The organism is Gordonia sp. NPDC003950 (assembly GCF_053605205.1).
Genome location: NZ_JBSGIT010000005.1, coordinates 1 through 57,671, shown reverse-complemented (window position 1 = coordinate 57,671; position 57,671 = coordinate 1). Strand labels below are relative to the sequence as shown.

32 protein-coding genes (1 of these 32 running past the window's edge) are annotated in these 57,671 nt (G+C 68.0%); 15 read left to right on the top strand and 17 right to left on the bottom strand.

Annotated elements, in window-relative coordinates; genetic code table 11:
• The 3 genes in view from ACWETB_RS05725 to ACWETB_RS05715 are tightly spaced (each overlapping or abutting the next) and all read left to right on the top strand, a layout consistent with a single transcriptional unit that may run on beyond the window.
• Positions 1-6,344, top strand: partial view of an amino acid adenylation domain-containing protein gene (locus ACWETB_RS05725; RefSeq protein ID WP_452209889.1) — the 3' portion only. Its footprint begins 1,264 nt before the window's first position; the window shows 6,344 of its 7,608 coding nt (coding positions 1,265-7,608); its start codon lies beyond the left edge, outside the window; its stop codon occupies positions 6,342-6,344.
• Positions 6,341-19,684: an amino acid adenylation domain-containing protein gene (locus tag ACWETB_RS05720; RefSeq protein WP_452209887.1), complete on the top strand. Its 13,344-nt coding sequence runs from the start codon at positions 6,341-6,343 to the stop codon at positions 19,682-19,684. Before ACWETB_RS05725 ends, ACWETB_RS05720 begins: the two co-directional genes overlap by 4 nt.
• A complete protein-coding gene (locus tag ACWETB_RS05715; protein ID WP_348803804.1) occupies positions 19,684-21,093 on the top strand; it encodes an MFS transporter in 1,410 nt (469 codons plus the stop codon). The genes ACWETB_RS05720 and ACWETB_RS05715 overlap by 1 nt, the downstream gene beginning before the upstream one ends.
• A gap of 44 nt (positions 21,094-21,137) precedes the next feature.
• On the opposite strand, the gene ACWETB_RS05710 is transcribed toward ACWETB_RS05715, so the two are convergent.
• On the bottom strand, positions 21,138-22,706 hold the full coding sequence (locus tag ACWETB_RS05710; RefSeq protein ID WP_348803803.1) for a (2,3-dihydroxybenzoyl)adenylate synthase: 1,569 nt from the start codon (positions 22,704-22,706) through the stop codon (positions 21,138-21,140).
• 31 nt (positions 22,707-22,737) lie between these two features.
• On the opposite strand from ACWETB_RS05710, the gene ACWETB_RS05705 reads away from it, so the two are divergent.
• From ACWETB_RS05705 to ACWETB_RS05695, 3 genes are all read left to right on the top strand, one after another.
• Positions 22,738-23,433 carry an isochorismatase family protein gene (locus tag ACWETB_RS05705; protein WP_348803802.1) on the top strand — a complete coding sequence of 232 codons (696 nt, stop codon included), beginning with the start codon at positions 22,738-22,740 and terminating at the stop codon, positions 23,431-23,433.
• Entirely contained in the window at positions 23,430-24,206 is a 777-nt protein-coding gene (locus tag ACWETB_RS05700) for an SDR family oxidoreductase (protein ID WP_348803800.1), read from the top strand. The genes ACWETB_RS05705 and ACWETB_RS05700 overlap by 4 nt, the downstream gene beginning before the upstream one ends.
• Before the next feature lie 64 nt (positions 24,207-24,270).
• Positions 24,271-25,242, top strand: a complete 972-nt coding sequence (locus ACWETB_RS05695; RefSeq protein WP_452209884.1) for an ABC transporter substrate-binding protein — start codon at positions 24,271-24,273, stop codon at positions 25,240-25,242.
• Between the two features lie 615 nt (positions 25,243-25,857).
• On the opposite strand, the gene ACWETB_RS05690 is transcribed toward ACWETB_RS05695, so the two are convergent.
• The 4 genes from ACWETB_RS05690 to ACWETB_RS05675 all read right to left on the bottom strand — a co-directional run bounded on the left by ACWETB_RS05690 (position 25,858) and on the right by ACWETB_RS05675 (position 33,633).
• Positions 25,858-28,128 (bottom strand): DUF222 domain-containing protein, encoded by a 2,271-nt coding sequence (locus ACWETB_RS05690; RefSeq protein WP_348808642.1) that lies wholly within the window; start codon positions 28,126-28,128, stop codon positions 25,858-25,860.
• Positions 28,129-28,412: 284 nt separating this feature from the next.
• Positions 28,413-29,411 carry a methylmalonyl Co-A mutase-associated GTPase MeaB gene (gene meaB, locus ACWETB_RS05685; protein ID WP_348808643.1) on the bottom strand — a complete coding sequence of 333 codons (999 nt, stop codon included), beginning with the start codon at positions 29,409-29,411 and terminating at the stop codon, positions 28,413-28,415.
• A 14-nt stretch (positions 29,412-29,425) separates the two neighbouring features.
• Positions 29,426-31,690, bottom strand: a complete 2,265-nt coding sequence (gene scpA, locus ACWETB_RS05680) for a methylmalonyl-CoA mutase (RefSeq protein ID WP_348808644.1) — start codon at positions 31,688-31,690, stop codon at positions 29,426-29,428.
• On the bottom strand, positions 31,687-33,633 hold the full coding sequence (locus tag ACWETB_RS05675) for a methylmalonyl-CoA mutase family protein (RefSeq protein WP_348808645.1): 1,947 nt from the start codon (positions 33,631-33,633) through the stop codon (positions 31,687-31,689). Before ACWETB_RS05675 ends, scpA begins: the two co-directional genes overlap by 4 nt.
• A gap of 131 nt (positions 33,634-33,764) precedes the next feature.
• Here ACWETB_RS05675 and ACWETB_RS05670 point away from each other — a divergent pair, with 131 nt between their 5' ends.
• A complete protein-coding gene (locus ACWETB_RS05670) occupies positions 33,765-34,514 on the top strand; it encodes a TVP38/TMEM64 family protein (protein WP_348808646.1) in 750 nt (249 codons plus the stop codon).
• Positions 34,515-34,547: 33 nt separating this feature from the next.
• Here ACWETB_RS05670 and ACWETB_RS05665 read toward each other — a convergent pair whose 3' ends face one another.
• Genes ACWETB_RS05665 through ACWETB_RS05655 form a run of 3 tightly spaced genes read right to left on the bottom strand, consistent with a single transcriptional unit; the run spans position 34,548 to position 37,097 of the window.
• Positions 34,548-35,807: an SPFH domain-containing protein gene (locus tag ACWETB_RS05665; RefSeq protein ID WP_452209881.1), complete on the bottom strand. Its 1,260-nt coding sequence runs from the start codon at positions 35,805-35,807 to the stop codon at positions 34,548-34,550.
• On the bottom strand, positions 35,795-36,223 hold the full coding sequence (locus tag ACWETB_RS05660) for an NfeD family protein (RefSeq protein WP_348803790.1): 429 nt from the start codon (positions 36,221-36,223) through the stop codon (positions 35,795-35,797). Before ACWETB_RS05660 ends, ACWETB_RS05665 begins: the two co-directional genes overlap by 13 nt.
• 46 nt (positions 36,224-36,269) lie before the next feature.
• Positions 36,270-37,097: a DUF3097 domain-containing protein gene (locus tag ACWETB_RS05655; RefSeq protein ID WP_452210070.1), complete on the bottom strand. Its 828-nt coding sequence runs from the start codon at positions 37,095-37,097 to the stop codon at positions 36,270-36,272.
• Positions 37,098-37,188: 91 nt separating this feature from the next.
• Between ACWETB_RS05655 and ACWETB_RS05650 the strand changes: the two genes are divergently transcribed.
• The gene (locus ACWETB_RS05650; RefSeq protein ID WP_348803789.1) at positions 37,189-37,977 is read left to right on the top strand and encodes a hypothetical protein; all 789 of its coding nucleotides are present in this window, start codon (positions 37,189-37,191) and stop codon (positions 37,975-37,977) included.
• Between the two features lie 45 nt (positions 37,978-38,022).
• Here the strand turns inward: ACWETB_RS05650 and ACWETB_RS05645 are convergent, their stop codons facing one another.
• From ACWETB_RS05645 to ACWETB_RS05610, 8 genes are all read right to left on the bottom strand, one after another.
• Complete coding sequence (locus ACWETB_RS05645) at positions 38,023-39,156, bottom strand: ferrochelatase (protein WP_348803788.1); 1,134 nt, start codon at positions 39,154-39,156, stop codon at positions 38,023-38,025.
• A 10-nt stretch (positions 39,157-39,166) separates the two neighbouring features.
• Positions 39,167-40,000, bottom strand: a complete 834-nt coding sequence (gene inhA / locus ACWETB_RS05640) for an NADH-dependent enoyl-ACP reductase InhA (RefSeq protein ID WP_348803787.1) — start codon at positions 39,998-40,000, stop codon at positions 39,167-39,169.
• Between the two features lie 92 nt (positions 40,001-40,092).
• Positions 40,093-40,836, bottom strand: coding sequence for a 3-oxoacyl-ACP reductase FabG1 (fabG1, locus tag ACWETB_RS05635; protein WP_348803786.1), 744 nt, complete (start codon positions 40,834-40,836; stop codon positions 40,093-40,095).
• A gap of 66 nt (positions 40,837-40,902) precedes the next feature.
• Positions 40,903-41,880 (bottom strand): VWA domain-containing protein, encoded by a 978-nt coding sequence (locus ACWETB_RS05630; protein ID WP_348803785.1) that lies wholly within the window; start codon positions 41,878-41,880, stop codon positions 40,903-40,905.
• Positions 41,881-41,887: 7 nt separating this feature from the next.
• Positions 41,888-42,826: a DUF58 domain-containing protein gene (locus ACWETB_RS05625; RefSeq protein ID WP_449742878.1), complete on the bottom strand. Its 939-nt coding sequence runs from the start codon at positions 42,824-42,826 to the stop codon at positions 41,888-41,890.
• Entirely contained in the window at positions 42,813-44,021 is a 1,209-nt protein-coding gene (locus ACWETB_RS05620; RefSeq protein ID WP_449742879.1) for an AAA family ATPase, read from the bottom strand. Before ACWETB_RS05620 ends, ACWETB_RS05625 begins: the two co-directional genes overlap by 14 nt.
• 139 nt (positions 44,022-44,160) lie before the next feature.
• A complete protein-coding gene (locus tag ACWETB_RS05615; RefSeq protein ID WP_348803940.1) occupies positions 44,161-45,588 on the bottom strand; it encodes an NlpC/P60 family protein in 1,428 nt (475 codons plus the stop codon).
• Between the two features lie 509 nt (positions 45,589-46,097).
• On the bottom strand, positions 46,098-46,712 hold the full coding sequence (locus ACWETB_RS05610; protein ID WP_452209877.1) for an Rv1476 family membrane protein: 615 nt from the start codon (positions 46,710-46,712) through the stop codon (positions 46,098-46,100).
• Positions 46,713-47,119: 407 nt separating this feature from the next.
• Here ACWETB_RS05610 and ACWETB_RS05605 point away from each other — a divergent pair, with 407 nt between their 5' ends.
• From ACWETB_RS05605 to ACWETB_RS05575, 7 genes are all read left to right on the top strand, one after another.
• Positions 47,120-49,936: an aconitate hydratase gene (locus ACWETB_RS05605; protein WP_348803781.1), complete on the top strand. Its 2,817-nt coding sequence runs from the start codon at positions 47,120-47,122 to the stop codon at positions 49,934-49,936.
• 17 nt (positions 49,937-49,953) lie between these two features.
• Positions 49,954-50,538, top strand: a complete 585-nt coding sequence (locus ACWETB_RS05600) for a TetR/AcrR family transcriptional regulator (protein WP_348803780.1) — start codon at positions 49,954-49,956, stop codon at positions 50,536-50,538.
• 61 nt (positions 50,539-50,599) lie between these two features.
• Positions 50,600-52,246 (top strand): GMC oxidoreductase, encoded by a 1,647-nt coding sequence (locus ACWETB_RS05595; protein WP_452209875.1) that lies wholly within the window; start codon positions 50,600-50,602, stop codon positions 52,244-52,246.
• 12 nt (positions 52,247-52,258) lie between these two features.
• A complete protein-coding gene (locus ACWETB_RS05590) occupies positions 52,259-53,944 on the top strand; it encodes a thiamine pyrophosphate-binding protein (protein ID WP_452209873.1) in 1,686 nt (561 codons plus the stop codon).
• Entirely contained in the window at positions 53,941-54,603 is a 663-nt protein-coding gene (locus ACWETB_RS05585; protein WP_449742882.1) for an SRPBCC family protein, read from the top strand. Before ACWETB_RS05590 ends, ACWETB_RS05585 begins: the two co-directional genes overlap by 4 nt.
• Positions 54,600-55,628: a 3-oxoacyl-ACP synthase III family protein gene (locus tag ACWETB_RS05580; protein ID WP_452209871.1), complete on the top strand. Its 1,029-nt coding sequence runs from the start codon at positions 54,600-54,602 to the stop codon at positions 55,626-55,628. The genes ACWETB_RS05585 and ACWETB_RS05580 overlap by 4 nt, the downstream gene beginning before the upstream one ends.
• Positions 55,625-56,761: a pyridoxal phosphate-dependent aminotransferase gene (locus tag ACWETB_RS05575; RefSeq protein ID WP_452209869.1), complete on the top strand. Its 1,137-nt coding sequence runs from the start codon at positions 55,625-55,627 to the stop codon at positions 56,759-56,761. Before ACWETB_RS05580 ends, ACWETB_RS05575 begins: the two co-directional genes overlap by 4 nt.
• Here ACWETB_RS05575 and ACWETB_RS05570 read toward each other — a convergent pair.
• Positions 56,668-57,429, bottom strand: a complete 762-nt coding sequence (locus ACWETB_RS05570) for an alpha/beta fold hydrolase (RefSeq protein ID WP_452209867.1) — start codon at positions 57,427-57,429, stop codon at positions 56,668-56,670. The two genes, ACWETB_RS05575 and ACWETB_RS05570, sit on opposite strands and share 94 nt — an antisense overlap.
• Between the last annotated feature and the right edge of the window lie 242 nt (positions 57,430-57,671).

Below are 57,671 nucleotides of genomic sequence, written 5' to 3'. Positions count from 1 at the left end.
GCGACGCCGACGCGGACGCCACACGCGGAGTCGAAGGGCCGGCCCCGGCCCCGTTCGTGCCGGTGTCCGATCGGATCGCGGTCAGCGCGCAGCGGGTACCCGAACATGTCGCGCTGCGCGTCGGCGATCATCGCCTGACCTACGCCGAGCTCGAGGCATCCGTCGATCGGATCGCCGCCGCTCTGACCGCACGTGGTATCGGCGCCGAATCGATCGTCGCCATCGCGGTCCGGCGCAGCGTCGACATGGTCACCTCCCTGCTCGCGGTACTCCGGGCCGGTGCCGCCTACCTGCCGATCGACCCCGGATACCCCGCGGCGCGCATCGATTTCATGCTCGGCGATGCCGAACCGGATCTTGTCATCGACGACGTGATGGCCGCGGCTCTCGGCGCGGAGTCCACCTCCGGCACAGCAGGCCCGTATCCGGTGGCGGTCCATCCGGATTCGTCGGCCTATGTCATCTACACCTCCGGTTCCACAGGCACCCCGAAGGCCGTCGTCGGCACGTCTCGTGCGCTCGCCAACCGGATCGCCTGGGCCGCGGAATCCTGGGACGGCGCAGTGGTTCTCGCGAAGTCGTCGATCGCGTTCATCGACGGCAGCACCGAATTGCTCGGTGCTCTCGCCGCCGGCTCGACGGTGATCCTCGCCGACGACACCACCGCCCGCGACGCGACCGCAGTCGCCGACCTGGCCGCGGAGCACCGCGTCGACCAGATCACCGCGATACCGTCACTGGCACAGGCGATCACCGAGGTCGGTGCGACGCCCACACCCCGACGGTGGATCGTATCCGGTGAACCGCTCGTCGCGGCCACCCGGGACACCCTGGCCGCCACCGGCGCCGAGATCATCAACTCCTACGGCTCCTCCGAGGTGGCCGGCGACATCACCATGGGCCGGGTCACCGGCGGAGCGGTCACCGCCGGAACCGCGGTCGCAGGCACCCGCGTGAGCATCCTCGATCATCTGTTGCGGCCCGTCCCGACCGGTGTCGCCGGCGAGATCTACGTCGGCGGTCCGCAAGTGTCGCGTGGGTATCGGGGTCACTCCGAGTGGACCGCGACCGCATTCGTCGCCGATCCGGGCGGATCCGGGAGTCGTCTGTATCGCACCGGCGATCGTGGCCGCATCGACACCGACGGGCGGCTGACGGTGCTCGGCCGCGCCGATCGCCAGGTCAAGATCCGCGGCGTGCGAGTCGAACTCGGCGAGGTCGAATCGGCTATCGCCGACGTCGACGCGGTGCGTGAGGCCACCGTCCGGGCGGTCACCGATGCCGCCGGTGACACCCGGATCGACGCCTACGTCAGCGGTCGGCCCGGGCTGTCGTCCCCCCAGATCACCGCGGCACTGGGCACCTCGCTGCCGGCCGCAATGATCCCGGCGTCGATCACCGTCCTCGACGCATTGCCGTTGACGCCGGGCGGCAAGGTGGATCGACTGGCCCTGCCCGATCCGGCCGACGCCGGATCGACCCGATTGTCACGCGGTCCGCGCACCGACGCCGAGACCGCGGTCGTCGCGGCGGCGACCGCAGTCCTCGGTCGTGACGCCGGCATCGAGGACAACTTCTTCGATCTCGGCGGCCATTCCCTATCCGCGACAAGACTTCTCACCCGACTTCGGGTGGAGGCCGGATCCCGGCTCGGCATCGGCGACGTCTTCGACCATCCGGTGCTGGCCGACCTCGCCGCGCTGATCGACACCGCACCGACAGACACCGATCGGAGCGGGTCGGTGACCGCCGGCCCCATGACGCCACCGGGGCCGGTGCCCGGGCCGCGACCCGATCCCCTGCCCTTGTCGCCGGCGCAGCGTCGGCTGCTCTTTCAGTCCGGTGTCGATGATTCCGCCTATACGGTGGCCTTCGCGGTCCGTCTCGACGCACATCCGGGATCGTCGATCGACGCCGGCGCACTGTCTGATTCGCTCACCGGCATCGTGACACGACACGAGGTGCTCCGCACCCGCATCGTCGGCGAAGTACCCGTCATCGACCCCGCCGATCGGGCGACGGTCACAGTCGTCGAGCATCACGGCGGAAGCGGCGGTGGCGACACCGACGCCCTGATCGCGCGGTTGATGGCCCGTCCCTACGACCTCGCGGCCGACGCCGTTCTGCGCGCCGATCTGATCAGAACGAGCACCGCGTCGGCGATCCTGCTCCTCACCGTCCACCACATCGCCGCCGACGAGTGGTCGGCCCGCCGACTCTTCGACGAACTCGCCGCGGGTTACAACGGCATCACCGTGGCGCCGCCGACCGTCCAGTTCACCGATCACACCGTGTGGCAACTCGACCGGCTGGGCGACCCCGACGACCCGACGTCGCTGCGCGCGAGGCAACTGGGTCACTGGCGGGACATTCTCGACGGCATCGGTGACGAGATACGGCTCCCCACCGACCGGCCCCAGCCGATGGAACCGAGTCACCGTGGCGATCAGATCGATCGCACGGTACCCACCGAACTGGTTGCCGCACTCGACGACCGCGCCGCGACCACCGGCACCACCCGATTCATGCTCGTCCATGCGGCGGTGGCACTCGCACTGTCGGCCTCCGGCGCCGGCGACGACATCGTCGTCGGCACACCGTTCGCCGGGCGCACCACGGCCGCCGCCGAAGAGCTCATCGGCATGTTCGTCAACACCCTTGCATTGCGCACCGACCTGAGTGGCGATCCGACCCTCGGTGAGGTCATCGACCGTATCCGGCGTACCGATCTCGACGCCTACGAGCATGCCGATCTGCCGTTCGACGCCATCGTCGCCGCGTTGACGCCGCCGCGGACGCTGTCACGTCACCCGGTGTTCCAGACGATGGTCCAGTACCGGGACCCGATCGAGGCACCCGACTTCACCGGCCTCGACGCGACACCGCTCTTCCCGCCGACCCGGACCGCGAAGTTCGATCTCACCTTCGAATTCGTCGGTCTGACCGACGGATTGCGCCTGCGGCTGGAGTACGCGACCGACCTGTTCGACCGCGACACCGCCGAACACCTCACCGATCGTGTGCTGTACCTCCTGGAGATGCTCGCCCACCATCCCGACGACCGTATCGCTGCGCTGCGGATGCCGGATGCGCCCGATACCGTTGCAGCACTGCCGATGTCGGCGGCCACCGCCGCATGCGTGCAGCGCCCGACCCTCGACGGTGCGCGCACCCTGTGGGAGGTCTTCACCCGCACCGCCGCCGAACATGCCGACCGGGTCGCACTGACCGCCGGCGTCGACGTGCTGACCTATCGCGAGGTGGAGCGCCGCAGCGCGCACCTGGCCGCCGCACTGATCGCCGACGGGGTCCGCCCCGGTGATCTGGTGGCCCTGCTGCTGCCGCGCGGCGTCGACCAGGTGATCTCGATCCTCGCCATCCTGCGCGCGGGCGGTGCCTACGTGCCGATCGACCCGGACTACCCGGACGAACGCATCTCGACCATCCTCGCCGACGCCCGGCCGGTCGTCATCGTCGACGCCGGGTATCGCGCCCGGGTATCGGTGTCGGATCCAGGTGAACCCGTTGTCGCGCGGCCGGTCCCGGTCACCGCAGATCACCCCGCCTACGTCATCTACACCTCCGGTTCCACGGGCAGACCCAAGGGCGTGACCATCACCCACGGCAACGTGGTGTCCCTGCTGGCGGCGACCCGAGAGGCGATCCGCACCGGCCCGGCGGATGTCTGGACGATGTTCCACTCCTACGCCTTCGACTTCTCGGTGTGGGAGATCTGGGGAGCGCTGTCGAGCGGTGCACGACTGGTCATTCCGGATCGTGCGACCACCCGCTCCCCCGCCGACTTCGCGACCCTGCTGCGGGATGAGCAGGTCACCGTGCTCAACCAGACACCGTCGGCCTTCTACGCCCTCGAGGCCACCCTCACCGAGGTCGACCATGCCGACCTCGGATCGCTACGCCACCTGATCTTCGGCGGCGAGGCCCTCGACGCACGTCGGCTCACCGCCTTCCTGCGCCGTTGGCCCGACGTCCGGGCGATCAACATGTACGGCATCACCGAGATCACCGTGCACGCCACCCTGCTCGACATCGACGCCGACTCCGCGGAACGTTCGGTGGGCAGCGCCGTCGGTGCCGTGTTGCCCGGATTCACCGGTCGGCTGCTGGACGGATACCTCCGTCCGGTGCCGCCCGGGGTGATCGGCGAACTGTACCTGTCGGGTCCGCAGGTGGCCCGGGCATACCTGAACCGTCCGGGATTGTCGGCGGCGCGGTTCGTCGCCGATCCCGGTGGTGGCGGTGGCACCTGCTACCGCACCGGAGACCTGTTCCGGCTCACCGGCGATGGCCGTCTGCGCTCCGAAGGCCGCGCCGACTCGCAGGTCAAGATCCGCGGCTTCCGCATCGAACTCGGTGAGGTGCGCGCCGCCGTCGCCGGGGTGAGCGGCGTGCGCGACGTCGTGGTGATCACCCGCCCCGGCCCGGCGGAGGGCCACCGGCTGCTCGCATACGTCGTCACCGACGGGATCAGCCCAGACGACGTGCGCTCGGCGCTCGCCACGTTGCTGCCCGAGCACATGGTGCCGGTGGCGGTGATCGGTATCGACGCCATTCCGCTGACCACCAACGGCAAGACCGATGTCGCGGCGCTACCCGAGCCGCACACCTCAGGTGTGGCACGCGAGGGTGCCCGAGAGCCGGCCACCGAGGCCGAATCGGCACTGCTGGCGATCTTCGCCGAGACACTGCACCTGCCGGCGTGCGACATCTCGGTCGATGACGACTTCTTCGCGCTCGGTGGTGATTCGATCGTCTCCACCACGCTGGTCAATCGTGCCCGGCGGGCCGGTTGGCGCCTACGAACGAAGGATGTCTTCACCCACCGCACCATCGAAGCCCTGGCCGTGGTGGCCGGACCGATCAGCGAGGGTGACGACGCTGACACGCACTCCGACACGGCACCAGCGGGTTCCGGTGAGGTCATCGCTCTGCTGCCGATCATGCACCGGCTCCGCGAACTGGGTGGGCGGATCGATCGCCACAATCAGTCCGTCGTCGTCGACACCCCACCCGAGGCCACACCCGCGTCGATCACGGCGGCACTGCAGTCGCTGATCGACGCCCACGAGGCACTGCGCATGACCCTGAACGTCATCGCCGGCGACGTGTGGACGCTCACCGCTCGAGCCCCTGGCGATGTCGCGGCCACCGACATCCTCGACGTCGTCCCCCTCGATGCCCACGACACTGTCGCCGACGCGATCGCCGCGGCCTCCGATGCCTGCGCTGCACGGTTGTCGCCGGGTTCGGGCCGGATGATCGCCGCCGCCCATCTGACGCCGACGAATCCGGGCGATCCGGGACGCCTCGTCCTCGTCATCCATCATCTGGCGGTCGACGGGGTCTCCCGCCGCATCCTCCTCGACGACCTCGCCGCCGTGCACGACGCCGGTTCGGCCACCGACACCGCAGACGCAACGAGGCTCGGCGACTTCGCCGCCGCCGTCGCCGAGGCCGCACTCGCCCCGGAACTGCTGGGCGAGGTGGCGCACTGGGCTGCGGTGCTCGCACCGGGAGGCGAGTTGATCCCGGGGTCCCCGGCACGCTCCGGCACTCTCGCGGCACAGCGCAGCCACGTCGTCGAACTCGATCGCGCGACCTCACGGGCGATCGTCACCGATCTGCCGAGCCGTCTCGGGGTCGGGGTCACCTCGGTCTTCCTCGGCGCGCTGCGCATCGCGGCGACCGAGGTCACCGGCGCCGGTGACCTCGTCGTCGACACCGAGCGACATGGTCGCGACACCGAATCGGCCGGTCTCGGTCACCGGGATCTGACCCACACGGTGGGGTGGTTCACCACCATGGCCCCGCTGCGCCTCCCGGCTGCCGACGGCACCGATCCGCGCGCGGCCGTACTGGCGGCAGAACACCAATGGCAGGAGATGCCCTCAGCCGGAGCCGGTTTCGGGATGCTGCGGTATCTGAATCCGCAGACCGCCATGGCGCTGGCCACGCTGCCGTCGGCGAGTGTGCTGCTCAACTACCTGGGCCGCTTCTCGGTGGGCAGCGGCGGTGCGTGGCAGCCATCGGCCGAGTCGTACGCCGTGGCGGCGGCCGCCGACCCGGACCTCGGGGTGGCCCATCCCCTCGAGGTGGAGATCGTGTGCCGCGACGAGGCGGATGGCCCGATCCTCACCGGGACCTTCCGCCATCTCGGCGACCAGATCGACGCCGGGACCGTCGCACGACTCGCCAACCGGTGGCGCACCGCGCTGCAGGATCTGGTCGCGGCCAACCCACCCGGAACCGACGCGTCTCATCACACGGACCAGTCCCCCGCTCAGTCCCCCACGCATCAGCAAACCACCGGAGTGTGTTCGTGACCTCGATCTCCCGCCTGTCCCGCTCGACCGAGTCGACCGGGCGGCGTCATCCCCTCCTGGCCGGACAGCGTGACATCTATCTCGGCATGCAGATCGCCGCCGACCCGACGCTCTACAACACCGGCCTCTACATCCGGATGCCGTCGACCACGGACCCTGATCGCCTGCGGACGGTGATGCGCCAGACCCTCGACGCCGCCGAGGCCATGCGGGCGGTGTTCGCCGAGGAGGACGGCGAACTCACCCAACGACTGCTGTCGATCGACGAATTCGACGTCCCCGTCGTCGACATCCGCGGCACCGATCCGCACGCGTGGATGCAGCGAACCATGGCCCAGCCCATGGATATTCACGCCGGTCCGCTCAGCGACTTCCGGATCCTGCTCGCCGGTGACGAACCGGCGGCACCCCCCACGGCGGTGTTCGCCTTCCTGAAGGTACATCACCTCGTCTGCGATGGAATGGGTCTGGTCTCCTACGCCGAGACCGTCCGCAAGCGCTACGACGCCCCGGCGGATCCCTCATCCGGTGACGGCGGTCGCATACATTCCGGCAGTTGGGCGCTCGGCGACATCGTCGCGGCCGAATCCGACTACCGGTGCGGTCCCGCCTATCTCGAGGACCGTGAATACTGGACCGGGTTGATGGCCGACCACCCCGAGCCGGTTCGACTGCTCGATCAGCAGTTGCCACCGGGGCCGGGAATCACGCACGCCCGCTTCGAGATCGACGCCGACCGATTGGCGGTGCTGCGTGCCCTCGCCTCCCGGGTGGGGGTGCGGCCCGCGGTCATGTTGATCGCGGCGGTGGCGGCCTTCGCCCACCTGCGCACCGGTCGTGACGATCTCGTGTTCGCACTGCCGGTGTCCGGTCGCCTCGACCGGGGGACGCGTTCGGCGCCGTCGATGGTCACCAGTGTGTTGCCGCTGCGGGTGGCGGCGTTCGGCCGTGACCATCTCGCCGACCTGGCCACCCGGGTGGACCGCGCCCTCTTCGGCCTGCTGCCCCGAAGCCGTTTCCGCGCCGAGGATCTCGGTCGTGCCCTCGCCGCCGACGCCGATCCGGCGAGCGGGCCGTACCGTATGTTCGGCCTCGGCATCAACGTCCTCACGAACAGCACACGACAGACCATCGGCGGCGGTGAGGTGAGTGTGCACGCGCTCGCCTCCGGTCCGGTCTCCGACGTCGAGATCCAGATCCAACTGCGCCGCAAAGGGCTTCCCGCCGAGGTCATCGTCCGCGGAGTGGCCGAGGCGGCCATCGAGAGTGCACAGATCGCCACAGCCTTCGACGGTTTCCTCACCGACCTGAGCCACGGGCCCGACGACCGCCTCACGGAGATCGGCGTGAGCGCCGACGACCGCCCGGCGCAGGACAGCCCGATGCCCGCCGCCGGCCTCACGCCGGCCCTGCACCGGCTGCGGATCGCCGAGATCGACCCGGATAGCCTGGCACCGAGCCGCATTCACGTCGACGTTGCGCCGGAAACCGCACCCGGGACGGTCACCGAGATCCTCTCGGCCCTCGCCGCCCGCCACGACGTGCTGCGCACCACGCTGGCCCGACCGGTCCCGATCCTGTGGACGCTGTCCACCGCGCCGGCCGACGGCGCGACGATCCCACTCGACTACACCACCGAGACCGCGTCCGAGCCGGATTCGGCCGCCGCACACCTTCCCCGCGCCACGCTGGACCAGGCGTCGGGCCGACTGACGCTGTGGGTGCACCCAGCACTGGCCGATCCGGTCACCATCGACATCCTGCGCCGAGATCTGACGGCCGCGGCGGACGACCTCGCGCATGGGCGCACGATCGAGATCGATCCGGTTCCCATGTCACTGGGTCGGGCCTCCGCCGCGCTGGCCGCACAGGCCGCGGACCCGTCGGCCCTGCCGCAGTGGCTAGCGGTGCTGGCCCCCGGAGCCCAATTACCGACCCACCCAACCGGTCTTGATGACCCTGCGGACCACGGTGGCCCGGTCTGCGTCCGTCGCCCGGTCGACGTCACCGTTGCGCCGGACCCGGCGGAGATCGCCGGCGTGGTGTGCTCCGCCCTCGCGCAGCACCTCGGTGAGCGCCTCGGAAGCCACCTGCTCGTCGACGTGGTCACCGACCTGCGACCGGCGGGTGCCGAGCGCACCGGCGGGCCGTTCCGGGGCGTCACACCCACCCGCATCGCCGTGTCCGATGGCGCGACCACCGCGGTGCCCGGCCCGGCCCTCGATATCCTGCGATACCTGTCTCCACAGGTGGCGGCCTCGCTGATGGCGGCACGGAGCGCCGGTGACATCGTCGATCCGGACGTGATCGTCGGCGACCACGGACTGCCCACCTCGCATGCGGTGTCGGTGGCGGTCCGTCCCGCCCGGACCGATGACGGCGCACCCACGGCCGCGGGATGGGAGGTGCGAGTCCGTATCGATCCCGCGCGGGTCGAGGATGCGAGGCGTCTCGCCGACGCCGTGGCGGGTGCCGTCGTCGGATTCGCCGAGGACCGCCTGGTCGATCTGGACTCCGAGTCGCTCACGGAACTGGTTGCCGCACATGGTGACATCGCCGATGTCTGGCCCCTCACGCCCCTGCAGGAGGGGCTCTACTATCAGGCCCGGATGGATGCCGACGCCGACATCTATACCGCCCAGTTCTGGCTGGATTTCGGTCATCGCATCGAGGCCGCGGAATTGCGTCGGGCCGCGGGCACCCTGCTGGACACCAACCCCGAGTTGCGGGCCGCATTCGTCGAGGTGGACGGCCGGCCCCTGCAGGTGATCGCCGCCGTCGTCGAACCCGATGTGACCGAGATGGATCTGTCGCAGCACTCGGCCGCCGATGCCGAGCATCGCCTCGCCGAGTTGCTCGCCGAGGACCGCGCCACCGGGTTCGCCCTCGACCGGGCACCGTTGTGGCGGATGCGTCTGGTGCATCTGCCCGGCGATCGTGACCGTCTGGTGGTCAACCGGCGATTCCTGTTGTGGGACGGCTGGTCCGGTGGCCTCTTCGTGTCCCGACTGCTCGCGCACCTCAACGGCAGTCCGATTCCGGTGCGGGAGGCGTCACTGCGCGACTACCTCTCCTGGCTGGCCCGTGGCGCCGACGACGCCGATGCGGTGGCGGCGTGGATCGCCCACCTCGACGGCTACGACGAGCCGGCGTTGATCGCACCTCGCGGCACCACCGCGACCACCACTCCGCGCGCCCCCCGACGCATCGACGTCGACCTCGGCGCGGAGTTCTCCGAACGGCTGCGCGCCGATGCCCGCACGGCCGGCGTCACGCTCAACACGGTGCTGACCGCCGCTCTCGATCTGACCCTGTCGCGCCAACTCGGCCGCACCGATGTCGCGTTCGGTTCCACGGTGGCCGGCCGACCCCCCGAGGTGCCGGGCATCGACACCGTCATCGGCCTGTTCCTCAACACAGTGGCCGTCCGCACGGTCCTGCGACCCGACGAGACTGTCGCAGAACTGTTGCGCCGCATGCAGGATCAACGTGTCGAGATGATGGCCTATGACCATCTCGGCCTCAACCGGCTCCAGCAGGAGACCGGGCACCCGGTGCTCTTCGATGTGCTCTACGTGTTGCAGAACTTCCGGACCGAGGACGAGGAACGCACGCAGTCGGCGTTGCACGACGTCATCGGCGAGGGCAGTCTCGATCACACGCACTATCCGGTGGCGCTGGTGGTCACCCCGTCCCGCAACATCCGGTTCCGGTTGGAGTACCGCGACGACCTGATCGACGAGACCACCGCGCTCGCACTTGTCGCGCGTTTCCGCCGGGCGCTGGATGGTATCGGCACCCACCTCGACGCACCGGTGGCCGCGGTGGATCTGAGCCTGCCCGGCGACACCGGCCTCGCCGGCCCGCTCCACGAGCTACCCGACGTGACCGTGTCGAACCTCCTGGGTGAACGCGCCGCGACAATCCCCGACGCCGATGCACTCTTCTTCGAGAACCGGCGGATGACCTACGCCGAACTCGAATCCGAGGTCGACCGCGTCGCCCACATCCTCTCCGATCACGGCGTGGGTGCCGAAACCGTTGTCGCGCTGGCCATTCCCCGCAGCATCGACACGGTTGTGGCGTTGTTCGCGATCCTGCGGGCCGGCGCCGCCTATCTGCCCCTGGAACTCGATCATCCCGACGAGCGGCTACGCACCATCATCGACGACGCCGCACCGCGAATCATCCTGTCCCACAGCCGCGTCGGCGAACGATTCGCCGACACCGGGGTGCCGATCCTGACCATCGACGACCTGCCCGCGCCCGACGAGCCGACCTGGACCACACCCCGGGTGCATCCGGACTGGCCGGCGTACGTCATCTACACCTCCGGTTCCACCGGGAAACCCAAGGGTGTCGTCACGCCGTACCGCGGCCTGACCAACATGCAACTCAATCACCGGGAGAAGGTCTTCGAACCGGCCATCGAGGTGGCCCGCTCGGCGGGCATCACCGGACGACTGCGCATCGCGCACACCGTGTCCTTCGCGTTCGACATGTCCTGGGAGGAACTGCTCTGGCTCGTCGAGGGTCACGAGGTGCATGTCTGTGACGAGGATCTACGCCGCGATTCGACTGCGCTGGTGGCCTATTGCGCTGCGCACCGCATCGACGTCATCAACGTGACACCCACCTACGCCGCGCAGTTGTTCGCCGACGGTCTGCTCGACGGCAACGCCGGCGACGTGGCCGATCATGTGCCGCCGCTGGTACTGCTGGGCGGTGAGGCCGTCGGAGAGCCCGTCTGGACGCGGCTGCGGGAGAACCCGAAGACCTTCGGCTACAACCTGTACGGGCCCACCGAGTACACCATCAACACGCTGGGCATCGGCACCGACGAGTCGCCGACCTCATCGGTGGGCACCCCGATCTGGAACACGCACGCCCATCTGCTCGACGGCTGGCTGCGGCCGGTGCCCTCGGGGGTCGCCGGTGAGCTCTACATCAGTGGTGCCGGATTGGCGCGCGGTTACCTCGGCCGTGCGGATCTGACCGCCGAACGTTTTGTCGCCGACCCGTTCTCCAGCGGCGGACGGTTGTATCGCACCGGCGACCTGATGCGTATCCGCGCCGACGGCAACCTCGACTTCCTCGGGCGCACCGACGATCAGGTGAAGGTTCGCGGATACCGCGTCGAACTCGCCGAGATCGAGACCGCCCTCACCGCACTCGTCGACGTGGCATCGGCCGCCGTGGTGGCCGCCGCCGACCCCGGCGATCCGTCGGTCAAACGTCTGGTCGCCTACGTCATCCCCACGGATCCGTCGGCCGGTGTGGACTTCACCGACATCCGGCGGCACCTGGCGACCCGGCTACCCGACTATATGGTGCCGACGCTGTTCGCCGCGGTCACCGAATTCCCGATGACCGTCAACGGCAAACTCGACGTGCGGGCCCTTCCCGAGGCGCGCCCGGCCACCACCCATCGTGAGCCGCAGACGGAGATCGAACGGCAGCTGTGTGCTGTGTTCGCCGATGTCCTCGGCACTGCCGACCCGGTGGGCGTCGACGACGACTTCTTCGAACTCGGCGGCCATTCGATGTCGGCAATGCGGCTGGTGTCGGCGGTCCGTTCGGAACTCGGTGCACAACTGTCCATCAGAGACCTGTTCGAGGCCCGCACCCCCGCCGACATCGCCCTGCGAGTCCACCGAACCGGCTCGGCCAGTGACATCGTCGTCGGCGCCCGACCCGACCCGCTGCCCCTGTCGCCGGCGCAGGAACGGCTGTGGGTGCTGCATCGCCTCGACCCCACCGACACGTCGTATCACTACGGGCACGTCGTGCGGCTGCATGCGGCGATCGATCCGTCGGCGTTGCGTGCGGCGGTCACCGACCTGCTCATACGTCACGAAAGCCTGCGCACGGTCATCGTCGAATCGGCGACAGGTGAACCGTCCCAACGAATTCTGGACATCACGGAGATCCCCGATGTCGTCGAGGTCACCACCGTCACCGCGCCGGCCGACGAACTGGATACCGAACTGGGCGAACGGGCACGCGAGACACTCACCCGCCCCTTCGATCTCGCCGCGCAACCACCCATCCGGGTGCGCCTGGATCGGGTGGCTCCCATCTCCGATGCATCCGGCGGGAGCGGTGAGACCGCCGGCGTCCTCACCATCGCGATGCATCACATCACGACCGACGAATGGTCCGACCGACCGCTGTTGACCGACCTCACCACCGCCTACGCGGCACGGTTGGCCGACGCGACACCCTCATTCGCGCCACTGCCCGTCCAATACGGCGATTACGCAGTGTGGCAACGCGATCGGGTGGACGCCGTCGGCGCCGGTCAGCTCGATTTCTGGGCGCAGACCCTGTCCGATCTCCCCGACGAGTTGCCGCTGCCCCGGGACCGGGCGCGACGTCCCGGGGCAGCCGGTCCCGCCGCCACGGAGACGGCGACCATCGACGCCGTCACCCGCCGACGCCTCGCCGATGTCGCCGCCGCACACGGCGCCAGCATGTTCATGGTGGCCCAGGCCGCCGTCGCCACCCTCCTCCACCGCGAAGGGGCCGGCGACGACATCCCGCTGGGAAGCCCCATCTCCGGCCGCAACGACCCGGCCCTCGAGGACCTCATCGGTTTCTTCGTCGACACGCAGGTGATGCGTATCGATGTCGGTGGTCGTCCGGCATTCGGTGAACTGATCGATCGGGTCCGCGAGGTCGACCTCGCGGCCTTCGACAATCAGGACATCCCGTTCCAGCGGGTCGTCGAACGGCTCGCACCGTCACGGGTGTCCGGACGCAACCCGCTGTTCCAGGTCAGCGTGTCCTACCTGCCGCTCGACGGAGTCCCCGACCAATTCCTCGGGGTTCCGGCGACCTTCGCTCCGCTCACCTCGGTGGCGGCGAAGTTCGACCTCGCCTTCACCTTCGTCGACGCCGCCGACAGCGGTGAACTGACCATCGGCCTCGAGTACGCGACCGCCCAGTTCGACCGCGCCACCGCCCGGGCACTGCTCAATCACCTCGCCCGGGTCATGGAGGCGGTGGCCGCCGATCCCGATCTCGCACTCGATCGCATCGCGCTGCTCGACGCGGCCGACCTCGACGCCCTGCGTGGTGCCGAACGTGGCGGTGACCCACGGGCTCCCACCGGTGACGCCGGCAGCTCCACGCTTGTCGACCTGCTCGATGCCGCGGCGCGGGCCACCCCGGACGCGCCGGCCCTGACCGACACCGCGGGCAACGTGATGACCTACCGGCAGTGCCACGGCGCCGCCCGACGGATCGCGGCACGACTCGGCGCGGCCGGCGTCGGACCCGAATCCATTGTCGCGGTGATCATGTCCCGCAGCATCGGCCAGCTCGTCGCCCTGCAGGGGGTGCTGTATTCCGGTGCCGCCTACCTGCCGATCGACGCGGATCTGCCCGACGCACGTATCGCCGATATCCTCGATGACGCGACGCCCGCCGTCGTCCTCCTCGACGACGCCACGCGGCACCTCGCCACCGCCCGTCCGGTGCTGGTTCTCGACGGGCTCGGCGGTATCGCCGAGGACGGCCCCACCGCTCACCCCGATCACCACCGGGCCCCCGCGTCGGTGGTCACAGCATCGACGGTCACACCACCGACGATTCACCCCGACCATCCCGCCTACGTCATCTTCACCTCCGGTTCCACCGGACGTCCCAAGGGTGTCGTCGTCAGTCACCGCAGCGTCGTCAACGTGCTGCGGTGGCGTCTGGCGACCATCCCCGGCGGCTTCGGTGCCGGGAATCGGATGCTCGTCAAGACCCCGGCAGGCTTCGATGGTGCCGTGTGGGAACTGTTGCTGCCCTTCGTATCCGGTGCCGCTGTGGTGGTGGCCGAAGCCGATGCGCAGCGCGACCCGCGTCGGCTCGCGCGGATCGTCGCCGACCACGCGGTCACGGCTGCGGTGTTCGTCCCGTCGCTGCTCGACCTGTTCGCCGAACACCTGCCCGAGCTGGCGACGATGCGACACATCATCGCCGGCGGCGAGGCCCTGACCACACCGTTGGCCACGCGAGTCGCCGCCGCGGCACCGCAGATGGCGTTGATCAACGCCTACGGCCCCACCGAGACGACCGTCGTCGTCACCGATCAGGTGGCCAATACCGACGATTCGGCGACTCTGCCGACGATCCCGATCGGTACCCCGATCGCCGGAACCGACCTGCTGATCCTGGATGCGGCCCTGAACCGGGTACCCGACGGTGTCCTCGGGGAGCTCTACGTGCGTGGAATCCCGGTCGCCCGTGGATATCTCGGACGCAGTGGACTGACCGCCGCGTCGTTCGTGGCCGATCCGACCGGAGAGATCCCCGGCGCACGCCTCTACCGCACCGGCGACCTCGTCCGCCGCCGCGCCGGCATTCTGGAGTACGCCGGACGCGCCGACAGTCAGGTCAAGGTGCGCGGCAACCGCATCGAACTCGGCGAGATCGAGGCAGCATTACGGGCCGTCGACGGGATCGCCTCGGGCGCCGTCGCCGTCGACGCCGATCGTCTCGTCGGGTGGGTGGTACCGGAGGATTCCACGGCCACACCCACCGACGTGACCGCGGCCGTCACCGCCGCGTTGTCGCGGCGGCTGCCGCCCTACATGGTGCCCGCGCCGATCATGGTGGTCGCCGCACTGCCCCTCAACCACACCGGCAAACTCGACCGTGCGGCGCTGCCTGCGCCGGAGATGACGGCCGCGGTCGGCACCGCACCCCGGACCGACCTCGAGTCCGACCTTGCCGAGATCTTCGGGGAGGTCCTGGGCCACCCGGTCACCGACGTCCACGCCGACTTCTTCTCGCTCGGCGGTCATTCCCTGCTCGCGATCAAGGTGCTCAACCTGGTGCGCTCCACCCTCGGGTACGACGCCGAGCTGCGGGTGCTGTTCGACGCGCCCACCGTGGCCACACTCGCCGAGCACCTCTCCTCGGGAGTGGCCACCGCGGCCGCGCCGCTGCCGGAGTTGGTGCGCCGCACCGATTCCGCACCGATCTTGTCCTACGGGCAGGAGCGGATGCTGACACTGCACACCCTGGCCGGACCGACCACCACCTACAACGTGCCGCTGATGTGGCGTCCGGGTGGGCCCACCGGGGCCGCCGAGCGCATCGACATCGAGGTTCTCCGCGCGGCCGTGGCCGATGTGGCCGATCGCCATGAGGTCCTGCGGACCCGTTATCCCGATCAGCAACCGCACCTCGTCGACGAACCCGACATCGTGGTCGAGCATGTCGACGATCCGGCCGATCTCACCCGTTCGAGTGCGCACGCCTTCGATCTGGCCGCCGAGATCCCGATCCGGGTGGCGGCCACCGACGACGTGGCGGTGGTGACGATCCACCACATCGCCACCGACGAATGGTCGGCGCCACCGCTGCGCGCAGACCTGACCACCGCGTATCGGGCCCGGCAGGCCGGCGCCGCACCACAATGGGAGCCCCTGGGGCTGCAGTACTCCGACTTTGCTTCGTGGCAACGCGAACTCATCGACGGCGGGCGGGGTGAGCGGCAACTCGACCACTGGCGTTCGGCCCTCGAAGGGCTCCCCGACGAACTGGCGTTGCCCTACGACCGCACCCGGCCGCCGCGACCCAGTGGGGCCGGCGACGGTGTCTTCCTGGCCCTCGAACCGCACCTGGTGACCGGGCTGCGTGCCCTGGCGTCGGCCACCGGAACGTCGATGTTCATGGTGATGCGGACCGCGGTCGCGGTGTTGCTGTCGCGGCTCGGTGGCGGCACCGATATCCCCATCGGCACACCGGTGACGGTGCGTTCGGATGCGCGTCTCGACGATCTCGTCGGCTTCTTCCTCAACACCCTGGTGTTGCGCACCGACCTCGGCGGCGACCCGACCACGCGTGAACTCCTCGCACGGGTTCGCACCAGCGATCTCGACGCCTACGGCAATCGGGACATCCCGTTCGAGCGCGTCGTGGAAGCCGTTGCACCACAACGATCCACATCGATGAACCCGCTGTTCCAGACGATGGTGGTCTACGTCGACGGAATCCTTCCGGACCTCGACGGGCAGGTCTCACTTCCCGCGCCGACCACCGCGAAGTTCGATCTGTCCTTCGATTTCACCGAGGACACCTCACGTGGTGACGCGCGGGTCGGCGGAGTGATCGAATACAGCACCGACCTGTTCGACCGGACCACGGTCGAGGCCATGGCGGCGCGGTTGACCGGCATCCTCGAGTTCATGGTGGCCGACACCGATACGCCGCTGCGCCGGATGGACATCCGCACCGCCGACGAACATCGCTCACTGTTCCACCCGGCCACCGAAGCGCCCACCACCGTCGCCGATCTGCTCGATCGCGCGACCGAACCCGACCGACTCGCCCCGGCACTGCGCGGGCCGGACGGCCGACGCAGCTTCGGTGAACTCCACGACCGTGTCCGCCTCATCGCCGGACGGCTCGCCGTAGCCGGCATCGGACCCGAAGACGTTGTGGTGGTGCGACTCCCGCGCGGGGTGGCCGCGCTGGAGGTGATCTTCGGTGTGCTGTACTCCGGTGCCGCGTATCTGCCGATCGAGCCGGACACTCCCGACGATCGGGTCGCGGCGATGGTGGACGTGGCGCGTCCGGTCCGGGTGATCGACCGCCTCGACGACGAACTCCTCAACCCGGCAACAGAATCCGAACTCGCGACGGCGTTCCGGCCGTCGGCGGGTGCACGGCCGTTGCGACCGGAGCACCCCGCCTACGTGATCTTCACGTCTGGTTCGACGGGAACGCCGAAGGGTGTGGTCATCCCCCATCGGGCGCTGGCGAATCTCTTCGCAAGTCACCGACGGATGCTGCACCAACCGGCGCGTCGACGCACCGGGCGCAGCAGGCTGCGGGTCGGGCATGGCTGGTCGCTGGCCTTCGACGCGTCGTGGCAGCCACAGCTGTGGCTGCTCGACGGCCATGAGGTGAGCATCGTCGACGCCGACACCCAGCGCGACGCCCAGGCGCTCGCCACCCAACTCGTCGACGAGGCGTGGGACTTCCTGGAACTCACCCCGTCGCACCTCGCCGCCCTCGGCGGCGCCGAGACCACCATGGCCGCCATCGGTTTCGGTGGCGAAGCGGTCGCACCCGAGCAGTGGCAGCGGTGGCGGGATCTTCCCGACTCCGACGCCTATAACCTCTACGGACCGACCGAGGGCACCGTCGACGCCCTCGTCGCGCGCGTCGCCGACACCGAGCGCCCGGTGATCGGCCGACCGGTCGACGGGATGCGGGCCTACATCCTCGACGACGTTCTCGTCCCGGTGGCCGACGGCGTCGATGGCGAGCTGTATCTGTCCGGGGCCGGGCTGGCCCGCGGGTACCTGGGCCGCGGTGACCTGACGGCCGAGCGTTTCGTCGCCGATCCGTTCACCGCCGACGGGTCCCGGATGTACCGGACCGGCGACACCGTGCGGTGGACGAGTACCGGTCACATCGAATACCGCGGTCGCGGCGACGATCAGGTGAAGATCCGCGGTCACCGGGTGGAACTCGGTGACGTCGAGGCGGCACTGATCGCGGTCGGCGGGGTGTCCACCGCGATCACGGTCGAGCGGTCGAATCGGCTGATCGCCTACGTCGTCGCCGACGCGCCGGAGGGCGAAAGCTCCGGCGGCGCGCCGGATCCGGCCGGTCTGCGGACGGCCGTCCGCGCGGTGCTGCCCGACTACATGGTGCCGGCGGCCGTCGTCGTCCTCGATGCGCTACCGACACTGCCCAACGGCAAGATCGATCGCCGGGCGCTGCCGGAACCGCACGTCGAACGCTCGTTGCGGGCACCGACGAACCCTGCCGAACGCCGAATCTGCCGCGCGTTCACCGAGGTGCTGGGCCTCGACGCCGACGACGTCGGCGTCGATGACGACTTCACCGAACTCGGTGGTGACAGCATCGTGGCGATGCAGCTGGTGGCGCGGCTGCGGACAGACGGTTTCGTCGTCGGCCCTCGGGACGTGATGTCGCACCGCACCACCGCCGAGTTGGCGGCACATCTGCACACCGTCGACGGGCCGGTGCAACCCTTGCCGGTGGTGTCCTCCGGTCCGGTACCCGCGACACCGATCATCCGGTGGCTGCAGGAGGTCAGTGCCGGCGATGCCGAGGCCGTCGCCGGGTTCCATCAGTCGGCGTTCCTGACGGTCCCAGCGCATCTGGATGTCAACGCCCTGAGCACCGCGTTGGGCGCACTGGTGCATCGTCACGCGATGCTGCGCGCACGCCTGGTCGCCGACGAATCACTGTGGCGATTCGAGATACCGGAGACCGCACCCGCGGTGGAGGTGATCACCGAGGCCGTTGCGGATGTGAACCCACGGGTCGTCGAGGACATCGCCCGCCGCACCCGCGATCGCCTGAATCCCGTTGCCGGAGCGATGTTGTCAGCCAGCTGGATAGATCGTGGGGACGAGCCGGGGCGGTTGCTGCTGGCGATCCACCACCTCGTCGTCGACGGTGTGTCCTGGCGCGTACTCGTCCCGGAGGTGGTCGCCGCGTACTCGCAGATCGTGGCGGGCGACGCGGTGTCGCTGGGGCCCTTGCCGCCGGGATTCGGTTCGTGGGCAAGGGAACTGGTGACACTGGATCGGTCCGAGGAACTCCCGATGTGGCGGAACCTCACCGATTCGGTTGCGGCGCCGCCTTTCTCACGACCGATCGATCCGCGCACCGACCGCGAGGCCGATGCCGGCCGGTACCGGGTGACCGTCGACACCGACGTGGCCCGCGACCTGCTCGGCCCGGTTCCCGCCCGCCTGGGTGTGGGCGTCGACGAATTGCTGCTCGGTGCGCTCGGAGCGGTGCTGGCGCAGCCGACCCTGATCGATCTCGAAGGCCACGGCCGCGAGGAGCAGGCGGTACCCGGTGCGGACCTCACCGGTGGCGTCGGCTGGTTCACCGCGGTCCATCCGGTGGTGGTGGGAAGCGCCGGCACCGTCGCCGAGGAGGCGCGTGCGTTGAATGATCAGCGCGCCACCATCCCGGACGGCGGCCTCGGTCACGGCCTGCTGCGCCACGTCGCCGGTGCTTCGCTGCCCGGCGCCGCCATCGAGTTCAACTATCTGGGCCGCTATCGGTCCTTCGAGTTCGATGGCTGGGGTATGGCGCCGGAGTCGGCGGACGTCGGACCGGGCGAACGGATGCCCGCGTCCTACGGTCTGATCGTGAACGTCACCACCCTCGACGGTCCGGACGGACCACGTCTGGTGGCGACCTGGGTGTGGCAGCCGGGTGTGGTCGACGAGGATACGGTGACGTCGTGGGCGGATCGCTGGGTGGCGGAGTTGACCGCCGCGACAGCCGCCTCCGGCGCTCCGACGGACACCGTGAACACCGTGAACACCGATGAGGGAGAACACTGATGGCCGGGCGGGCCCGAGGACTGCTGATCGACATCACGCCCCTGCGGGTGTCCCCGCCGTTCCGGCGGATCTTCGTTGCCCGACTGATCTCGTTGGTCGCCATCGGGATGCTGCTGGTGTCGGTGCCGGTGCAGATGTATGACCTCACCGGATCGTCGGCGCAGGTCGGTGCGGCGACCGCGGTCACCGGGATCGCCACCTTCGTGGGCATGTTGCTCGGCGGTGTCCTCGCCGACCGGTTCGACCGCAAGCTGCTCATCCTGGCCGGCCGCGCGGCGGCCGCGCTCTCGTTTGCCGGATTGGCGGCCAACGCCTTCGGCGTCTTCGGCGGCTCCGCGTCGGTGGCCGTGCTCTACGTGCTGGCGGTGGTCGACGGTCTGATCGGCGCATTGTCGACGTCGGCGTTGATGGCCGCGGTCCCGACGTTGATCCCTCGTCGGCACCTGGCGGCCGTCGGAGCGCTGGGATCGCTGACGGTGCGCATCGGTACGGCGGTGTCACCGGGCATCGCGGGCTTCGTGATCGGTGCCGCAGGTGTCGAATGGGCGTACACCGTCGCCGCGGTACTGGCCTCCATGACAGTCCTCATCATCAGCGGATTGCCCTCTCTGCCACCGCATGCCCCAGTCCTGGAGGACGCGGCCCTTGATGACACGGCCCACGATGACACGGCCCTCAATGACACGGCCCACGACGACGCGGCCCTCGATGACGGCGGCCGCCCGCAGCCGACGGCCCAGACACCCACGGCCGATCGGGCCGAGGTCACCGATTCCGCCGACTCCCCTGCCACCACGGTTCCGCTGTGGTCCTTCCTCCGCAGTGAGCGCATCGTCGGGGCGGTGATGGTCGTCGGTGTGCTGGCGATGTTCGCACCCGGCGTGGTGGCGTTGCTGCCGGCGCTGGTCGCACAGCGATTCGACGGCAACGCGTCGATCACCGGCCTGCTGTTCGCGGCGGTCGCGACCGGTGCGATGGTCGCAGCACTGACCAGCGGGTGGCTCGGGTCGGTACGTCGACCGGGAGTTCTCCTCCTCGGCTGCCTCATCGCAACCTTCGCGCTCCTGGCCGTGTTCGGTCTGACCGCCTACGCGTGGCTCGCCATCGCATTGCTCGTGGTGATCGGATTCCTGGAGGCCATTCAGGAAGTGTTGCGCTACATGCTGATCCAGCAGCACACACCCGGGCCGCTACTGGGCCGGGTCAACGGTATCTGGATGGCCCAGGAGGTCGGCGGTGTCACCGTGGGCGCCTTTGTCGCCGGCGCATTCGGGTCGATCTGGGTGGCCTCGGATGCCGTCGTCTACTACGGCCTGATGCTGCTGGCCGCCGCCATCGTCGCGGCCGTGGTGTTGCGGTCGCTGGTGACGCTGCGCCAGGAGGTGCCCGCGCAGACGCCTGTCGGCTGAGGCCGCTGAGCGTGAGCCGAACCCGGTCGGGGTGCCGAGCCCGATCAGCGGGTCAGTAGCTCGCGCAGTTTCTTTCGGCTCACCTTGCCGACGCCGGTCTCGGGGAACTCGTCGATCACCGTGATCGCGTCGGGTAGCTTCCACTCCGCCAAACCTGCCCGGCGCACAAATGCGCGGATCGCGGCGAGCGTGGGCGGATCGTCGCGGTCGGCGGGGATCACGTACGCGCAGGTCCGCTCGCCGAGGTAGGTGTCGGAGGCGGCGACGACGATCGCATCCCGGACCGCGGGATGAGCCAGGAGATGCTCTTCGAGTTGTTCGGCGGACACCTTCTCGCCGCCACGGTTGATGCGGTCGGTGCCCCGCCCCCGCACCACCAGGTTGCCCAGAGCGGTGAACTCGACGACGTCGCCGGTGCGATACCAGCCGTCGGCGGCAAACGATGTGGGGCTCGCGCCCTCCCAGTAGGAACGAATCGTGTACGGTCCCTGCGTCTCCAGGAAGCCCGGCCCGTCGGTGACGGGGACGCCGTCCTCGTCCACGAGGCGCAGTTGGTCCCACTCCGACATCGGGCGGCCCTGCGTGGTGGTGATCTCGTCGTCGGGATCGTCGAGGCGGGTGTAGCAGACCAGTCCCTCGGCCATGCCGAAGACCTGCTGGAGTCGTGCACCCAACGCTGGGCCGATCCGCCGGGCGAGTTCATCGGGACAGCGGGCACCTCCCACCTGCACGGTCTCCAGACTCGACAGGTCGAAAGCCGTTCCGTTCTCTGCGGTTTCGGCCCAGATGCGGGCCAGCGGTGGCACCAAACCCACCATCGTGACCCGCTCCCGCGCGACCAGTTCCCAGGCCACCGACGGCAACGGAGCCGCCGACAACACGACCGTGCCACCGGCGTGCAGGGCGCCGAGGATGCCCGGTGAACTCATCGGGAAATTGTGGGCGGCCGGCAGGACGACGAGGTACACCGTGTTCTCGTCGACACCGCAGACCTCGTTGCTGCGGCGCACGCTGTACAGGTAGTCGGCGTGGGTGCGTGGAATCAACTTCGGTACGCCCGTACTACCACCGGACAGTTGCAGGAATCCGAGATCCTCCGGATCGGCCCGACCGTGATCGATAGGGTCGGCCCAGATCTCCTCGAGTACATCCGAGTCGATGAGGTGACCGATCGTATCGACCTGGTCGGCGACCGACCGCGCGAGACCGCGATAGTCGAATCCCGGCGTCGACGCCGGAGAGATGATCGCCACCGCCCCGGCCGACCGCGCGATGCCGACCAGTTCGTTCTCGCGGTGAGCCGGCAGACCGAACACCGGCAGGGCCCGCAGGCGGAACAGCGCGAACACCACTTCGACGTACTCGACGGAGTTCGGGATCTGTAGCAGGACCCGGTCGTCCGGCACGATACCGAGGGCAGCGAGCCCGGCGGCCAGACGGCCCACCCGATCATCGAGTTCGGCATAGGTCAGCGAACGATTCACGTCGACCACCGCGAGCCTGTCCGCGAACGCCGGATCCACGGCCCGACATGCGACGATGTCGTCGAAGGTGTCGTCGGTCCACACCCCATTCTCGCGATAGTGGTCGGCAAGTTCGGAGGGCCATGACATCACACGCACAAGGTGAGGCTACCCTAATGCTGTGTCCATTCCGCCCATAGCTCCCTACCGGATACCCGACGGGCCGTTCCCCGACCGGGTCGACTGGACGTTGCACCCCGACCGATGCGCACTTCTCGTCCACGACATGCAGCGCTATTTCATCGATGCCTATCGACTTGATCATGAGCCGATGGCCACCGCGCTACCCAACATGGTGGCGATTCGCGATGCCTGCAATGCGTTCGGGGTGCCGGTCGTCTACACGGCCCAGCCCGGCGATCAGCACCCGTCTCGACGCGGCATCCTCTCGGAATTCTGGGGCAGGGGGCTCAGTTCCGGACGGGACGAGGAGATCATTCCCCAACTGACTCCGGGGCCCGACGACATCTGCGTCACCAAATGGCGGTACTCCGGATTCCAGCGCACCGATCTGCGGCAGTTGCTCGCCCATCACGGCCGGGATCAGCTGATCGTGGTCGGGGTGTACGCGCACATGGGATGCATGATCAGCGCCACCGAGGCCTTCATGAGCGATGTCGCCCCGTTCTTCGTCGTCGACGCCATGGCCGACTTCAGCGCCGATGAGCATCGCATGGCGGCCGACTACATCGGCAAGCGCGCGGGACGTGTCCTCGATGCCGCTGCGGTGATCTCGTCGATCTCACCGCCGACGCGGGGCGGGACAGCGCTCACCGACGATCCTGGCGCGCGTGGCCGGTCCGGGATCACCGCATGAACGATGGTCCATTGACGCCCGTCTCCGGGGTGGCGGGTGCGCTCGCCGTCGTCACCGGCGCCGCCGGCGGTATCGGATCGGCGGTCTGCGCGGTACTGCGCGAATCCGGCGCCACCGTGATCGGCTGGGATATCCACCGGGACCCCGATACAACGCACGGTGACAAGCACCGCCGGCCGGCTCGGGGTGGTGACGTCAGCGACGTCGACATCACCGATCGCGATGCCGTCGCTGCCGCCTGGGACGCCGTCGAGCGCGACCACGGACCGGTTGACATCGTCGTCTCGGCGGCCGGAGTGATGAGTGACGACTGGGATCTGTGCATGGCGGTCAACGCCGGCGGGGTCCGAAACCTTCTCGACGTGGCGGTCCCGACACTGGTGGAGCGACGCCACGGAGTCGCGGTCGTGGTCTCCAGCAACGCGGGTGCCACACCACGTTCCGCCTTTCCGGCCTACGCCGCATCGAAGGCGGCCGCAACGTCCTACGCACGATGCATCGGTCTGGCCGCGGCACCATCCGGGGTGCGCGTGAACGTGGTGTCACCAGGGTCGACCAACACGCCGATGCTCCGCGGGATGTGGTCGTCCACAGACGACCGCACTACCGTACTGGCCGGTGACGCAACGCAATTCCGCCTCGGGATCCCGCTGGGGAGGATCGCCGAGGCGAGGGATATCGCAGAGACTGTCGTCTTTTTGGCCTCCGATGCGGCGCGTCACATCACGATGCACGACCTCCGGGTCGACGGAGGCGCGACATTGGACAGCTAATCAGCGATCCACCTTCCCTGCTCATTTTCCCGACCGACAACCCCGACGATTGGAATCAATTCTCGTGAGTAACTCCCGATTGATGCTGCGCGGCCTGGTAGTGGCCGTCGCCATCGGCATGACCGCCTTCCTCGGCGCATGCTCGTCTCCCGATGAGGACTCGTCCTCGAGTGACTCGTCGTTCTCGCCGGTCACCATCACGCACGAGTACGGCTCGACCGAGATCACAGCGAAGCCGACCCGTGTGGTCACTCTCCTGACCGACTGGACCGACACGCTTGCGGCGCTGGACATCCCGATTACGGCGACTTTCGTGCCGGAATCTGCACCGACGTACTCGTGGACACCGCAGAACAATGCGGAGGTCGTGAAGGTCGCCGATCCCACGCAGGTGACGGTGGCCGAGTTGGCCAAGTACAACCCGGACCTCATCCTGGCCGGACCGCTCGGTGACCAGAACCGCTACAACCAGCTCAGCGAGATCGCGCCCACCATTCCGCTGATCAACAAGGGCGCCACGGTGGACACGTGGGAGCAGCTGGCCACCACCACCGGAGAGATCTTCGGTGTGAAGGATCAGGCTCAGAGCCTGATCGACGAGACCAATGCGAAGATCTCGAAGTTCAAGTCCGACAACCCCGGTTCGCAGGGTAAGACCTTCACCTTTGCGCAGGTCATGCCGACCGGCCAGATCGGTGCGGTCAACACGACCGAGGATCCCGCTGCCGGTCTGATCGCCCAACTGGGCTTCACCCTCAACCCCGAGGTCGCCGCGCAGCACACCGAGGGGCAGACCCGGTCGCGGATCTCCCCCGAGCGCATTGACCTGCTGAACTCCGATCTGCTGATCGCGTACGTTCCGGGCGGCGATTTCGCTGCGGTGCAGAACATTCCGGGTTGGAGCAACCTCACCGCCGTCAAGAACGGGACCGTGGTGTTCCTCAACGACGACACGCAGCCCGCGTTCAGCGTGCCGAGCGCACCGTCGGTCGGGTTCGTCATCAACACCCTGAATCCGGTGGCCGCCAAGCTCTGATCCGGCGGACCGATTGCGACGAGCCGGTGTGGGTGATTCAGTTCGCCCACACCGGCTTTCGTTCTGCTTCTCGCCGGTGCCGGCCCCGCCACCATCATTCGCTGCTCGAACAGGCCCTTTCGCCGGTCGAGGCCCCAGTTCGCCGGTCGAGGCCCCAGTTCGCCGGTCGAGCAGTCCCTTTCACCGGTCGACGCCTTAGTTCGTCGGTCGAGCAGTCCTTTCGCCGGTCGAGCCGTGGCGAGCCCCCAGGGCGAGCCGCGAGTCGAGACCACCGCAGGGTGCGCCGGAACTCACCGACAGGTTCTGCTGATCCGCCGGGCCGAGCTTGTCGAGGTCGAGTTCCCGTCCCGTTAGTCGAGCCGCACCACCCGTTGGTCGAGCCTGGTCGAGCCGGTCCGGAGCGATAGCCGCCGCGTTGAGCTCCGTCGAAACGGAGGACCGTGTCGAGACCTCGCAAGGAAAGGCTGGAACTCGCCACCCGACCCGTTGGTCGAGCCGGTGAGGAGCGATAGCGACGAGCCGTGTCGAGGCCTCGTAAGGCGAGGCTGGAACTCCCCACGGCCACAAAAGTTTCAGTGGTCGTGAGGCCTGACCAGTCCGGCGGGCGGGGCTGATTCAAGAAGTGTCGAGCCGATAGTGGAGCCTGGCGGCCAGCACACGTTCGATCCGGCTGTTACGAGGGTTCATGCCGATGGCGGCCAGTTCCTCAAGCTCACGTTCGACGTCGGTGCGGCCTTCACGGATGAGGCGCTCGCGTGCCTGACTTTCGGTCGTCCTGTCGCTGACACGGATCCGCGTACGTGAGGCACGTTCGAGCCCGGCAGTGGTGGCAGGGTCGTCGGGATCGTCGGTGATCGGAACACCGTCTCCGTCGAAGATGACCAGGTCGATCTCCCCGGTGTTGGCGGCACCGAGTTTGTCGGAGTGCGCGTCGCCTACGGCGTCGGGCCTGTTCCGTTGGTCAGGCGGTCGTGGTTCGACAGCATCGGATTGGGCTGCGCCTGAATCGTATTGGTCGACGCCTGGGTCGGGCTGATCGATGACGTCGGCATCGTGATCGTCGTGCTTGTCGACGCTGTCTGCGATGTCGATGCTGCCGTCGATGGTCGAGGAGTCGGCAGCCGGAGCGTGATCGTCACTCGGAACACTACGGTCGGACGGGGTTTCTGCCTCGACGGTCGCCGGGGCTTCGGCCTCGTGGTCGCTGTCGTCGTCGGGATCGGCCGGTTCGTCGACGTCGGCGGTGGCGTCGGGATCGACCGACTCGGCCTCAACCTCTGCTTCGGCGTCGGCTTCGATGTCAGCAGTTTCGGCATCCACCACTTCGGCATCAACCACGTCGGCATCAACCGAGTCGGTGTCTGCGGGTTCGGTTGCGCCGGAACCACTACCGATGCCGGTGTCCTCGCTGGTGGTGTGGTCGCTGTGGATCTGATCCCGGATCTGGTCGAGTTTCTGCTCGTAGAGGGCGGTGATGTCGGGGTGATCGTTGACGATCTTCGGGTTCTCCGGCATGCCGGGTGCGGCGTTGAGTTGCCACCAGCACCGTCCGGCGAGCGGTCCGTCTTCGTAGATGCCGGTGGTGTACTGCCCCGGGTTCGGGCCGACCATCCGGTTGTGCGGACCGCACGCCGGCGCGAGGTCGGTGATGTCGGTTTTCCCGCCATCAGCCCAGTCTTTCTTTGCGTGATGCATCTCCGAATGCGACGCGGGTTGCCCACATCCGGGGAACGAGCACACTTCACCGCCGGTGCGGGAGAACGACGCGATCCGCTGCTCGGTCGACGCCAACCGGCGGGCCCGCCCCAGATACAACGGGAGGTCGATCGCGTCGGAGAACACCGCCAGGAACTGCTGCAGATCGTTGGGATCCTTGATGTCACCCAACGCCGAGAGTAAGTCCGGAATGGGAATCGTCGAACCAGAGGCGGTGGTGGCGTACCCGGCGCCGGCCAGCAAGTCCTGCAGGAACGTTTTGATGATCAACGCGACCGGCAGGCCGCGATGCGTTTTGCCGAGGACGCCTTCTTTCATCGCCGACACCAACAGGACGTGCATCGCATCGTGATTGCGTTGTGCTTGGGAACGATCGTCACGCTTGACCGCCGCCGCCAGCACGTCGGGGTCGGCGTCCCCGATGGCGCCGGTCGGCGATTCCAGATCACTCAAATTATTCATCCCGGGCTGCGCCCACGCATCCAACATGGAGTCCCACAAGGCACGGGTGACCGGCGGGAGATGCCCGTTCAGTTTCGCCATCCCATCGACACGGGATTGGTTGATCCACAGGTTGCGACGCTGTTGGCGTTCCTTCTCCTCCACCAACTGCCCATCGGGATCGAGGTGCGCCAGAATCCGGGCACCCATCTTGGTGATATCCGCCGGAATGTGTTCGGTGGCCTTCTCACCCAAGGTGGCTTCGGCCGCGACCTTCTTGTCGTGCGGAACGGCGTTCGGGATGTTGTCCAACGCTTCGAGTGCTGCCGAGAGGTGGGTGTGGCCGATCAAGCCCTTCTCATACGCGGCCGACAAGGTCGGGAACTTCGGCTCCTCCGGTTGCCCGGTCAAACCGTGGAATCGGGCGGTGGCCTTCATGTGAGCGATGCGCATGGTGGGTTGCGCGATCCGCAGATCGTAGTTCAGAAAGTTCGACAGGCTGACTTTGCCGACCTTGCGGTGCACACCACGATCCGAGATTTCCAGGATCGCCCGATCACCTTGAAAGTGGGTACGGGTCGCGATCTGTTCGGACAGTTTCGCTGCCTCGATGACTTCGGTGTCGGAGCATGCGGTCATCGGGGTGGCGGCCAGTTCGTCGAGCAATGCGTTGATCTGGTGCATCAGTGCCAGTGGTTGCGACATGGGGGTGTCGGTGGTGTCTGTCATGCTGATGTCACCTCCCCCGAGAAGGCCGTTATGGCGTATGTGTTCTATTGTAGCTGTCCTGCATGACGCCGCAAGTGTTTTCTATCCACAGCTTATGGATGAACCAGTGTGGTTGGGGTGGTGGGGTTTTCGGCGTCGGCTTGCGTGGTCTCGACACGGGCTTCGCTAGCGCTCCGCCCGGCTCGACCGGCGGGATAGCGGCTCGACCTGCGGGATGAAAGTGTTCGACCGGCGGGATGAGGGTCTCGACCGACCGGGATGAGGGGTGCTCGAGGCGGGCGGAATCAGGTGCGCGATTCGCCGTCGAAGATCTCGACGATCTGTGCCGCACCGAGAGCCGGCGTCAATTCTGCTCCGCGCACGCGTCTTTCGATGTCAGACCGCTCGGCCTTGACGGCCGGGCTGTTGGCGAGGCGGGACACCACGGTGTCGCGGGCCATCTCCCACATCCAGTCGATCTGTTGACGACTGCGGCGCGCATCGAATTCGCCTGCGGCCATCAGTGTTTCACGGTGCTTCTCGATCGCCGCCCAGTAGTCGTCGACTCCGGTGTTCTCGATCGCACTCATGGTCTGCACCGGCGGGAACCACAGCGCGTCATGCGGATAGATCAGTCTCAGCGCGTTCTTCAGTTCGCGCGCAGCCGACTTGGCCTCGGTGAGGTGTTTGCCGTCGGCCTTGTTCACGACGATCACGTCAGCAAGCTCGAGCACACCCTTCTTGATGCCCTGGAGGGAGTCACCGGTGCGGGCCAGCGTGAGGAAGGAGAAGGTGTCGACCATGTTGGCCACAGCCACCTCGGACTGCCCGACGCCGACCGTCTCGACGAGCACCACGTCGAAGCCGGCAGCCTCGACCAGCACGATCGTCTCCCTGGTCGCCTTGGCGACGCCACCGAGAGTGCCCGAGGTCGGCGACGGACGGATGTAGGCGCGTCGGTCCATCGACAGCCGCGCCATCCGCGTCTTGTCACCGAGGATGGACCCGCCGGTGCGCGTCGATGACGGATCCACCGCGAGAACCGCGACCTTGTGGCCCTTCTCGATCAGATAGAGCCCGAGCGCCTCGATCGTCGTCGACTTCCCCACCCCGGGCACACCGGTGATCCCCACGCGAAAAGACTTGCCCGCGTGCGGAGTCAGCCGGAGCAACAACTCCTGGGCGGCCCTCCGATGCTCTGGACGGGTCGACTCCACCAGCGTGATCGCCCGCGCCAGATCTGAACGACTGTCCTCCAGGATCGCCTTCTCGAGCTGGTCGACATCGATCGGACGTCGCGTCACCCTCGCTGTACCGGTCACTCCGACGCGGCGCCCGCGAGTTCGAGGCCAAGGTTGTCGGCCAGTTTGTTGACCAGTTCCACCGCCGAGTCGGCGATGACCGTGCCGGGCGGGAAGATCGCGGCGGCACCGGCCTCGTACAACTCATCGAAGTCGCCGGGCGGGATCACGCCACCGACCACGATCATGATGTCCGGACGACCCACCTTCTCCAGGGCCTCCCGAAGTGCCGGCACCAGGGTGAGGTGCCCGGCGGCCAACGACGACACGCCCACGACGTGCACATCGTTGTCGGCGGCCTGCGCGGCCACCTCCTCGGGTGTGGCGAACAGCGGGCCCACGTCGACGTCGAAGCCGAGATCGGCGAACGCGGTCGCGATCACCTTCTGACCTCGGTCGTGGCCGTCCTGACCCATCTTGGCCACCAGCACGCGGGGACGCCGGCCCTCCGCCTCGGCGAAATCTGCCACGATCTTTGTGGCGGCGTCGACGCCGGTCACTTCGCCCACCTCATGTCGATACACCCCGCTGATGGTCTTGATCTCTGCCTGGTGCCGACCATAGACCTTTTCCAGCGCGGCGGAGATCTCACCGACGGTCGCCTGTTGCCGTGCCGCCTCGATCGCCAGGGCCATCAGGTTGTTCTCCATGCCACCCTCGGTGGCCGCGGCGGCCCGGGTGAGGTTGGCCAGCGCCGCCTCCACCGCCACCGAATCCCGGCCCGCGCGAAGACGTTCCAGCTTGTCGAGCTGTTCGGCGCGGACCTTGGAGTTCTCGACCTTGAGGACCTCGATCTCCTCGTCGTCGGCCACCCGATACTTGTTGACACCGATCAACGGCTGCTGTCCCGAGTCGATACGTGCCTGGGTGCGTGCCGCCGCCTCTTCGATGCGCAGCTTCGGCAGGCCCTCGTTGATGGCCTGGGTCATGCCGCCGGTCTCCTCGACCTCGGCGATGTGGGCGCGGGCCTTCTGCGCCAACTGATGGGTCAGCCACTCGACGTAGTTCGAACCGGCCCACGGATCGATGGGTCGCGTCGTCCCCGACTCCTGCTGCAGCAGCAGCTGGGTGTTGCGCGCGATGCGCGCGGAGAAGTCGGTCGGCAGGGCGATCGCCTCGTCGAGGGCGTTGGTGTGCAGCGACTGGGTGTGTCCCTGGGTGGCCGCCATCGCCTCCACGCAGGTGCGGGCGACGTTGTTGAACACGTCCTGGGCGGTCAGCGACCAACCCGAGGTCTGCGAATGTGTGCGCAGCGACAGCGATTTCGCACTCTTCGGATCGAACTGGGCGACCAGTTCGCTCCACAGCAGGCGTCCCGCACGCAGCTTGGCGACCTCCATGAAGAAGTTCATGCCGATGCCCCAGAAGAACGACAGCCGCGGTGCGAACTTGTCGATGTCCAGACCCGCGTCGAGACCCGCCCGGATGTACTCGACACCATCGGCGAGGGTGTACGCCAACTCCAGATCGGCGGTCGCCCCGGCTTCCTGAATGTGGTAGCCGGAGATCGAGATCGAGTTGAACTTCGGCATCTTCTGGCTGGTGTACTCGAAGATGTTCGAGATGATCCGCATCGACGGTTTCGGCGGATAAATGTAGGTGTTGCGGACCATGAACTCTTTGAGGATGTCGTTCTGGATGGTCCCGGCGAGCTTCTCCGGTGGCACGCCCTGCTCTTCTGCGGCAACCACATACAGCGCCAGAATCGGCAGCACCGCACCGTTCATCGTCATCGACACGGAGACGCTGCCGAGATCGATACCGTCGAACAACTGGCGCATGTCGAGGATCGAGTCGATCGCCACACCGGCCATACCGACGTCGCCGGCCACACGGGGATGATCGGAGTCATAGCCACGGTGGGTCGCCAGGTCGAAGGCCACCGACAGGCCCTTCTGTCCGGCCGCGAGGTTGCGGCGGTAGAAGGCGTTTGACTCGGCGGCGGTCGAGAAGCCCGCGTACTGACGGATCGTCCACGGCTGATTCACGTACATCGTCGGGTACGGACCCCGGATGAACGGCGCCGCACCGGGAATCGAATCCAGCGGATACGGATGGTCGTCGTCGGCGGTCACCGCGTCACGGTCGGCGCGGGTGTACACCGGTTGGACGTCGATCTGCTCCGGGGTGCTCCAGGTGACCTGCTCGGTGGTGTAGCCGTGAGCACCCGACAAGGTCTCGATGACGTCGTTGCCTGCGTCCGCACTCACCGCCGGGACGTCGACGTCGAGTTCGACGTCGGCGAAACTCGGTACGGCGGTGCGCTGTTCGGTGTTGGTCATGCGGATGCTCCCGAGGTCGCGGACTCGGCAGGTGCGAGCCGGTCGAACAGTTCGGTCAAGGTGGTCACCGCGTCGATCCCGACACGTAGCGAGCCATCCGGGCTGTCGTCGCCGGCCGGCCACTCCCGATCCGGGCCGGCGAGCAGCACCTTCTCGAGACCCGCGGCACGGGCGGCGGCGAGTGCGGCGGCACCGTCCGATGCATACCGCGCCTTGGTGCCGCAGAGGACGGCGATCGAGGTGTTGGCGTCGGCGACGGCTCCTGCGATGGCCTCGGCCGTCAGCGGTCCGGGATTGATCGCCGAGATGCCGCCGGCCGCGAGGAGGTTGGCGACAAAGGTGGTGCGGCCGTTGTGCTCGGCCACACTTCCCAGCGGCAGCAACACGATCCGCGGGCGGGATCCGGTCTCGGCGAGTACCCCGTCGGACCGGTCACGCAGTGCCTCGAAGGCCCGGCCGACCCTGGCGAGCCGTGGCGTCGCACCGACGAGGTCCGTCGCGGCGGAGACATCGGCACCCAGCGGCTTCTCGTCGAGGTTCGGGAATTCGTTGACACCGGTCACCGACTCGCGACGATGAGCGACCTCCACGTCGCGGGTGGCCAGCGATTCGGCAACCCGCTCGGCGATCCAGCCGTCGTCGAGGGCCGCACGGTAGCCACCCCGGGCCTCGATGTCGCCGAAGACCGCCCACGCATTGGCGGCGAGGTCGTCGGTCAGCGCTTCGACGAACCACGAACCACCGGCGGGATCGAGGACGCGCCCGACGTTGGATTCCTCGAGCAGCAGCAGCTGCGTGTTGCGTGCGATGCGTCGTGAGAACGTCGCGCTCGACGTGCGGTGGTCGGCCGGAATGGCCGCGTCGAAGCCGAGGACGGTCACCTGGTCGGCACCGCCGACGCCGCCGCCGAAAGCAGCGATCGTGCTGCGCAGCATGTTCACCCACGGGTCGCGCTGCGAGTACATCGACAGATCGGTGACCGCGTGGGTCAGGGCCGCTCCGGCCGCGCGTGCGCCGAGCACGTCGGCCACCCGTGCCCACACGCGACGCAGGACTCGCAGTTTGGCGATTCCGGCGAACTGGTCGTCGTCGACGGAGACCGCGAACGAGATCTGTCCGAGTGCCTGATCCACGCCGAGTCCCGCGGCGGTCAGCTCGCGCAGATGCGCCACGGCTGCGGCGACGACGAGCGCGAGCTCGAGTCCGTTGTCGGCGCCGGCGGTCGCGAAGTCGGTGCCGTCCACGCGTAACGTTCGCACCCCGGCCGGGCCGTCGGTGGCGACCTCGACGGCGAGCGCGGTGGCGGCCGCCGGATCGACGGTGTCACGACCGGAGAAGGCGGCGGTCAACGGGGACAGACCCAGCGACACCGTGGTGGCAGCGGTCGGTGCCGCGGCACCGGATACCGATGCGGATGCCTTCTTGAGATCGAGCAGCGCACGGGCGGCGTCGATGCCCAGGGCGCCGGCGTCCAGGGTGACCGGTACGAGGTCGAGGTACACACCGGAGAGAACTCCGGCGAGGTCGTCGACGCCGATGTCCTCGCCGATCTTGAGCCACAGTCCACTCGCCCCGTTGGTCATCGCCTCGAGGATGGTGGTGTTGATCTCGGAGATCGCCGTGGTGCCGGATTCTCCGGTGGTCGGGTCACCGAAACGTTCGGTCACCCGCCACCCGGTCAGCACGTCACGCTCGGGGTCGGCGCCCCGCACATAGGGGAACTGGCCGGGGACTCCGGGCTCGGTCGTCTCGTCGCGGCGTGTGTAGAGCGGGCGAACGGTGAGACCGTCCCGCGTCTTCGTCGACAGCAGTGCCTCGGGACTGTCGGGCAGATCCGCGACCTCGACTCGTCGGGACTTGGCCAACACCGCCGCCGCGGCCACCGACCACGCCTGATAGGCCTCATCGAGTGTCGGCTGAGCTTGGGCTGATTGCTCGGGCATCGTGTGGGACACACCTCCGTCGTGCACTCGGTTCGAGAGCGTAAATGACCTTAGCCGATCGCTCGCTCGGTCGACGCATGTGGTCGGCATCGTGAGATATGCCACGCCGTCACGGCCGGTAAAGTGAGCCGGTGCCCTCCGATTCTCCCATCACCGACGACGCCACGACGGCGGATCGGTCGGCATCGGCCCAGTCAACATCGGCCCAGTCGGCGCACCGATCCGTCCAGGCGCAGGGACGACGGAACATCCGCAACGCGGTGATCGGGTTTCTCGCCCTCTGCGCGGTGCTGGCCATCTCCTATCTCATCCCGATTCCGTCGATCTCCAGTGTCCGAAGCTGGGGTGAACACCTCGGACCGGCATTCGTCTGGGTGTTCTTCGTCGCCTACGTGCTGTGCACCCTGCTCCCGATCCCCCGGACGATCTTCACCGTCATGTCGGGTGTCTTCTTCGGTCCGGTCGTGGGCTTGGTCGGGGCGATGATCGCGGCCACCACCGCCGCCTTCCTGGCATTCGAGATCTCCCGGCGGGTCGGGCAGGAACGCGTGCAGAAACATCTGCGTCGACCGGTGATGCGCGCTATCGAGTACCGCCTCAACACCCGTGGGTGGCTCGCCGTCGGGTCATTGCGCCTCATCCCGATCTGTCCGTTCTGGCTTCTGAACTACTCGGCGGGACTCTCGTCGGTGCGCGTCGTGCCGTACATGATCGCGACGGTCGTCGCCATGGCACCGGGTACGACGGCGGTGGTGTTGCTCGGTGACGCGCTGACCGGCACCCGCAATCCGTGGCTGATCGCCCTCAGCGGCTGCTTCTTCGCCATCGGTGTGGTCGGGCTCATCCTCGACGCACGGATGCCGGTCCGACAGCGGTCCTGATCGATCCCGGACCGCGGGCCCCGGACTGCGGGCTCAGCCGGGCTGATACCCCTCCGCCGGCCCATCAACGGCGGGTGTCTGCGGCACGCCCGGCACCGCGGGAGTCTCGATGCCCGTGCCGCCGGCGATCCCCGGGGTCGCGATGTCCGGCTTCGTGATCTCCGGTCGACGCATCGGAACATCGGGTTCGACGGGCTGTCGTGCCACGGCCTCCGCGGCGGCGACCGCCTCGGCGACCTTGGGATCGGTCGACATGTCGAACCACGTCTCGGTCTCGGAGTCGTCGACGTCGGGCACCGCGTCGTCGGCCGGTTGGTACCGGAACACACCGTCGTCGCCCTGGACGCCGAAGGACTTCGCGAAGCCCTGCAGGGCCGAACCGAAGTCGGTGGGCAGCACCCACACCTTGCTGGCCTCACCCTTGGCCATCTCCGGGATCTGCTGCAGGTACTGATAGGCCAGGATCTCCGGCGTGGGTTTGGCGGACTTGACCGCGGCGAAGGTCTTCTGGATCGCCTTCGCCTCGCCCTGCGCCTTCAGGTAGGTCGCGGCACGGTCACCCTGGGCGCGCAGGATCCGGGACTGCCGGTCGGCTTCGGCACCGAGGATCGCGGCCTGTTTGGCGCCCTCGGCGGCGAGGATCTGGCTTTGTTTGGCACCTTCGGCGGTCTTGATCGCCGATTCGCGTTGGCCCTCGGCCGCCAGGATGGTGGCGCGCTTCTCACGGTCGGCCTTCATCTGCTTTTCCATCGACTCCTGGATCGACGGTGGCGGCATGATCGACTTCAGTTCGACTCGCGCCACCCGCAGTCCCCACCGGCCGGTGGCCTCGTCGAGAACGCCGCGGAGCTGCCCGTTGATCGAGTCACGTGAGGTGAGGGTCTCCTCGAGGGTCATGCCGCCGACCACGTTGCGCAGCGTGGTGATGGTCAACTGCTCCACGCCGGCGATGTAGTCGTCGATCTCGTACACGGCCGACCGTGGATTGGTGACCTGGAAGTAGACGACCGTATCGATCGAGAGGGTCAGGTTGTCCTCGGTGATCACCGGTTGCGGCGGGAAGGACACCACGCGTTCACGGATGTCGACGCGCGCCCGGATGCGGTCGATGAACGGCACGAGCAACGTCAGTTGGCCCGACACGGTCCGGGTGTACCTGCCCAGTCGCTCGATCACGGCGGCCTCCGCCTGCGGGATCAGTGCCACCGACTTCGCCAGCACGACCACCACCAGCACGATCAGCAGGACCGCGATCGCCAGTCCGAGATACTCCACGCCACTCACCCTTTCCATACGACGGCGGTCGCGCCGTCGATCTGCATCACGGTCACTTCGTCGCCCGCCTCGAAGACATCACCGGGGGTCATCGACCTGGCCGACCAGATGTCCCCACCGATCTTGACCAGGCCCTCGTGCTCATCGACACGCGCGGTGACGGTGGCGTGCTTGCCCTCCAGCGCCTCGGTGTTGGTCAACAACGCGGGACGAGAAAGCATGTGCCGCTTGGCAACCGGGCGCACGAATGCGAGTAGCAGGACCGACACGACGGCGAAGACGATGCCGTCCACCCAGATCGGCGGGGAGAACAGGAAGTCGGTGGCCGACGCCGCGAGTGCTCCACCCCCGAGCATGAGCAGCACGAGATCGCCGCTGACCATCTCGCCGATCAGCAACACGATGACGGCTGCGAGCCAGAGCAATGCGCTCATACCACCAGTCTGCCAGACACCGGGCCGGCGGCAGCCCGACTCGAGGTCAGGCGTCGCCGTCTGCGGCGGTCACGAAATCGATGAGTTCCTCGACCGGCCGGAGCAGATCGACCTCCAGATCCTTGTACCCCGACACTGCGCCGAGCACCCGACGCCAGCCGTCTTGCGTTGTCCCCCAACCCAATCGGGTGCAGATCCCGGTCTTCCAGTCCTCCCCGCGCGGCACCCTCGGCCACGTGGCGATGCCGACCGATGCCGGCTTGACCGCCTCCCAGACGTCGATGAACGGATGCCCGCACACCAGCACGTGTTCGCCGACATCGGTGGTCAGGCGTTCCTCCTTGGACCCGGCGACGAGGTGATCGACGAGGACGCCGGCACGGCGATGTGCGGCGGGCCCGAACTCCTCGAGCACGGCGTCGAGATTGTCGAGTCCGTCGAGACCGACCACCACCACACCCTCCGCGCGCAGGTCGGCACCCCACACGCGTTCGACCAGGGTGGCGTCGTGGACGCCCTCGACGAAAATCCGACTCGCGCGCGCCCGGCGGGCCCGGGTCGTGGGTGCCACCCGCGACCCGGATGCGGTGCGTGTGGCGGCGACGGGACCGCGGCCGCGAGGCCGCACCAGTGTGACGGGCTTCCCGTCGATGAGAAACGCGGCCGGATGCATGAGGAACACCCGCGTGCGGCCGTGGCGGTCCTCAAGCCGGACCAGGTCGCCGGCGTAGCTCTTCTCGTGGCCGACGACAGCGCCGCAGAATCCGCTCGCCGCGTCCTCGACGACCAGATCGCGTTCGGCGGCGACCTCGGGCACTCGTGGTGCGGCCCGGCGCGGCGATGACAAGACATCTCGTCCGTATCGATCATTCATCACTCCGGCCACGCTAGTTAACACGTGCCCCAGGACGCGGGTGCCACGCCGACGAGCCGGTCAGCATGCCCGACGGTACTGTGGAGTGCCTATGACCAGTACCGACCACGGCATCGCAGCGGCCTGGCCGGCCTGCGCCCTCGGGGCGTGGGCCGCGGCCTGGATCGCCGGTCGCTGCTCCCCCGACGACGTCGTCGACACCCTGGCGACCGCGGCGGACCTGCACATCGTCGACGACCGCACCGACGGCGCCGACACGTCACACACCGGCGTCCTCGCGCTTCTCGGACGACTCCGCGGCGCGCGCGGGCTCTCGGCGCGGCTCCCCGTGGCCGGCGACCCACAGGGCCTTCCCCCGGGCACGGCGACGTCGGCGGCGCTGGCCTCCGGCGAGGTCCTGCTCGTCGACGACGGTCGGGCCACTCCGCTGGCCCTGATACCCGCCGAACACGACGGCAGTTGCCGCTGGACGGTGCTGCGCTACGACGCCGAGGTTCCGCTGGCCCCGTCGCGGTCGCCCGGGGACGTCGAATACGAACTACGGCAGGCGGTGTCGTCGGCCACCGAACTGATCACGCGTGCCGGTGCCCGGTCCAGTACGGCGCCGGCCGACCTGCGCGGAACCCTACGCACGCTGACCCATCGGCACATCGTGGAACTGCCGCCACACGACGACGCCCGCATCACCCGCATCATTGCCACCGCGGCACAGGTCGAGGCCATCGTCGCTCTCGCCGCCGACGGGGTGGGCATCGGTGACACGGCGGGCCAATGGTCCGCCGGTGACGGCGAATTGCGGCGACTGGTGACCCTGGCCCACACGGCGCGGGCCGCAGCGGTGAATCGGCTCATCACCGAATTCCTGCCCCCTGCATCGTGATCGGTTGTGGGCGCCGACGGTGATCGGCTCGACCTCGACGCCCGGTCAGGACCGACGCGCCGGGCGTCGCACCGGAACGCAACAGCGGTCGCGGCATACCCGCCCATTGTCGCCGCATCCCATCGCTCCCAGATCGCCTGTGCCGGTGACATACTCCTCGATGAGGTCGGCGATCATCGCCACGAAACGCCGATCGGTGCCGACCGTGTCGGCGCGTTCGTAGGCCATTCCCAGCCGGGCGGCGAGATCGGCGGCCTCGTTGTCGAGGTCCCAGATGACCTCGAGGTGATCGGAGACGAATCCGACCGGATAGACAACCACCCGCGAAACGCCCTCGGCGGCAAGATTTTCCAGATGATCACAGATGTCCGGCTCCAGCCATGGCACCTGCGGCGGGCCGGATCGTGACTGCCACACCTGGTCGAACTCGGTGAATCCCGCAGCGTGCGCGACGAGCTCGGCGGCGCGTGCCACCTGCCGCGAGTAGAGACCACCACCGTCGGCGGCGGGTCCGGATGCCGCGTCGGCGGACGTCGGCACCGAATGCGCGGTGCACACCAACCGCACCCCCGCCCGATCGCTGCCCACCCGATCGCTGCCCGCCCGAACATCGTCAGGCAGTGCGGCCACCGCCCGGTCGATGGCGTCGCGACCGGCGGCCACCATGGCCGGATGATCCCAGTACTGCGGAAGTTTGCGCACCAGTACCGGATCCGAGGCCGATGCGGGGCGTCGCACGGTCAACGCCGCGATCGCCCGCTCGATGTCCTCGTGATATTGCCGGCATCCGGAGTAGCCACCCCACGCCGACGTCGGGAACAGCAGGAACCGACGATGCCCGTCGTCATAGGCGTCGACGAGGACGTCCTCGATGAGCGGATGCCAGTTACGGTTCCCGAAGTACACCGGCAGAGCGCCACGTCCGCGGGAATCGAGTTCGGCGCGCAGCGTCTCGATCATGTCGAGGTTGAGGCGATTGATCGGCGACACCCCACCGAAGTGGAGGTAGTGTTCGGCGACCGCCTCGAGTCGTTCCCGGGGCACGCCGCGACCACGGGTCACGTTCTCCAGGAACGGCATCACCTCGTCGGGGCCGTTGGGCCCGCCGAAGGACAGGAACAGCACCGCATCGAAATCGGCACCGACGACGTCGGCGCGGCCGAGACCCCCGTCGCTCACCGACGCACGCTCACTTGATGAAGTCCTCCGGGAACCAGGTGTTGTGGCTGGCGCCGCCGTCGACGTAGACGATCGATCCGGTGGTGCCCGGCAGGTAATCCGACAGCAGGGTGCAGACGCTGGTACCGACCACCCCCGGGTCGTTGACGTCCCAGCCGATCGGCGAGGCCCCGTTCCAGTAGTCGTTGAGCATGTTCAGCTTCTTGGCATCGTCGGTGGCGGTGCCCGAGATCGCCTTGGCCGCAAGGGTCTTGATCGGTCCGGCGGCAACCAGATTCGACCGGACTCGCTTGGCGTAGCCGACCTCGCGGGCCACGTAACGGTTCACCGACTCCAACGCCGCCTTGGCCACGCCCATCCAGTTGTAATCGGGCATCGCCGTGCGCGGATCGAAGTCCATCCCGACGATCGAGCCGCCCTCGTTCATCACCGGGAGCACGGCGCGTGCCAGCGACGCGTAACTCCATGCCGAGATCTCGAACGCCTTGGCCACGTCGGGCCCGGGACCGTCGAGGAACGGCACCGCGTCCGGTCCCATCAGCGTCTTGGGGGCGAAGGCGATCGAATGGACCACGCCGTCAACGCCTTCGGGTGCGAGTTCACGCACGGCGTCGGCCAGGGCCGACAGCGACTCCTCGTTGGTCACATCGAGGGCAATGGCCGGCGGCACCTCCTGTGGGAGGCGCTTGGCGATGCGGTCGATGAGCCGCAGCCGCTCCGGGATGCCGGTGATGATCACCTTGGCGCCCTGTTCCTGGGCGACCTTGGCGGTGTGGAACGCAATCGATGCGTCGGTGATGATGCCGGTGATGAGGACGGTCTTCCCGTCCAGGATTCCGCTCATGGTGGGGCTCCTGTCGTACGTGGTCGAATCTGGTTGGCGGGGCCGTGGTCGGCGTGAGCCGATGCTGCTGTGGGAGTCGCGGGACGTGACGGTCAGTGCCCCATGCCCAGACCACCGTCGACGTTGATCACGTTGCCGGTGACGTAGGCGGAGTCGTCGGAGGCGAGGAAGCTCACCACGGCGGCGACCTCCTCGGGCTGTCCCATGCGCTTGGCCGGAATCGCCTGATCGACCGCGGTCTTGGTGTATTCCTCTGGCAGTCCGCGGGTCATGTCGGTGTCGATGAGGCCCGGTGCGACGACGTTGGCGGTGATGTTGCGGCTACCGAGCTCACGCGTCACCGACCGGGCGAGTCCGATCACGCCGGCCTTGGACGCGGCGTAGTTGGCCTGACCGGGGGTACCCATGAGTGCGACCACCGAACCGAGATAGATGAACCGGCCCCAGCGGGCACGCAGCATGCCGCGGGTGGCCGCCTTGGTCACCCGGAAGGCGCCGGTGAGGTTGGCGTTCACGACGTTCTCGAAACTGTCCACGCTCATCCGCATGATCAGCGTGTCCTCGGTGATGCCGGCGTTGGAGACGACCACCTCGACGGGGCCCTGGTGCTCGGCGACCTCGGCGAACGCCCGGTCGACGGATTCGGTGTCGGTCACGTCGCAGACGACGCCGAACAGCCCCTCGGGCGCTCCCGAACCGCGGTGGGTCACCGCGACCTTGTGGCCGTCGGCGGCGAGGCGGCGGGCCACCGCCAGTCCGATCCCCCGGTTACCACCGGTGACCAGCACCGACCGCGACACCTTCTCACCATTTCCGGCTTCGTTGCTCTGCACCATGCGCCCCAACCTATCGGTTCGGCCCTGTCCGGTTCCCGTCAGGTCCGGTTCGTATCGGCCCGCGTCTCAGGGGAGTCGCTGGTTGATCACCAGCGACCCGATCACCGCGACGATCGCCAGGATGGTTCCGGCGATGATCCACGGACGGGAGTTGTCGCCCTTGCGCATCTCGTAGCCGATCTCCTCCTGCAGTGTCTCGTAGACCTTGTTGAGTTCGTCGAGACTCGACGCGGTGAAGAATGTGCCGCCGGACAGGTTGGCGATCTCGCGCAACGAGTCGTCATCGACGGGAACCGGTACCCGATCACCGTCGAGATCGACCGTGCCCGTCATCGTGCCGAACGAGATCGTCGACACCGGGATGTTCTCCTCCTTGGCCTTGCGCGCCGCGGTGAACGCCCCGCGCGGGTCGTCCGGGTCGTCCGGGACGGTCTGCTTTCCGTCCGAGAGCAGCACGATCCGTGCGGGCGGGGCTCCGGCCGCGCCACCGAGCACCGCGTTGAGGGTCTGGATCTGCTGGATCGCGGCGAAGATGCCCTCACCGGTGGCGGTCTTGTCGGCGAGCACCAGCTTGTCGACCGCGGCCTTCGTCGCGTTGTGATCGGGGGTGGGCGTCACCAGGTTCGACGCGGTGCCGGCAAAGGAGATCAGACCGAGGTTGATGCCGTCGGTGAGTTCGTCGGCGAACTTCTTCGCGGCGGCCTGGGCGGCCTTGATCCGCGACGGCGCGACGTCGGTGGCCTCCATGGATCGGGAGACGTCCATGACGAGGATGACCGTGGCCTTGTTGCGGGGCACCTTGCGGTCGGCCTGCGGACCGGCGGCGGCCACCACCAGCAGCAACAACGCGACCATCAACAGTGCGATCGGGGCGTGCCGGAGCCACCGCATCCATTTCTTCTCGGGTGGGGTGATCTGGTCGAGCACCTCGAGATTCGCGAACTGCAGGGTACGCCGGCGACGCGCACGCAGGATGTAGGCGTAACAGCCGCCGAGGACGACGACGAGCAGGGCAAGGAACAGCCACCAGGGGTTGGAGAACACCGCGACCTCACCCCACCCCGGCCGCGAGCCCGCGGCGTCGTCGGCCGACGAACTTCACGACGTCGGTCAGCCAGTCCCGATCGGTGCGCAACGACAGCACCGGTCCACCGCAGCTGCGGATGGTGCGCAGCACCTGATTCTCGTGCGCCTGCGCAGCCGCGGCGAAGTCCCGGCGCAGGCCGTCGGTGATGGTCACCTCGCGGATGTCACCGGACTCGGCGTCGGCCAGCCGGACCTGTCCGACCGGCGGGAGTTCCTGATCTCGGGGATCGAGGACCGCAACGGCCAGCAACTCGTGGTGGCCGCCGATCGCCCGCAGCGATCGCTCCCAGTCGATCGGTCCGAGAAAATCGCTGATCACCACGGCCAGTCCGCGTCGACGCTCCGGTCGACGCAGCGCCTCGATGCCGGCGTTGAGGTCACCACGCACGCCCGCCGAGGCACGTTTGGTGGTGGCGATGGCCTTGAGCAGGTGCTGGGCGTGCATCCGGCCGGTTCGTGCCGGGATCCGCACCACCTGATCACCGGTCACGATGATGGCGCCGTGCCGGTTGCCGCCGCCGGAGGTCAGATGCACGATCGCGGCCGCGGCGGCGACCGCGAGGTCGCGTTTCGTGCAGTTCACCGTGCCGAAATCGAGGCTTGCCGAGGCATCGACGACCAGCCAGGTCTCCAACTCGCGGTCGGCGATCATCTGACGGACGTGGGGCTGGGTGGTGCGGGCGGTGACCGACCACTCCATCTGACGGATGTCGTCACCGGGCTGGTAGGGACGGGCCTCCCCCGGCTCGGATCCCGGCCCGGGGATGAGTCCGAGGTGCTCGCCCTGGAGTACGCCGTCGAGCTTGCGGCGGACCGTCAGCTCGAGCATCTTGAGGGCGGCCGTCAGCTGCGGCTCCTCGGCCACCCCCGCCCCGAGCGACGGCAGATCGCTATTGGCCGCCATACTGCGCGGGTGCCTGGTTCGGAACGGGTGCCGCGGCCGCATTCGGCACCGGCGGCTGTACGGGATTCCCCACGCCGGGGCCGCCCTGTCCGGGTGCCGGATACTCGGTGGGTGCCGGCGGTACCGCGGGCGCCTGAGCGGGATACCCGGGGGTCGGGGCGACGGGTTGCGCGCCCACCTGGGGAAGTCCGATGGTCTGCAGGATGCGCGCGATGACGGCATCGGCGGTGACCTCGTCGGCGAGGGCGTCGTAACTGAGAACCAGCCGGTGCCGCAACACGTCCGGGATGATCTCGACGACATCGGCGGGGATCACGTAATCGCGGCCGCGCACCAGGGCCAGTGCCCGCGCCGCGGCGACGATACCGAGCGTCGCGCGAGGTGAGGCGCCGTAGGACAACCAGCTCGCGACATCGGTGAGACCGACCTCGGCGGGCCGGCGGGTGGCGTTGATGACGCGCACGACGTAGTCGACCAGCGCGTGGTGGACGAATACGTTGGCGGCGGTGCGCTGCAGGCGGATCGTCGTCTCGGGGTCGAGGATCCGCGAGGCCGTCGGCGGCACATTGCCCATCCGGTAGACGATCTCGCGTTCCTCCTCGACCGAGGGGTAGTCGACGAGGACCTTGAACAGGAAGCGGTCCCGCTGCGCCTCGGGCAACGGGTACACGCCCTCGTTCTCGATCGGGTTCTGCGTCGCCATCACCAGGAACGGATCCGGCATCGGGTAGGTGGTCCCGCCGATCGACACATGCCGCTCGGCCATGACCTCCAGCAGCGCGGACTGAACCTTGGCCGGCGCGCGGTTGATCTCGTCGGCGAGGAGGAAATTGGCGACCACCGGTCCGAGTTCGGTGTCGAACTCTTCGCGGCCCTGGCGGTAGATACGGGTGCCGATGAGGTCGGTGGGCACGAGGTCGGGGGTGAACTGGACACGCGAGAAGCTGCCGCCGATCACGGTGGCGAAGGTCTCCACGGCCAGGGTCTTGGCGACGCCGGGCACGCCCTCGAGGAGGATGTGCCCGCGGGCCAGCAGACCGACGAGGATGCGCTCGACGAGCTGATCCTGTCCGACGATGACACGTTTGACCTCGTAGATCGCTCGTTCCACCAGCTTGACGTCGCTGTCACTCAATTCGACGCCACCGGCGCCGCCGGTCGGTGCCGACGAATCGGCGGTGGGATGTGAGGTCAACCCCTACTCCTGTCCTCGGCGAGGTGATGTGGTGGCGGTGCGGACCCTCGCGCCGCGCGCCGTTGCCAGCCTAGCGGCGTCGACTGAGAACTTGCCACGAAGGTCGGGGCGGGTGTCGGCCGGTCGAGTGAGTGTGGGCTCAGAGCAGGCGCACGACGTTGGGCATGGCGCCGTCGGTGCGCACCGGCGACACCTTGACCACGTCGCCGGATTGCGGGGCCTCGACCATCTTGCCGTCGCCGAGGTACAACGCGACGTGCTCGCTGGCGTTGGGACCGTAGAAGATCATGTCGCCGCGTTGCATCTGGGCGAGGGGGAACTGCGGTCCGGAGGTGTACTGGTAACCCGTGTAGTGCGGCAGTTCGATGCCGACACCGGCGAAGGCGTAGACCATCAGGCCCGAGCAGTCGTAGCCGACCTTGGCGTAGTCGCCGTAGCTGTCGGCGACACCGCCGTCGCGGATGCCCTGGGTCGGGCCCTCGGCGTTTCCGCCGCCCCACGCGTACGGCACGTTGAGTTGCGACAGGGCCCGGTTGACGACGATCTCGACCGCCTGGGGTCCGCGCAGACCGGGTCGGACCACGCCGCCGCCACCGCCGGAACTGCCGAACAGGCTGCCGAGGCTGCCCGAGCCGAGGCGGGCGCTCAGGGTGTCGCCACCGCCGTCGCTGCCGAGTCCCGCGCCGCCGACTCCCAGTTCGTCGAGCAGTTCCGAATGCGGCACCTGCTGCTGCCCGACGAGGGCGGCGAGCACCTTCTGCGAGACATCGAGCGCCAGTCGTGCCGCGGCCTCGGCGGCCACCTGCATCGTCTGGTTGTCGCCCTCGGCCTGGGTGGGACTGATCGCCGCGGGACCCGGTTGTTGTTGTCCGGGGAGGTTGCGGAACAGGCCGGTGAGCAGGTCGGTGGGCTCCGGGTCGGCGACCGGGGTCGGGCGCACGGTGCCGCGGAGCGCGTCGAGCCGCGCCTGCACCGAGTCACGCTGCCGAATCAGGGTGGCGCGTTGACGTTGTTGGTCGACGATCGCGGTACGGGCCTCGGTCACCGCCGCGACCGCCGAGTCACGACGGGTCGCCGCTCCCTCGGTGGCATAGGCGGTCTGCCGTTTGGTCGCCTCGAGCGCCGCGACCTGGTTGGCCTGCTGATTGCGCGCCACCTGCAGCCGGCGGATGGTCTGCTGTTGATCGCGACCGATCTGGTCGATCACCGCCGCCCGGTCGAGGACACGCTGCGGATCCGGCGACGACAGGTAGTTCGACATGGTGGCCTGATTTCCCCCGGTCCGATAGACCGACCGGACGAACTCGTCGAACTCGCGCTGGGCGGCCGCGGTTGCCTGCGTCGCGCGGGTGAGCGACGACCGGGCATTGGTGGCCGCCACACTGGCCAGGCGCTGAGCGGCCAGGGCGTTCTGGTAGTCGACGACCGCATGATTGGCCGCCTCCTGGCGCAATGCGACGGCCTTGTCGAGGTCGCTTAGGTTCTGGTTGACCTGCGCGATCTGATTGATCAGGGACGAGACCGGGGAGGTCGTCGGAGTCGGTGCGGCGTGGGCCGGCCCCATCATGGCGGCGGCACCGGCGATGACGGACGCCACCGCGGCCGTGACCTGCAGCCGACGCCGCGGCACATCGCGGCGTGTCGCCGTGGTCCTTCGCCTCACTGGCTGCTCCCTCACCGTTTGCCGAGTGCGGGTGCGTGGCAGTCGATCTGCCCCTCCGGCTCCGATGGCCGTCAGAAACCCCCGCACAGGCGCACCTCTGTCGCATGTACAACTCGCATCACATGGAGCGCACTGATGAGCAGATGCACCACACGTGACATTGGAACCGTACGTCACATCTACCACTCGCGAAAACAAGCGCAACGAATTACAAAGACGTGATTACCTGCAGAGATGGGCGTGAACAGCCGAAAGTCCGCGACCTCTGGTCACGTTTCGAATTGGTAACAGAGCCGGGCGTCGGCGGTCGCGACACTTGGAGAGCTCGGCGCCCCGGTGTAGATGCGGCCCGTGTAGATGCGGCCGATCATGAGAAGCCGAGCGGCGACGGCGAGACGCTGCCCGGTTGGCGATCAGTCGTTCGCCACCGCGGAAGCGGGCGTCGGGTCGACCTCCGCCTCATGATCTGGATCATCGGCACGTCGACGCAACGACCGAAGGCGGCCGAGGACGGCGCCGATCGCGACGACGACCATCAACACCAGCGTGATCAGCGTCCAATCCAGGCTCGGAGCCGTGATCGAATCGACCATCTCCGCGGCCGCCTGCGGCGGGTTGGACAGGGTGAGCTTGTCGGTCGACTCCTCGAGGACCACGCGACTGAACTCCGGAGAGGCACTCCCGACCGCGTTCGGTCCGAACACCAGGACCGTTCCACCGACCTGTTGCTGCAACTCGGTGGCGATGTCGCGGTACATGGTGAACACCGGCATCTTCTGGTCGAGGACGACGATGTTGATGTCGTGGCCCTGTCCCTGGGCGTGATTCACCACGGCACGCAACGCGTCGACCTGATCGGGGTTCTGGGTGTAGACGTGATCGTCGCGCAGGCCGTCGGCGATGGTCGCGAGGACGATGCCACCGGGCGCCGTGGTGTCGGTGACGCCCGGCGAGTCGTACTCCGACGCCGGGGCGGCCACCGGAGCGGCGAGAATCAGCGAGCCGTCGGCGACGGGGCCAGGAGTCATGCTGTCGCTTCCTCACACCACCAGGTGACCCGCCCGGAACCGGACGGCCACGTTTCACGATCATTAAATGTGCGTGGTGCGGCGTCTGCTCACCGAACCTCGACCAGCACGGTACGACAGAATGGGATGGTCATGGGCCACCGGGTCCGCCGTGGCTCGCGCGCGTGTCGGTGGTTGTTAACAGTACGGACGTACTGTTAGACTGGTTTGCGTCGCCGCGGAAACCCCGCGGTCGCTGGATGACACAGCTGGATGACACAACAGCACGACCCCGGCGCAGCCCGTCGGGGGATGGTCAGAGTCGACGAGATGGTGACGCTCGCCGATGAGCCCGGAGTAGGCCCGGACTTCTCGCCCGGGACGCACAATGCCGACGCAGCCCGTCGGCCAGAGGAGAGTGGAACAACGTGAGCATCAATTCGTTTGGCGCCCAGGGCACCCTTGAGGTGGGCGACAACTCCTACGAGATCTTCCGCCTCAGCGCGGTCAAGGGCACCGAGAAACTCCCCTACGCCCTGAAGGTCCTCGCCGAGAACCTCCTGCGCACCGAAGACGGCGCGAACATCACCAAGGAGCACATCGAGGCGATCGCCAACTGGGATCCCTCGGCCGAACCGAGCATCGAGATCCAGTTCACCCCGGCGCGCGTCATCATGCAGGACTTCACCGGCGTCCCGTGCGTGGTGGACCTGACGACCATGCGCGACGCTGTCAAGGAACTCGGTGGCGACCCGGAGAAGGTCAATCCCCTCGCACCGGCCGAGATGGTCATCGATCACTCCGTCATCATCGAGGCCTTCGGCAATTCGCAGGCCCTCGAGCGCAACGTCGAGATCGAGTACCAGCGCAACGAGGAGCGCTACAAGTTCCTCCGCTGGGGCCAGGGCGCGTTCGACGACTTCCGGGTTGTCCCCCCGGGCACCGGCATCGTCCACCAGGTCAACATCGAGCACCTGGCCCGTTCCATCATGGTGCGTGACGGTGTCGCCTACCCCGACACCTGCATCGGCACCGACTCGCACACCACCATGGAGAACGGCCTGGGCGTGCTCGGTTGGGGCGTCGGCGGTATCGAGGCCGAGGCAGCGATGCTCGGACAGCCCGTGTCGATGCTCATCCCGCGCGTCGTCGGTTTCAAGCTCACCGGTGCCGCCAAGCCGGGTGTGACCGCCACCGACGTGGTGCTCACCATCACCGACATGCTCCGCAAGCACGGCGTGGTCGGCAAGTTCGTGGAGTTCTACGGCAACGGCGTGGCCGAGGTGCCCCTGGCCAACCGCGCCACCATCGGCAACATGAGCCCCGAGTTCGGCTCGACCTGTGCGATGTTCCCGATCGACGGCGAGACCATCAATTACCTCAAGCTCACCGGCCGCAGCCAGGAGACCCTCGACCTCGTCGAGGCGTACGCCAAGGAACAGGGCATGTGGCTGGAGAAGGATGCCGCCGAGGCCGAGTACTCGGAGTACATGGAGCTCGACCTGTCGACGGTCGTCCCGTCGATCGCCGGCCCGAAGCGCCCGCAGGACCGCATCGAACTGTGGGACGCCAAGAACGCCTTCCGCAAGGACATCCACAACTACGTCGAAGAGGGCAACACCCCGCAGATCAACGGCGTGGACGAAGCCAGCGAGGAGAGCTTCCCGGCCTCCGACGCGCCGGCCACCTCGCCCGGTGCGGCCAAGCTGTCGTTCTCCGACGACGAGGTTCCGGCGCACGACGCGTCGAAGGGTTCGGCGGGCCGTCCGTCCAAGCCCGTCGTGGTGGAGTCGGCCGAACGCGGCACGATGGTGCTGGACCACGGCATCGTGACGATCGCCTCGATCACCAGCTGCACCAACACCTCCAACCCGTCGGTGATGCTGGGCGCAGGCCTGCTCGCCAAGAAGGCGGTCGAGAAGGGCCTGACCTCCAAGCCGTGGGTCAAGACCTCGATGGCCCCGGGTTCGCAGGTCGTCACCGGCTACTACGACAAGGCCGGCCTCTGGCCGTACCTGGAGAAGGTCGGCTTCTACCTAGTCGGCTACGGCTGCACCACCTGCATCGGCAACTCGGGACCGCTGCCGGAGGAGATCTCCAAGGCGATCAACGACAACGATCTGACCGCCACCGCGGTGCTCTCGGGTAACCGCAACTTCGAGGGTCGCATCAACCCCGACGTGAAGATGAACTACCTCGCGTCGCCGCCGCTGGTCATCGCCTACGCCCTGGCCGGCACGATGGACTTCGACTTCGAGACCGATCCGCTGGGTCAGGACACCGACGGAAACGATGTGTTCCTCAAGGACATCTGGCCGTCCAACGAGGAGATCGCCGAGACCATCAAGAGCTCCATCTCGGCCGAGCAGTACGCCGAGGACTATGCCGACGTCTTCAAGGGCGACGAGCGGTGGCAGAACCTGCCGACGCCGGACGGCAAGACCTTCGAGTGGGACGACGAGTCGACCTATGTGCGTAAGCCCCCGTACTTCGAGGGCATGAAGCTCGAGGCCGACCCGGTCAGCGACATCAAGGGCGCGCGTGTGCTGGCGAAGCTGGGCGACTCGGTCACCACAGACCACATCTCCCCCGCGTCGACCATCAAGCCCGGCACCCCCGCCGCGCAGTACCTGGACGAGCACGGGGTGGCCCGAAAGGACTACAACTCGCTGGGTGCCCGCCGCGGTAACCACGAGGTGATGATCCGCTCGACCTTCGGCAATATCCGCCTGGCCAACCAGCTCGTCGATGTCACCGGTGGTTACACCCGCGACTTCACTCAGGAGGGTGCGCCGCAGGCCTTCATCTACGACGCCGCGCAGAACTACGCCGCCGCGGGTACTCCGCTGGTCGTGCTCGGTGGCAAGGAGTACGGCACCGGAAGTTCGCGTGACTGGGCCGCCAAGGGCACCAGCCTGCTGGGCGTCAAGGCCGTCATCACCGAGAGCTTCGAGCGTATTCACCGCTCGAACCTGATCGGTATGGGTGTCATCCCGCTGCAGTTCCCGGAGGGCGAGTCGCACAAGTCGCTGGGCCTCGACGGCACGGAGACCTTCGACATCACCGGTATCGAGGAGCTGAACTCGGGTACCACCCCGAGCACGGTTCACGTCACCGCCACCAAGGAGGACGGCTCGACGGTCGAGTTCGACGCCAAGGTGCGCATCGACACCCCCGGTGAGGCCGATTACTACCGCAACGGAGGCATTCTGCAGTACGTGCTGCGCAACATGATCAAGGGCTGATCGGGGGTATCTGCACAGTGCCCAAGGTCAGCGATGACCGCCTTGCCGCGCGTCGTCGGGAGATTCTCGACGGCGCGCGGCATTGCTTCGCGGAGTACGGATACGACGGAGCCACCGTCAAACGCATCGAGGAGTCGACGGGTCTGTCGCGCGGTGCGATCTTTCACCACTTCCGGGACAAGGAGGCGTTGTTCCTCGCCCTCGCGCAGGAGGACGCCGAGCGGATGGCCGACGTGGCGGCCGAGCAGGGCCTCGTCCAGGTCATGCGGGACATGTTGACCAGCCCGCAGGACTTCGACTGGCTCGGCACCCGGCTCGAGATCGCCCGGAAGTTGCGCACCGACACCAAGTTCCGGGATGCGTGGAGCGCCCACTCGGCGGATCTGGAGAAGGCCACGGCGGCGCGACTCGAACGAGGCCGCGCCTCGGGCCGACTCCGTGACGACGTGCCCACCGAGGTCCTCGTGGGGTACCTCGACCTCGTCCTCGACGGGTTGATCACGCGGCTCGCGACCGGCCAACCCACCGATGACCTGCACAAAGTTCTCGATCTCGTAGAGGAATCGGTGCGTGTCTCGCGAAATGCGGGAAGTGAGACGTGAATCACACCCAGGTGCCCCTAAAGAGGTATGCCTAGCCTAATTTTCTGGCTAGCTTCACAGGGTGCATTCAGACTTCTCGTCCACGGGACTCCCGACCGCCCCCCTGACCCGACGCTCTCTGCTGCGCGGCATCGGTGTCGGGTCGGTGGGTGCCGGCCTCGCCGCCGCCGGACTCGGTTCCACGTTCGCCGCCGCACCCGCGAGGGCCGCCGACGGTGCCACCGCCATCGTCATCGGCAGCGGCTTCGGCCGGGCCGTTGCGGCCCTGCGGTTGGGGCAGGCCGGAATCCGCACGACGGTCCTCGAACGCGGCCGCCGATGGCCGATCCGGGGCGACGGCAACACCTTCGCCACCTTCGACCGCCCTGACCGGCGGGCCGCCTGGTTCGACACCACCGCCGGGATCTCCAGCGTCGGCCGGACGCCCACCACCCCCTACCCCGGTGTGCTCGACACGATCCGCGGCAACGGGATCGAATCGGTCCACGGGGCCGGCGTCGGTGGCGGCTCACTGGTGTTCGGGGCCTTCACCCTGCAGCCGGACAAGGCCGACTTCGAGCATGTCTTCCCCGGTGGTAGCGGATACGACGAACTGTCGCGCACCTACTTCCCGCGCGCCCGGAAGGTGTTGGGTACCGGCCCGCTCCCCGATGACATCCTGGCGCATCCCAACTACGTCGGCGCCCGGTCGTGGCTGACGATCCTCAAGCGCTATGGAATCGCGCCGCAATTCGTCGACTACGCGATCGACTGGGACCGCGTGCGGGCCGAGTTGGCGGGTCGCGCACCGAAGGGCGTATCCATCGGCGACCTGTCCTACGGCGTCAACAGCGGCGCCAAGAACTCCGTCGACCACAACTACCTGCCGGCGGCCGAACGCACCGGATTCGTGACGATCAAACCGATGCACGAGGTCTTCGAGATCACCGAGCGCACCCGGCGACCGGGCTACGTCGTGCGGTCACGACTCATCGACGACGCCGGGCGCACCGTGCGGATCGTCACCACCGAGGCCGACTACCTGTTCATGGCCGCGGGCTCGTTCCACACCACCTCGCTGCTGGTACAGGCCCGGGCGCGCGGAACGCTGCCGCGCCTGTCCCCCAAGATCGGCAACGGCTTCGGCGGCAACGGCGACTTCCTGATCATCCGTACCGCGCTGCGCGATCAGCACGGGCCGGTCCAAGGTGGTCCCGGGTATGCCCGGATCCGGGAGGATCGCATGCCCGGCGGGCCGGCGACGATGATCTATCAGGCCAGTCCCTTCCCGGCCCCGGCCGGCTCACTGGCGACCACACACCTCATCCAGGTCCACACCGACGAGCGCGGCACCATCGACTACGACCACACCACCGGCCGCACCACGCTGAACTATCCGCACCCCGCGGGCACCAGCGACCTGGACCGGCAGGCCATCGCCTTCGCCCGGCACTTCCATGACCGGACCGAGGGTCGATTCGGGCACGCGCTCAACGGGATTCCGGTGTACGACCGTCTCTCCGGCTTTGGTTCGGGCGCTACCTTCCACGGACTCGGCGGAGTGGTGGTCGGACAGGCCGCCGATGCGAACGGCGCGGTCAAGGGCTACGACAACCTCTACGTCGTCGACGGTGCGTTCGCCCCGGGGGCCGTCGGCCTGGTCAATCCGTCCCTCACCATCACGGCACTCGCGGAGCGGACGATGGACCGCTTTCTGGCCGCACACTGATCCGCCTCGCAGATGACGCCGGGTGCGCGATCGGCCAGGGTCGCCGATCATGTCTGCGCACGACTGTACGAACTGGGCATCTCGACGGTGTTCGGGGTGCACGGCGCCAACATCGAGGACATCTTCGACGCGGCATCGGCTCACCCCGGCATCACGCCGGTGATCGCGAAACACGAGTTCGCGGCCGGCGCGATGGCCGACGGCGTGGCCCGCATGCGAGGCGCGCCGTCGGCGGTGCTGACCACCTCGGGCGGCGGAGCCCTCAACGTCATCGCCGCACTCGGCGAGTCGTATGACAGTCGGGTGCCCGTACTCGCCGTCATCGGAGCACCGCCCTCGAACGCTGTCGGCCGCGGTGGATTCCAGGACATGCTGTCGCCACCGGACACCATCGATCTCGAGTCGGTGCTGTCCGGGGTTGTCGGCGCCGTTGCGGTGGTGCACACCGTCGACCACCTCGACGCCGCACTCGACACTGCCACCACGACACTGCGCCGATCGTTGCCGGCGGCCGTTGTGATACCGAAGAATATTGCGGCACAGCACTTTTCCGGAGCGGCAGTCACCAGGAGCGCGCATATCGACGCCCCGGCCGATGTAACGACTCATCCGCGCCCGGACGTGTTGGATCACATCGCCGAAACCCTCTGCCGTACAGTAGATCCTGGGCAGGTGTGCATCTGGTCAGGCGAGGAGGCGGCACGGCGTCACCTTGGTGACGCGGTGACGGAGCTCGCCGATCTGCTCGGCGCCACCACGGTGGTGTCCCCGGGCGGGCGGGACATCGCCGGACCCGGGTGCGCGGGAGTGACGGGGGTGATGGGTCACCCGTCGGCACATGCCGCCCTGGCTGCGGCGTCGACGATCCTGGTGCTCGGCTGCCGGATGTCGTTGACCGATCGCGGCGGGCTCGACGACATCCTCGCAGAGCGGACCGTCGTTCATCTCGGCGCGCATCAGCCGCGCACCGGCGGCGTTCGCCACATCGAGTGTGTTCACCTCGAATATGCTCTCGCACAATTGGTCTCACGCATTCGTCGACAGTCGAGGTGCGCGCCCGGAGGCGCCGCCCGCGAGGTCGTCGCCCTCGTGACCCCGCGGTCCGACGGCCCGCACCCCGACATGCGTTCGGTGATCGAGGCCGTCGGCGCGGCACTGCCCGAACATGCCGCGGTGTTCGCCGACGCCGGCAACACCGGAGCCGCCGCAATCCACCACCTGCCCTTCGGTGTCGGACGGTTCGCCGTGGCCCTGGGCATGGGCGGCATGGGATACGCGATTGCGGCCGGTGTCGGTGTCGCCATCGCCGGTGGCGCCGGAGGTGCGCCCGCGCGCACGGTGGTGATAGCCGGCGACGGATCCTTCCTGATGCACGGCATGGAGATCCACACGGCGATCGAGCACGATGCGCCGATCACGATCGTGGTGGCGAACAACGACGCCCACGGCATGTGCCGCACCCGTGAGGATCTGTACTTCCCGGCCACCTCATCGCTGAACAGCTTCCGGCACACCGACTTCGCCGCCGGACTCGACGCGATGTTCCCGACGCTGACCGTCTGGCATGTGACCGAATCCGGCGAGCTCGACGCGGCCCTCGGCGCCGCACTGACACATCCCGGGCCGAACTGCGTCGTCGTCGAGGTCGACGCCGACGACCTACCGCCGTTTGCACCGTTTCTGAGAGGACACCCATGACGACGACCACCACCGCATTGTCGGATCTTCCCGAGGGAGAACACCTGCCGGGAGTGATCAGGGTCGAGACCCATTCCCGGGCCGAGTCGACACCGATGCTCGTCGACCGAATCCGGTCGGTCTATCCGCATCAGCAGATCTACGGCGACTACTGCACCGTGCAGGGCTACGTCGACGCGCCGCCGCGCCCGCTGTACGCATGGCTCGCCGACCCCCGGACACTCGAGGAATGGACGTACAGCACACGGGGTCTGCGCGTCACGCGGACGCCCGGACTGTTCCTCGGCCAGGATCGCCTCAATGACGACACCGACATCTACGTGCGGGCCGTCACCCACGATGACGCGATGACGGTGGACTATCACTGCGCGTGGGACCAACCCGATCACCTGTGGATGGTCTATCTCATGCGGGTCGTCGACGCGCAGGTGGTCCTGAATCGCCCCGGTTCGGTGGTCACGTGGACCAACTGCCGGCACCCGTTCTATGACTCGAACCCCTACCCGGATACCGCCCCCGCGGGCCGGGAGGAGTGGGTCGGCGATCTCTGGGACATGTTCGCCGCCGGGCATCAGGTCGAACTCGACAATCTCACCGCGATTGCCGAGTCCCGGCACCGCGCCGGTCTTCCCCTCACCCCGGAATGGATGCGTTCATGACCGCCTCGATCAGCCCCGCGATCAGCCTGGCCGACGTGGCGACCTACCGCCCCACCAACCGGGTACCGGCCACGTGGTTCGCCGAGTATGCGGCCGACGACGCACTCGCCGACAATGTGATGTTCCGAGCCCCCGCACACCGCCATCATGCGGCGGACGGGGAGACCTCGGCCGACATGATCGTCGCTGCGGCAGCGGTATTGGCCGATCGGCACGGTTCGGACTACCTCGACGACGTGGACGTGGTGCTCACCCACAGCCAGCTTCCCGAGGTCCCGGTGCGCGGATGCGTGGGCGAGGTGGCCCATCGCCTGGGGTTGCGGCCGACGACCGTCCTCGACGTCCACAACGGCGGATGCGCCGCCTTCGTGCACATGATCGAGATCGCCGGCGCACTCCTGCGCGTCCGCGGCGGAGGCAAGGCACTGATCGGGGTGGCCACCAACACCGCCGGTCAGATCTTCACGCAGGAACAGGTGCGGCCCAAGGCGCAGGCGGCGATTCCCGGGGATGGTGCCGCGGTGGCCGTGCTCACCCTCGACGGGTGCAATCCGGTGCTGGCCACGGTGTGCCGGTCATTCGGGGAGTACTCGGCGGATATGACCGCGGTCAGCGATCCGCCACGCAAGTATTGGGAGGCCGGCCCCGGCCAGATCCACGTCGGCTTCACCGACGCCAAGATCGCCAAGGTGCTTTCCCGCGGAAACCGTCTCGTGCCGGAGGTGTCCTACGAGGTCGCCGGCCGAATCCCGGTGGCGCCGCGGGATCTGGACTGGTTCATCACCAATCAGCCGAAGCGCATCTTCCTCCGGAACTGGCGCGAGGCCCTCGAGTTGCCGGAGTCACGGCATCCGGACACCTTCGACGACTGCGGCAATCTGTTCGCGGTCGGTATCCCGATGACGCTGGACGCCCTCGTCGACAGCGGCAAGGTCGCCGACGGTGACGTCATCATGATGTCGGCCTTCGCCCACGCCGGTGACTTCGCCGCGGCCTGCGCGGTGCGTTGGTCCGGACGGTCGTGACCCCGCGCGGGTCCACCGTCGCAGATGCGCCGGTGCGTTGTGACCTCAACGAGTCGGCGTTCGCACCGCTGCCCGCCGTCGTCGAGGCCATGGCGACCGCCGCCCGCGACGCCCATCGATATCCCGAGTTCACCGCCGACCGGCCGCGCCTGGCCATCGCCGCCCATCTGGGAATCGGCGCGAATCAGGTGACCGTCGGGCCGGGCGGAACTGCGGTGGCGCAAGCGATTATGGCCGACGCCATGTTGTGCGCCCGTGAGCACGGGATCGCTGACCCCACCATCCTCACACCCGCCCCGACCTTCGACGGGTTCGGCATTCTCGCGCGGATCCTCGGCGTGCGACTCGTCACCACCCCTCTCGACGAGCGTGGATGTCCCGACCTCGACGCCCTGGCCGCGGCGGTCGACTCCTCGACCGCCGCGGTGATCCTGTGTTCACCACACAATCCGACCGGCGCCGTCCTCGGCGAGTCGCGCCTGCGCGCGTTCCTCGCGGATCTCGACGGGGCGCTCCCGGTCATCCTCGACCAGGCCTACATCGAGTACTGCGAGTGCCCGGTCGACGCAGTGGCCATTGCCGAGGAGTTCCCGAATGTCTGTGTGCTACGCACCTTCTCGAAGGCCCATGCGCTCGCCGGGGTCCGGATCGGATACGCATTCGGTGCGCCGTCGGCGGTGGCCGGCGCCCAAAGCCAGGAGATACCATTCGCGATCAGCGCGGCCGCGGCCGCCGCGGTCCCGGTGGCACTGTTGGCCCACCGGGAACTCGACGCGCGGATGTCGGCCGTTCGCGCCGAACGCACACACCTCGCACGATCCCTCGCCTCCGTGGGTGTGGAGGCCCTCGACGGCCACGCCAACTTCGTCTACCTGCCGGGTGCCGGCGGCCTCGCCGTGGGACGGGCACTGGCCGCGAACGGGATTCACGGCAGGTTCTGTGGCTCCGACGGTTTCCGCCTGACGGTCCTCGACCGTGCGGTCACCGAGCGGATCATCGGTAGCGTCACCGACGCGCGGAAAGGCGCTATTCCCTGGACTCACGAGTCGCCGTCGAGGAATCGGGTGATCAGCCGCCAGGTGGAGGCGACGAGGGCCTCATCGAGTTCCTCGGCGACCACCGCACCCAGGTAGTCACCGTGTGCCGCGGGCACCACCAGCGCTCGACCGTCCGGGGCGAGTCGGCTCATCGCGAGGGTGTGTTCGCCGCGGACGATGTCGCGGTCACCGCTGACGAACATCGCCGGCGCCCGTAGTCCCGCCAGGTCGGCGTCGGCCCAGTCGACGAATCCACACATCAGGGTGACGTCGAGTTCAAACATCCGGCGGAAGTCGTCCGGGTCGGGGTTGATTCGGCCATAGGCCTCGGCGAGCAGCGGCGGCACCCCGTCCGGACTCGGATCGTCGAAGGAGTCCCAGAAACCGTCGATCATGCCGTCGCGGCGCGTGAAACCCGAGGCCACCACCACACGCCTGGTGAGCTCGGGACGACGCAATGCGAACCGCAGGACCGTCGGCCCGCCGTTGGAGAAGCCCATGATGTCGACCTGTCCCACACCGAGCGACTCCACCAGCGCCGCGATGTCGGCGGCGGAGTTGTCGAAGGTGTACGGCCGGCGATGGTGTGGGGTGTGGCCATGCCCCTGCAACTCCACGGCGATCAGTCTGCGGTGTGGGGATAGCACGCGGATCGCGTGACCCCAGTCGACGTCGATCACACCGGCGCCGCCGTGTACCAGGACGAGCGGTGTGGAACCGTCGTCGGGCCCGTGGATCTCGTAGTACAGGTCGATCGTGGTCATCTCGGGCCTCTCGTGTGGTGGTGTGTGGCCGGTGGTGCCGAGTGGTCGGGCACGTGCGCCGCGGTCATAGGTGATGACCGTCGCCGACCGTGGAACTCACCGGTCGCACATCGGACAGTTCGGCCCCGCCGAGCGAACGCTCGCTATAACCTAATGGGTCTTACTGGATCGTCTACGGTGTGGCAGGTTCAGTACTGGTAGCGGTCGCTGGGATAGCACTCGTTTGACCCGGAGCATCCGGC

Coding starts and splice junctions, on each gene's coding strand:
- ACWETB_RS05715 (WP_348803804.1), top strand. CDS start 19,684: ATGGCCGGGCGGGCCCGAGGACTGCTGATCGACATCACGCCCCTGCGG.
- ACWETB_RS05710 (WP_348803803.1), bottom strand. CDS start 22,706: ATGTCATGGCCCTCCGAACTTGCCGACCACTATCGCGAGAATGGGGTG.
- ACWETB_RS05700 (WP_348803800.1), top strand. CDS start 23,430: ATGAACGATGGTCCATTGACGCCCGTCTCCGGGGTGGCGGGTGCGCTC.
- ACWETB_RS05690 (WP_348808642.1), bottom strand. CDS start 28,128: ATGACAGACACCACCGACACCCCCATGTCGCAACCACTGGCACTGATG.
- scpA (WP_348808644.1), bottom strand. CDS start 31,690: ATGACCAACACCGAACAGCGCACCGCCGTACCGAGTTTCGCCGACGTC.
- ACWETB_RS05675 (WP_348808645.1), bottom strand. CDS start 33,633: ATGCCCGAGCAATCAGCCCAAGCTCAGCCGACACTCGATGAGGCCTAT.
- ACWETB_RS05665 (WP_452209881.1), bottom strand. CDS start 35,807: ATGGAAAGGGTGAGTGGCGTGGAGTATCTCGGACTGGCGATCGCGGTC.
- ACWETB_RS05660 (WP_348803790.1), bottom strand. CDS start 36,223: ATGAGCGCATTGCTCTGGCTCGCAGCCGTCATCGTGTTGCTGATCGGC.
- ACWETB_RS05655 (WP_452210070.1), bottom strand. CDS start 37,097: ATGAATGATCGATACGGACGAGATGTCTTGTCATCGCCGCGCCGGGCC.
- ACWETB_RS05650 (WP_348803789.1), top strand. CDS start 37,189: ATGACCAGTACCGACCACGGCATCGCAGCGGCCTGGCCGGCCTGCGCC.
- inhA (WP_348803787.1), bottom strand. CDS start 40,000: ATGAGCGGAATCCTGGACGGGAAGACCGTCCTCATCACCGGCATCATC.
- fabG1 (WP_348803786.1), bottom strand. CDS start 40,836: ATGGTGCAGAGCAACGAAGCCGGAAATGGTGAGAAGGTGTCGCGGTCG.
- ACWETB_RS05625 (WP_449742878.1), bottom strand. CDS start 42,826: ATGGCGGCCAATAGCGATCTGCCGTCGCTCGGGGCGGGGGTGGCCGAG.
- ACWETB_RS05615 (WP_348803940.1), bottom strand. CDS start 45,588: ATGATGGGGCCGGCCCACGCCGCACCGACTCCGACGACCTCCCCGGTC.
- ACWETB_RS05610 (WP_452209877.1), bottom strand. CDS start 46,712: ATGACTCCTGGCCCCGTCGCCGACGGCTCGCTGATTCTCGCCGCTCCG.
- ACWETB_RS05590 (WP_452209873.1), top strand. CDS start 52,259: ATGACGCCGGGTGCGCGATCGGCCAGGGTCGCCGATCATGTCTGCGCA.
- ACWETB_RS05585 (WP_449742882.1), top strand. CDS start 53,941: ATGACGACGACCACCACCGCATTGTCGGATCTTCCCGAGGGAGAACAC.
- ACWETB_RS05580 (WP_452209871.1), top strand. CDS start 54,600: ATGACCGCCTCGATCAGCCCCGCGATCAGCCTGGCCGACGTGGCGACC.
- ACWETB_RS05570 (WP_452209867.1), bottom strand. CDS start 57,429: ATGACCACGATCGACCTGTACTACGAGATCCACGGGCCCGACGACGGT.